This is a genomic window from Desulfobacula sp. (assembly GCF_021107415.1).
Genome location: NZ_JAIOSW010000458.1, coordinates 1 through 44297 on the forward strand (window position 1 = coordinate 1; position 44297 = coordinate 44297).

Sequence of the window (44297 nt, forward strand, 5' to 3'; positions counted from 1 at the left end):
CCTTGCTTCTGTATAGGGGTTGATGGATCAGAGTAATTATGCCCTGCTGAAAGGATACAGGTGTTTGGGCCAATCAGCACGTAATCCTCAATCTCAAGTCCTCCTTCTCCCGAAAGGTAGCATCCTGCATTGATCATCACATTATTTTTGATCATCATGTTTGCGTCAGGATTTTCCTGCATATCCCCAAGAACCATTCTGTTTCTCGAATAGATTCTGCAATCAGATCCAATATAGATTCCTCTTGTTTCATTTGCAGTACAATTGGAAATGACCACTTCCAAATCTGTATCAATAATTGTATTTGCACCAACCCGATCAATCAGGTTTAAGTCGGATGTATTATTCATATTCATTTTTACATTAAAAATCTATCAAATTGACCATTTTAAGCCTTTAGTAATTTTGGATTTATATAATTTTCATTGCAATTGCAAGATAAAAATCATATGTAAGGTCTGATTTTTTAGTGCACATTATACTTGAGGGTGTGATGTGTTCTAAAATAGTACAGAAGAAATAAAAGAGACAGGGAAATGGCATATAAAGGCATAAAAGGGATTTGTACGGCTCTGAGCTTGAGGATCAACCAATCTCCAAAAAATAAACCAGAAACAGATAAATAATTAAATCAATGAATTATTCGCTGGGATATTGCCTGAATCCATTTAAAATAATTAATCATCTGTGGAATCATCGCGGGCTTATTGCAAAGCTTTCAAAAAAAAATATTCTTGTCCGGTACAGGGGCTCCCTGCTTGGGATTGTATGGGCTTTTATACAGCCTTTGATACTGCTGGCGGTTTATACCTTTGTATTTTCTGTTATTTTTGAAGCAAAATGGGGACAGGAGCTTGACCAGGGACGGTTGTCTTTTGCTTTAGCCCTTTTTACCGGTATTTTAATTTTTAATATCATAGGAGATACCGTGAATGCATCTCCGGGGTTGATCCTGGGCCACGCAAATTTTGTGAAAAAGGTGGTGTTCCCTCTGGAAATCCTGCCGGTGGTAAAACTTATCGAGTCTGTTGTATTTTCTTTGTTTGGCCTGTCAGTACTTGTGGTTACAAAAATACTTTACACCCAGACTCTGAGCTGGACCCTGCTGTTGCTGCCCATTGTATGGCTTCCAGTCATTATGTTTACACTGGGATGTAGTTATTTTCTGGCTTCATTAGGTGTGTTTATCCGGGACATCGGTTCAATAATCGGTGTTGTTGTGACCATGCTCCTCTTTATGTCTCCCATATTCTACCCTTTGAAAGCTGTGCCGGAAAGCCTGAGGGTTTATTGCCAGATAAATCCCATAGCAGTATTTGTTGAGGATGCTAGAAGAGTGATTTTATGGGGTCAGACACCCGATTGGCCATGGTTTGCAATCTATTTTATAATTTCGGTGATTATACTTGTTTTGGGATTTACCTGGTTTATGAAAACCAAAAGAGCATTTGCGGATGTACTTTAAATAATAACGTCAAAAGATAAAATGATTATAGATGTTGTTGAGAAAAGTACAAAATAATTTTAGGAGTTTGAATGTGAAAGTATTATTTGTTTATATAAATCTGGAAACATACAATTTAAAACATTTTCCATCCGGAATAGGGATTCTTTCCGCAGTCGTTAAACAAAAAGGTCATTCAACCGATTGTTTGTATGTGGTTGATGATATGCAGGATGATTATATTCTTTCCTATATCGGCAAAACCAATCCGGATATTATCGCTTTTTCAGTTGTCACCCATCAGTGGCCTCATGTGAAAAGATGTGCTGCTTTGATCAAAACAAAATTTCAGGCCCCTATTATTTGTGGTGGCCCCCATGCTACATTAAATCCGGAAGAGGTTATTGCCGATCCCAATATCAATCTGCTTTGTGTGGGCGAAGGGGAGTATCCCCTGGCAGACTTGCTGGAGCGTATGGGCAACGGAGGGAATCTTGCAACGATTCCCAATATCTGGGCAAAAAATGAACAGAGTGATATTTTTAAGAACGAACCCAGATTCTTGATCAATGACCTGGATACGATTCCATTTCCCGATAGAGATCTTCTACCATTCCAGGAAATTGTAAACAGTTGCAAGACTGAACCGGTCATCATTTCGTCCAGGGGGTGTCCTTATAGTTGTACTTTTTGTGCCAACACTGCATTCAAGGCCATTTACAAGGGAAAAGGAAGCTGGGTCAGACAGCGGAGTCCGGAAAATGTCATGGAAGAAATACGGGAACTTAACGATAACTATACCATCAATACCTTAAATTTTTATGATGATTATTTTGGATACAATAGAAAATGGATTAAAATTTTTTGTGAGCTATATCAAGCAGAATTCGGATTTCCGTTCGGTTGTTTTATCCGCGCTGAAACCATGGACCGGAAGACATTTCATCTGATGGCGAATGCCGGCCTTTCTTTGATTTATATTGGTCTTGAGTCAGGCAATGAGCATCTTCGGCGAAAGGTGATGAACCGGAAGGTTTCCGACGAAAGAATCATTGCTGCATGCAGGGATGCCCAGGCAGAGGGAATTCAGGTCTGGACATATAACATTGTTGGTATTCCTGGTGAAACTGTTGAAACAATAGAGGAAACCATGGAATTGAACAGGATAATTAATCCGCATTTTGTCAGTGTTTCTTTGTTTCAACCATTCCGAGGAACTAAACTTTATGATGAATGTGTTGAAAAAAAATATTTTTCAGGTATAACCGAATCAAAGAATTATTATGATGATTCAAGTTTGAATCTGCCGACAATTACACATATGGATTTGATCACTAAATTTAAAGAGTTCCAGGCCCTGGCCAATGAGATTCGGTTGGCCCATGAAAAGAAGGGTGAAAAGATCTTTTTAGCAGATATATAAAAGAGCAGGCTTTTATATGAATTTACCAATTCATGTTGAAAATCTTTCCAAGATTTACAAGCTGTATGATGATCCTTCAGGACGGCTCAAAGAAGCCTTGTTCAGGGGAAGGAAGAAATTCCATCGAAAATTTACAGCTCTCAAAGATATTTCATTTTCCGTGGGAAAAGGGGAGACCATTGGTGTCATTGGAAAAAATGGTTCCGGAAAGAGTACACTTTTACAGATTATTGCATCAATCGTGACCCCGACTTCAGGTACCATTGAAGTCAATGGAAGGATTTCTGCACTTCTTGAACTTGGAAGCGGATTTGATCCTGAATTTACCGGAAGAGAGAACGTATATCTAAATGGGTCAATACTCGGTATTAAGCATGAAGAAATATCAGCCAGGTTTGATGACATTGAAAAGTTTGCCGGGATTGGTCATTTTATTGACCAACCTGTAAAAAATTATTCAAGCGGTATGTATGTAAGGTTGGCTTTTGCCACTGCTGTGAATGTTGATCCTGATATACTGCTTGTTGATGAAGCCCTGGCTGTGGGAGATATATATTTTCAGCACAGATGCATGGCCAAAATAAGGGATTTCCAGGAACACGGAAAGACCATTTTTTTTGTTACCCATGACACCGGGGCCATCGTTAAATTATGCACAAAGGCGATACTGCTTGACAAAGGAGAGATGATTTCCATAGGACAGCCTGATGATGTGGTTCAGGAATATTACAGGATTATCTGGAATGGCGAAGAAGACAATTGTGAAAAGGATGGTTCTGTCTTAAATGAAAATGATGATAAAAAAAATCAGGACTGCAGCCTTGATAATTTTGAAAAAATTAAACACTTTGATAACAGGTTCGGCAATGATAAGGCAAAAGTCATTGGATTTACAGTGACTGATTTTGAAGGTAAAAAACGTGATACCTTTAAAGTCGGTATGAAAATAAGATTGTCTTTGCATATCAAATGTTTTGAAAATATTGAAATGCCCATGGCAGGATTTATAATTAAAGATCTTCTAGGCAATGAATTGATCAAAACCAATAGTGATACGGATAATGCTTTAAAATCATGCCGTGCCAATAGTACTTTAAATGTTACATTTGTTTTTTCCATTCCCCAACTTCGGTCAGGCAGTTATTCAATTTCGGCAGGATTTGGTGAAGGCACCATTGAGAACCATATCGTATATGACTGGCTCGATAATTTTACAGTCTTCACACTTGACAGTCCTGAACTTTCATATGGGATGCTGGATATACCTGTGAAAACAGAAGTTACGACCTATGAGTAAATTGAATCTTAACGGATATAAAAATTTTTAAATTGGGTGAAAAACGGTTTTGGCAGATTTAAAATATAATTATGAGTTAGATCTTGAAAACAAAGACTCTTCCCATACAAAAATATTGGAAATGGTGGGTAAGGGCAGTTATGTTCTTGAGCTTGGCTGTGCATCCGGTTATATGACCCGTTACATGAAAGAAGAATTAAACTGCCGGGTTGTATGTATTGAAATTGATAAGGATACTGCAGGCCTTGCTGCACCGTTTTGTGAAAAAATGGCAATCGGTGATGTGGAAATCCTGGATTTTAAAAAAATCGGCCTGAATAACATATATGATATTATTATCATGGCTGATATTCTTGAACACCTGAAAGATGCCAAAAGGTTATTGGTTAAATTAAGGGAATATTTATCGCCTGAGGGTTTTTTATTGATATCCATCCCCAATGGGGCTCACGGTTCCGTGGCACTGGAATTTCTCGACGGAAAAGTTCAGTATCGTGATACAGGCCTGTTGGACAACACCCACCTGCATTTTTTTGATAAAGACAATTTTACCCGGATGATGGACAATGCAGGATACCTGGTTTCTCATCTGGACAGGGTCATTGTCCATCCAAAAGATACCGAACTTAGGACCCAGTGGGAAAAATATCCAAGACAAGTCACAGCCTATATCGAGAAAGTTAATCCGGAGTTTCAAACTTATCAGTTTATTATTAAGGCTTTTCCCGCAACTGTCGACGGGTGGAAAAAAGGTCTCGAAGATGCAGCACGATCACAAAGACAGATTCGTCTGGACATTGAAAGCAAGATGGTTTCAATCCAAAAGGATCTTGACTGGCATAAAAAGGAGATCCAAAGACTTAACAAGGAACTTGTTGAAAAAGAAGAAAAGTATCATCAAGTATTATCCGACGAGAAATCAAGATTAGAAACTGAGATTCATACACTCCATAAAGAATACAAAATTGAAATAGATCGGTTTAATAAGGAACATAATCAGACAATAAACCTGCTTAACAAAGAATATAAAGATGACCGGACTGTCTATGAAGATGCAGTAACCCGCCTGGAAACTGAGATGGAAAACGTTCACTCAGGTTACCAGGCTGAAATCAAAAGGCAGCAGCAGGAAATTAAAAAAAGAATCCTATCCTGTGAAACTGTTAAAAATGATTTTCAGTATATTCAGGCCCATGCCCATATCATTCAGGAACAACTTGATGTCATCCATCACTCCCTGGCATGGCGCATGCTTCAAAAATACAGATCGTTCATTGATAAGCTGATGCCGGAGAATACAAAGTCAAGAAGATGTTACAGGCTTTCAATGCTCGCCCCTTTGGTATTGTTTAAAGAAGGTCCCGTTTCTTTTGCAAATAAGATTATTAAACGGTTGCCCGGATTGCCCCAAAAAAAAGATGCCGTCAGGTACGATTTAACCTTTGTACAACAGGATGAAATTATCATCAGTATTGTTATACCGGATTACAATAAAGTTGAATATACTTACAAATGCCTGAAATCCATTGTCGAAAGTTCAGATACCAGGCTTTCCTATGAAGTGATTGTGGTTGACAATGCATCTTCGGATACTACGCCAAAGCTTTTAAAGGAGACAAAAGGTCTTGTTGCTATTATCAATAAAGAAAATAAAGGGTTTGTAGAAGCTTGCAACATTGGAGCCGGACATGCAAAAGGTCAGTATATTCTTTTTCTAAATAATGACACTGAAGTCACTTCACACTGGCTTGACAAAATGCTTGAACCTTTCAAAGCTGATGAGAAGGTTGGAATAACAGGGGCCAAATTGCTATACCCTGACGGGAGTCTTCAGGAAGCGGGAAATATCATCTGGCAGGATGCCACCGGGTGGAATTACGGCCGTGGGGATAACCCGGATCTGCCGGAATATTCCTATAAAAAAGAGGTGGACTATTGTTCCGGGGCCTGTTTGATGATCCCAAAGAAGTTGTGGGAAAAGGCCGGCGGGTTTGATATGAGGTATGCACCGGCATATTATGAAGACACCGACCTTTGCTTCACCGTAAGAAAAATGGGGTATAAGGTTATATTCCAGCCGGAAGCAAAAGTGATTCACCATGAAGGTGTCTCAGCCGGAACAGATATCAACAAGGGGGTTAAGAAATTCCAGCAGGAAAATAATAAAAAATTCTTAAAAAAATGGAAAGAAATTCTTAAGAGCCAGCACTATGAAGGCCCTGAAAAACTTTTTGATGCACGGCAGAGATATAGCGGTAAAACCATCCTCGTGGTAGATCATTATGCGCCTACATTTGACAAGGATTCCGGATCCTTAAGAATGTTCAGTATTTTAAAACTTCTTGTGAGCTTAGGTAATAAAGTAATTTTCTGGCCTGAAAACAGAGCCTTTAATGAGTATACAAAGCATCTTCAGAGAATTGGAGTTGAAGCCCTTTATGGAAATGTCCGATTTGAGGAATATCTTCAGACTAATGGTCAATATCTTGATTTGATAATATTTTCCCGTCCCCATGTTGCCATTAATATGATTTTTTCTGCAAAAACCTATACAAATGCCAGGATCATATACGATACAGTGGATCTGCATTTTTTAAGGGAGCAAAGAAAATCCAGGTATGATTCAAATTCTGATTCTCATTATTGGAAAAAGATTGAATTTTTTCTTGCAGATATGGCAGATGAGATCCTTGTTGTCAGTGATGTGGAAAAAAAGATCCTGGAAAAAGAAGGCTATGAGAATAAAGTTTCTGTTATCACCAATGTTCATGAAAATATGGGATGTAAACTACCTTTTGAAGACAGGAAAGGACTTTTATTTATCGGCGGATTTTTTCATTCCCCCAATGAAGATGCTATGCTCTGGTTTATTGAACGAATTTTTCCGAAAATAGAGCAGGCTATCAAAGGCATTACATGCAGTATTGTGGGAAGTCATCCCACAGATGCAGTCAGATCCCTTGCAGGCGAAACTGTTTATGTAACAGGATATATTGAAGATGTAACACCCTATTTTGAGAATAGCCGGGTGTTTGTGTCACCGTTAAGATACGGGGCCGGGGTAAAAGGCAAAATCGGTCAGAGCCTTTCATTCGGACTGCCGGTTGTGACTACGTCTGTCGGCGCCGAAGGCATGGGCTGTATCGACGGTCAGAATATACTTATAGCTGAAGATGAGGACGAATTTGTTCAAAAAGTGATAAAGCTGTATCATGATCAACAACTATGGCAGAAACTATCGGTTAATGGAATGGAGTTGATACAAGAAAGGTTTTCACCGGAAGTGATTAAAAAGGGTTTGGACAGTCTTTTGAGATCAGTAAATTAGAAATAGGTAAATTAATGAGAATTGTTATTCTGGGAGGCGGGCCCACAGGTCTTGGCGCGGCATGGCGTTTGAATGAACTTGACCATGATGACTGGGTGATATGCGAAGCAAATGATTATTGGGGAGGGCTTGCAGCTTCATTTCAGGATGACCGGGGATTCGTATGGGATTTTGGCGGACATGTCCTTTTCAGCCATTATCAGTATTTTGACACTGTCATGGACACACTCTTTAAAGCATCAGACGGATGGCTTGTTCATAACAGGGAAGCATGGATCTGGATGCAGGATCGGTTTGTTTCCTATCCATTGCAGAATAATATCCATAAATTGCCGGAACAGGTATACTGGGAATGTCTGGAAGGTATTATTGATATTCAAAATACTGGTTCTCAAAAAAAACCAAAGCATTTTGGCCAATGGATTCAGGCCACCTTTGGGCAGGGCCTGGCCAAGTGGTTCTTAGATCCGTACAATTATAAAGTATGGGCATACCCAACCGATCATCTTGGCTGGTCCTGGGTGGGTGAACGGGTTGCACCGGTGGCGTTAAAACAGATATTGAAAAATGCTGTTTTTCAGAACAATGATACCCAATGGGGGCCCAATTCTAGATTCAGGTTTCCTGCCAATGGCGGAACAGGGGCTATCTGGAAGGAAATTGCTTTAAAACTCCCCCCAAAAAAGGCCCGGTTAAATAAGAAAGTTGTGGCCATTGATACAAAAAAGAGAGTGGTGAGTTTTTCCGACCAAAGGACTGAAAATTATGATATCCTTTTAAATACCCTGCCGCTAACTGATTTTATCAGGCTTGCGGATTTTGAAGGGTCTTTAGCAAAAGTGCCTGTATTGAAATATTCCTCCACCCATGTTGTAGGGCTTGCCCTTAAAGGGAAAACTCCTGAGACACTTGCATCCAAGTGCTGGATCTATTTTCCGGAAAATAATTGTCCCTTTTACAGGGTGACTGTTTTCAGCAATTATTCACCCAATAATGTCCCTGATATCGGGTCGCAATGGTCTTTAATGTGTGAAGTCAGTGAAAGCAGCATGAAAAAAGTCGATGCGTCAACCGTTGTGGAAGATGTTATCCAGGGAGCACTGAATACAGGTCTTATCCGGGATCGTAAAAGCATTGATCATACCTGGTATCGTTTTGAGAAAAAGGCATATCCCACGCCTTCAATCACAAGGGATGAATATCTGGTGCCTTTGTCGACAAAGCTTTTTGAAAATAATATTTATTCGCGGGGCAGGTTCGGTGCCTGGAAATATGAGGTCGGGAATATGGATCATTCATTCATGCAGGGAGTTGAGTTTGTCAACACCTGTATGGGGTATGCCGAAGAAATAACACTCTGGTATCCTGATATTGTGAACAAACCGCATCCGGGCGGCAAAAAAAGATAAGGCATCCATAATTTTTTTTCTTGCCATGTTTCATGATAGCATGATATTATGATTTCATAATCTAACTATAAGATTATTTGGGAGGATAAAAATGACTTCACTAAAAACCATTGGTAATAGCGGTCAAATTACTCTTGGAAAGGAATATGCCGGCAAACAGGTGGCTGTTGATTTAATTGAGCCTGGAGTATGGGTTATTAAAACAGGACAATTTATTCCTGATAATGAAAAATGGCTGCACACGGCAATTGTAGAAAAAAAATTAAAAACTGCTGTTTCATGGGCAGAAAATAATATTCCCCGGGGAATTGATTTAACAAAGCTTGAACAAATTATTGAGAACAATGAACCCCATTCTTCTTGATCTTAATAATCCACAATTCCAACAGGATTTGTTCAGACTTTCAAAGAGAGAGCAAACTGCCCTGTTAAAATCATTAAAAAAAATGTCTCAAATGTCATGGTCACAGCTATATTCAGATAAAGGATTTAATTGGGAAAAAATAATTTCCAAACAGGGACCGCATGGGAAGCCTATTTATACCATTAGAATCGGCAAAAGTTTTCGAGCAATTGTTTTCAGAGAGGAAAATTGGATAAGATTCCTCACCCTTCATCCTGACCATGATTCTGCATATCATTAGTAAAAAAAAGATAATGAAACTTGTGTTTGACCGGATTTATTCAAAGATAGCAATCTATAAAAAGAGAATACGTGTTCTAATAACGTTTTTCCCTCCCTGGCCTTTAATCTCTGTTTTAATGCCTGTTTATAATACCAAACCTGAAATATTGCGGCGCAGCATAGAATCGGTTCTTAATCAAAAATATTTGAGATGGGAACTTTGCATAGTTGATGACGGATCTACTGATGTAAATGTTATTAATATTCTTGAATATTATGTACAAAAATCATCCCGTATTAAACTATTATGTAAAAAAAACAATGAGGGGATTGCCGCCACAATAAATAAAGCGGCCCAAATGGCAAAGGGAAAATTTATCGGAGTCCTTGACCATGATGATGAATTGGAACCGGATACCTTGCTTGAATACGCAAATTTTATTATTCATCATCCTGATGCAGATTGTATTTATTGTGACGAAGATAAAATCGACAAACATGGAAAATTTTGTGATGCCTGGTATAAGTCGGACTGGAATCCTGATCTTGCCTTGTCTTTTAACTATGTTATGCATTTTGCAGTATACAGGCAAAAACTTTTTAAGCTGATCGGGGGAGTTCGAGAGCTGTGTGAAGGTTCCCAGGATTATGATCTATTACTCCGTTTTTCTGAAATTACCGACAGAATATATCATATCAGTAAAATTCTTTATCATTGGCGTATGGGAGAATCATCAACCGCATTAAAACCTGAGACCAAACCTGAAATATTTGAAAAGGGACTGTGGGCACTGAATGATGCACTGAGACGAAGAGGGATTAGTGGTGTTGCGGTTCATGCACCAGATGCCTGGTTAGGAGTGTACAGGGTGAACCGAAGTATTGTTAAATCTCTGTCATGTTCCATCATTGTGAGCTATAGGGGAAGTGATAACGGACTTTTTCGTCTGATGGAAAGTATTAGAAAGAATATTAAATCCTTTGCCTGTGAAATAATTATTTGCCCTGATTCTTACTATGATATGAAAAGCTTGAACTTTATTAATAAGTATAATAATGTCAAAATTATTAAAACTGAAGAGTCAATGTCTGTTCCAAAAACCTACAATGTCGGAGCAGAAGATGCAACAGGGGATATACTTTTTTTTGTTGATGACTCAATTGAGCTTGTTTCAAAGGAAAGCTATACTTGCCTTTTTGAGCATATCCAAAGGGATGAAGTGGGAGCTGTAGGTGGAAAAGTTTATTATAACAATAAGCTTATTGAACATGCAGGCATTATCTTTGGTCCCTTTAATATTATGGGCTATGCACACAGGGCAACGCCGGATGATCCCGGCTATGTGGGATTGAAAAACATGATTGGAAATTACAGTGCTGTTATGGGTCTGGGCATGATGACCCGTAAATCCGTCTTTGATACTATGGGGGGATTTGATGAAAAATTTGAAAGAGCATATTGGGATGCAGACTATTGCCTTAGATTACGAGATAAAAAATATCTCATAACTTATACGCCTTATGCAAAATTAATTCACAACATACCTGTAAAATTATTAGAAGAAATGGTTATTGAGCCTGATGCGTCCCTGTTTAGGGAGAAATGGCAGCATATTATTGATAATGACCCGTTTTTTAATATTAATTTTACCAGGAAACTGGAAAATTTTACTTGGGAGAGGACTCATGAAAATTAAAGTGATTATGTTATCAGTGCTTATTATTATCATTTCATCCAACATTGCTATGGCTAAGTATGATTTTTTCGGGCGATTCATACCCCAGGGTACACCTGTGGTTGATGGTAAAATAGTTCCGGGTGAATGGGATGCAGAAGAATCTGTTACCCTTTATAAATTTTTTGGTGAAGATGCTCAAATTAAGATATATCTTCTGTGGGATGCTAATAATCTTTATCTGGCAGCAGATGTTGAAGATTATGAACTCTGGGTGGATGATTATAATGCTTCAACACCATGGGTGAGTACCTGGGATGATGATGCCTTTAAATGGGAGATTGATCCGGGGTACAGCCGGGATGAATATTTTCAATTGGATGACAGGGTTTTTGCCGTTAATGCCGATGGGTCGGCATGGCGGTTTGATAAAGGTGACGGTGCCGGTGGTACCACTGGTGCAGATCAGATTGCTTCTTTATCGGTTGCTGCAAAATATTCAGGCACCCTGAACGATTATACATTTAAAACCGTCACATCTCAAAATCATAAAGATTCAGGATATGTGGTAGAAGTTGCCATACCCTGGGTTAATATTTTTGGTTCAAGCGCTTCTTCTGCTCCTTCGGACGGATATTCCCTGGGTATGAATTTTACATCCATTGAAGATGATACCGGCGGTTCCATGGATCCCGAATATTACAAAATATGGAAGAGGGTGTATGATGAAATTACAAGATTTATGGGAGAAGAGGGAATTCCCGAGAACTGGGCCGAGTTCGTAATCTCTTCACAAAGTGATAGTGTGGCCCCGACCACAATAGCGAATTTAAGTGCAGGCAATACAAATGCTTTTTCCACATTATTGTCACTGACCGCCACAGGTGATAATGGGAACCAAGGGTATGCCAAAGCGTATGATATCAGGTATTCAACATCTTCAATAAGCTCAACCAACTGGAACAGCGCAACTATATATAAAAACAATTTCAGGCCGCAGAAATCAGGGAAATCCGAATCTTTAAAAATTATTGGTTTGTCACCAGGTACGAAATACTATCTCGGTGTAAGGGCTGTTGATGAAAGAGGAAATGCATCTGATATTGCAATGGTCTCCTTTACCACTTCAGCAGCGGATTCCACAAGTGACAAAGGGTATTTAACCGTTGATCCCGGGCAGCGCTATTTAACATGGGAAAACGGGACGCCTTTAGTTGTCATTGGTGACAACCAGGGTATGCCCTGGCCCCATATCAGGACTTTTTATAATGGAAATATGTGGGATGAAACCCAAAGCAAGTATCGCAATTTTTATACTGAAGAAGGACCTGCCGATGGAAGACAATATCTTGAAACCTTAAGCAATTACGGAGTGAATACGCTGAGAGTTATGCTGGAGTCTTATGATATTTCAAATCCGGTTTATCTTTTCTCAGATGTTTCACAAGGTGCTTCAAATATTCAATATAATTCAAACACCCTTGAGTTTTTAAAGGATTTCATGGATGCATGTGCAGATTACAATATTAATGTAATCATCGTGCCGTTTGATACATTTTATTATAAGGAAAAATGGTCAAAGGTACCTTTCAGCACACAAATGGGTGGTCCCATGTCGAGTTGTTCTGATTTTTTCAACTCTGATTATATTGACTATTTAAAAGCAATCCTGAAAAAGCTTGTTGATACGGTGGGGGATCGCAAAAATCTGCTGGCCTGGGATGTTGTAAATGAATTTGACAGCGATGATCCTGATTTCGGGTGGAACAGGGCAGATTTTGATGACCGTGAAGATATGGTTAATGCCCTTTGCGCTTATATGAAAACAATCGATCCCAATCATATGGTTTACAGCTCTTCGGTAAGATGGGATCCCAAATTCAATCGTCACCAGACACAGACCGGTGATGGATCTGCCATTGGATCTGATGCTGCAGTGGTGCTGAATAATTCCAATTTTGATTTTAATTCTACCCATGCCTATTATCACAATATCCGTGATCCCAATAATAATGATCCTAATAATAGTACCACGCCATATTTTACTTACCAGGTTGCAGATCTTGATAATACAATTGGTCCTGCTGTATGGATAAAACAGGGGATTCAATTTTACTATGCAAACAGCCTGACTCCTAAACCCTATTTTGATACTGAAGCCGGACCGATATATTTTTTTACCACAGGATATGATCAGTATTTTACCAGTGAGGATGATGATCAGTATTTTCATAATATGATCTGGGCCCATCTTGCTTCAGGTGAAGTCGGGACAGGACTCAGGTGGCCCGGAGAGGTGTTTGCCGACCATGCTTTGTCTGATCAGATGAGAAAATATCAAAAGGCTTTGAATAATTTTATTGCCTCCAATCTGAATTTTTCAGGTTTTCAGCCCGTCCAGATAGGAAGTGGAATACAAATTGCCAATATCAGTTCACCTGTTGTCAAGACCGGCATAACTGATGGAAACCAGGGGATTATCTTTCTGGTTAATGATGAAAGAAAGCAGACGAACGGTACGATCTCCGGTGCTCAAATAAATGTACCGGAACTTGCACCTCATACAACATTCAGCTTTGAATTCTGGGATTCCTACGATGAAACTAAAACAATAGCTGCAAGCTCTGTCTCAGTTAAGTCAGACGGTCAGGGAAAGGCTTTGGTTAGTGTTCCATCATTTTCAACTACCCAGGTCATTAAATTTTATAGAACAGATGCAAAGACCGTAAAAAAAGGTGTCCTGGTGACGGACGATCTGTGGATCAGGGCAGAAATCCAAACCGAAGAAAAAGGGGATATTGAAGCAGTATGGTATAAAGGCGGAGATGCTTATACTTCACGGGGAGACAGGGTTATATGGGGGTATTTCTATGCTGACTCCACTGATGTTTCCTGGGGAGACCTTAATAATCCCGAACTCTTTGTAAAAATATGGATAGATATCGGCGGCAGGGTGGATGTCAATTATTTTCATGTTTCCGTACCTGATATTAAGGTTTATTCAAATTATTATTATGATGGGATACCGGATGTTCAGGGTACATGCACAACAGATAAGCGATATATCCGTCAATATTATGAAAATGGAGAGAGTTATTCAGAGGAGCAGACAGAGAACGGGGAAGCTCCGTCAGGATATTCTCCCGCAGGAAACCCCGCAGGTTCTTCAGTTATCAATAGTTTGAGAATAGGTGCTATCATCAATACGGTTGAGACTGTCGGGGCAATCGAGGCTATCTGGTCGCAGGGAGGACAGGCAAGTACATCCCGTGGAGATCAGGTTGTATGGGGGCTCTTCTATGCTGACCCCACTGATGTTGCCTGGGGGAGCAGTGATAATCCTGAATTATTTGTGAAGATCTGGTTTGATGCAGGAGGTAGAATTGATGTTAATTTCTTCCATGTTTCCGTACCTGACATTGAAGTATATTCTGATTTGCCCAATGATTCAAAATATGACAATCAGGGTACTGCTATTACCCAAAATAGATATATAAGGCATGAATACTCGCAATAGACATGGTTATTAGCTTCTGGGTCAGGGATTAAAAATATACATATGGAATTAGATGCCCAATTTCCAATGGTTGATGTGGTGATTGTTACCTGGAATAAAAAAAATGATGTAGTCTCTTTATTGAAACAGCTTAATAATTTTGATTATCCTGATGACAAATTGAATATAACAGTTGTTGATAATCATTCCAGTGACGGGACTGCAACAACAATCAAGAAAGATTTCCCCGCAATTAATCTTATTATAAATGAAGATAATTTAGGAGGAGCCGGCGGGTTTAATACGGGGATGCGCTGGGTCCTGGAGAATAGGCCGGACACTTCATATCTCTGGTTGCTGGATAATGATGTTCAACTGGATAAAAAAGCCCTTAAAGAGCTTGTCGCCGTTATGGAAAATAATCCTGATGCTGCAATATGCGGGTCAAAAATAGTAAACATTGATGATTCCGATGATGTCATCGAAGTGGGCGCATTTATTGATTATAAAAAAGGTGGGGTCAAAAGTAATAGACCCGAAGATTATGAAAAATCATGTCAAAAAGATGTTTTTGAAGTTGATTACGTTGCGGCATGCTCCCTGCTGGCACGGGTTAATGCAGTAAAAAAACACGATATCTGGCACGAGGAATTTTTTATATACTGGGACGATATGGAGTGGGGTGCACGTTTTAAAAAAGCCGGTTACAAGGTATTGGCATCCAATAGATCAATAGTGTATCATCCAAGCTGGGTTGCAAGAACCATAGATAATTCAGCCATATGGAGAAATTATTACAGAACCCGAAATTCTCTATGGTTTTTTAATCATTATACTTCAGGATTTCAAAGATATATTCTTTTGACCAGGATTATCGCCAGATCAATGAGATGGGCTGTGGTTGCACTGCTTGAAGCGAATCCAATTCTATCAAACGCATATATAATGGGCATTACCGATTTTTTTCAAGGGAAATACGGCAAAAGGGCGATTGAGCTGCCAGAGTATGATTTAAATAAATATATGCAGAATTTTTCAAAGATATGTATGTGTATATTTATACCGGATGAAAAGATCGGTAAAACAGCAGAAAAATATTTTTATACTGTAAAAAAATATAAACAGGGGGTTAAAGTAATTGCTGTTGTTCCTGAAAAAGAAAAATACAGATGGGTGGATATTACAGGTCAGGATAATATTATAACCTTCAGCCAGAAAAAAAGCAGATTTGGTTCGCTCTTGGAAAAAGCAAAAATTATGCTTTTTTTAAAGAAAAAAAAATGGAACTTTTTGCTTTCCCCGCCTGTACCACCAAAGCTTGGTACGATATGGGGCAAAGATGTGGCAAGAATTGACTATGAAAATAATACCGTAATAATGATCGATAGGGTAGATACAAGATTTTTATGCAAAAGTCCGATTTACTTTATCCGTTATATCTTATGTTTGATTTTTAATTGTAACGGGATCCTTAAGGAGAAGAAATTATGAATAAATTATTTATCTTAGCATGTATCTTGTGGATGAATGGCATGATGGCATTGAACGGATACGCCTATGATTTGTCAGAATATCATCCCTTAATACCTGGCTCATCCTGGTGGTATGATTGTGCAGAATATGACAGCAGTGATCAAAAGACCGGATCATGGCGGGAAAAAAAGGTCCATGGAAACTATGAAACCTTTAATGGAGTTAAGACTGTACCTCAGGCATGGTATACTTCTGGTTATGCCAGTATGACCCTTGTCGATGAGCGGGATTTTTTATTATATGACTCAAGTTATTTTTACCTTTATGGCTTTGAGCAGGTGGGTAATCCTGACTGGAATGATGAACCTCTTGGCAAGTATATTTTTACTCCCCCACTCAGTTTTAAACGCAATATGGAAGTGGGGGAAACTTGGACCCATTCAAGCACTATGACTGCCCCCAACGGACAGTCAGAATCCGTTACCATGACGTTTACACTGGAGGGTTTTGAAGATGTGGAAGTGCCTGCCGGTAAATTTGACAATTGTATGAAAGTAAAAGCAGAGTTCTCAACTGAACCTGATGATACCGAATACTGGTGGTGGGCCAAAGGGATCGGCGAGGTAAAATCTGTTGATTGTGAAAGGGATGAAAATAATACCATAAAGGAAACCAATATTTCAGAATTAACTTCATACGTGCTTGACGGTACGGATTGGGGAGACTCCATCACACCAAGTGGTAATCTTGTTACATCCGATCTCTGGATCGGTGCTGTCATTATTACCGAGGAAAAAGGTCCCATTGAAGCGGTCTGGAAAAAGGGTGGTGAGGCCTCAACTTCACGCGGCGATCGAGTGATCTGGGGCCATTTTTATGCCAGTTCATCGGATGTGAGCTGGGGAAGCAGCGATAATCCCGACCTTTATGTTAAAATCTGGTTTGATGCCAACGGCAGGGTGGATATAAATTATTTCCATGTTTCCGTACCTGATATTGTCGTTTTTTCTGATTATTTTTATAACGGTGTCGTGGATGAGCAGGGAACAACCACTACTGACAGGCGTTATATCAGGCAATATTATGAAAACAGCCATAGTTATTCAAGCGAGCAAAATGAGGATGGCACTCCCATCGCCGGTTATTCTCAGACTGGGAATCCATCCGGTAATTTGACCATCAATGATCTCAGGATTGGTGCCATGATCAACACAGAGGAGAAGGGATTAATAGACGCTGTCTGGCGTCTGGGTGGGCAAACGACGACTTCCCGTGGTGATCAGGTAGTCTGGGGCCATTTTTATGCAGATCCTTCTGATGTGAGCTGGGGAAGCTCTGACAACCCCGATCTCTTTGTTAAGATTTGGTTTGATGTGAGCGGCAGGGTGGATGTCAACTATTTCCATGTTTCAGTACCGGATATCGAGGTTTATTCTAACTATCCCGATGATACAATGTATGATCAAAAAGGGACAACCATAATGACAGACAGGTATATTCGCCATGAATTTTAGTAGATTACGTGGGAAATAATTGTTTTAACACAAACAAAGGAGAAAAAATTGAAACGATTTAAATTATTATTTGTTGTTTTTGCCCTGTTTTTAGCATCAGTATCTATCTCATATGCAAGCAGCTACACAGTCACAACTGATCTTACTATCAGAGCCATCATCAATACGGTAGAAAAAGGTGCCATTGATGCTGTCTGGAGCAAGGGAGGAGAAGAGACAACCTCGTCCGGGGATAAAGTTATCTGGGGCTTTTTTTATGCAAGTTCTTCAGATGTAACCTGGGGCAGCGAGAACAATCCTGATCTATACGTAAAAATATGGTTTGACCATGGCGGCAGAATTGATGTGAATTTTTTCCATGTATCAGTTCCTGATATTGATGTTTATTCCGACTATTCAGGCAGCAGTACTTCAAACCAGCAAAGCACGACTACTATGGAGAACAGGTATTACAGGCATGAATACAACTCCAACACAGCGGCATGCTCAGATGTTTCGGGTGCCTGGAGTTGGAGCCAAACAGTAGATGCTACTGCTTGCGGAGAAGGTATTTATACAGAAACAGGAATCAATACCATTACACAGAATGGGTGTAATTTAGTTGGAGATGATGGTAGTTACGGAAGTATAAACGGCAATACGGCAACTATGACAAAAACCTGGTATGAGGAAGGTTACACTATTACGGGTATATATACTATGATTTATTCAGGAAATTCAGTTACCTGGACGGGAGCTTTGACCGCAAGTAGTCCATTTGGGGGGACCTGTACCGGTAGTTCAACAGGGTCCGGATCAAAATAATAATCGGAATCGTTCAAAATACTCCGGCATAAGGTCATATAGTTATACTATACGATCTTTGCCGGTTGCTGGACAAGCCCGGTGTATCTTTTTAACGGCCATACCAGCAAGACTGGAGCTTTGGAATATTTACATGCGTTGCCCCTGAGACAGGGGCTTTACCTATTGACTATCCAATCTCAAGTTGCTAACAATCTTAATCAAAATACAAGGCAAAGCCAAACATGTTGCAAGGTAGGGACAGAAAATCACGGATCGGATTTTATACTGGGCTTATCGGGCAATGACTGATTCCAGAAAGGAACAAGAAAAAGGAGAAAGAAATGAAACGATTTAAATTATTATTTGTTGTTTTTACCCTGTTTTTAGTATCAGTATCTATCTCATATGGAAGCAGCTATACGGTCACAACGGATCTTACCATCAGAGCCGTCATCAATACCGTAGAAAAAGGCGCCATTGATGCTGTCTGGAGCAAGGGAGGAGAAGAGACAACCTCGTCCGGGGATAAAGTCATCTGGGGCTTTTTTTATGCAAGTCCTTCAGATGTAACCTGGGGCAGCGAGAATAATCCTGATCTATACGTAAAAATATGGTTTGATCATGGCGGCAGAATTGATGTTAATTTTTTCCATGTATCAGTTCCTGATATTGATGTCTATTCGGTGTATTCCGGCAGCAGTACTTCAAATCAATATAGCACGACTACTATGGAAAACAGGTATTACAGGCATGAATACAACAGTAATGGCACTTCGTCCTCCGATTATTCCGGAACCTGGAACGGCACATGGAGTTCCCAGTATGGAACAAGCGGAGGACTCACTATCAACATTACCCAAACAGGTGAAAGCTACTCCGGGACTATGGATATTAAAAACACTGACTGCGGGGATGTATATGGTGTTTCAGTCAGCGGAACAATATCCAATAACATCATAACAGTGAATGCGTCCTACAATTGTGATGGTGATATTGCAACCCTCTCAATAACCTATGGAATAATTTCAGGCAACAATATTACCGGGCCGTATACTCAATATGTAAATGGATCTCTTTATGATGCCGGTACGTTTACCTTGTCAAAATAATATATAATCACAGGAAAAAGAGATAATGATAAAAAGAATTATATTACTTGGCTTTTTCTGGGTGTTGTTTTTTATGCCGTCATCCCTGGTATTTGGAAGCGAATACCAGGTTACAACTGAACTTTCAATCATGGCTGTTATCAATACCGTGGAAAAAGGTGCTATTGATGCAGTATGGAAAAAGGGCGGTGAAGAGACAACTTCGTCCGGGGATCAAGTCATCTGGGGCTTTTTCTATGCAAGCTCGTCAGATGTAACCTGGGGCAGCGAGAACAATCCTGATCTATACGTAAAAATATGGTTTGATCATGGCGGCAGAATTGATGTCAATTTTTTCCATGTATCAGTTCCTGATATTGATGTCTATTCGGTGTATTCCGGTAGCAGTACTTCAAATCAGTATAGTAAGACCACCATGGAGAACAGATATTACAGGCATGAATACGGTACAGGATCTGAAAATAATACCCAATACAGTGCATCTTACTTTCCAATAACTGCGGAAGACTCATGTGGGAAGGTAATAGCACCCTATTGGATCTATAAAATTAATGGAGGGAATCCCCTTTCAGTCTCTATGAACAATATTAACCTGGGCATGCAGTTTAGTGATCTTAGAGTTGATATCAATGCTTCCGGAACTAAAAGATCCGTAAAATTTAACGCCTCAGTTTCCGGGGATGCTACGGGTACCATTGATGTAAATGTAGACTCAGATCTTACTGCATCTGTCAGTACAACACTGATTCAAAACGAAGCGTTGACAATGGACATGTCTTTGTCGGTTCCGGGTGAATCTGTGACTGTTAAATTTTATATGAATATTATTTTTTCACCTGAAGCAGAATGGTTTCTTGACAGGGAAGATCTGGACACCTTTTCTGTTGGATATATTTTTAACGAGCAGAATATGGTAACTGCTACGATGGATGGGTATATTGATATATCAGGCTATGGAATAGAATATTTTGATAGCAGTGGCACCTCGGCTGAAATTTGGGAGATTTTAGCCAAAGATGAGATAGTTACCGTCAATGGAATAACATACCAGAATGTAATTAAAGTAGAACGTAATACTATTATACCGGATATGAACAGCACTAATGGAACCCAGGACATGACAATTATATATTGGGTTGCAAAGGGTATTGGCATGGTAAAGGGTATGGGTCAGTACTCAATTCTGGGTGAACAACTCAGCATTGAACTGACTGGAACAAATTTGATATCCAATAATTGATGGTTCCGGTAAGATGAAAATAAATAGGAATGGTTATATTTTTTTTCTGTATATTTTTCTCTCATATTTTTTTCTCAATCAATTTTACATTGGTAATGCAGGTGTTGAAGCTGATAAAGGACCAGTATTTTCCCTTGAATTGAAAAATACATCTTTCAATTTTTGCCTTGAAAAAATTTCCAAACTGTCTGGTTATGAAATTTTTGTAACAGGGGAATCTGTTGAGTATAAGATCAGTATCAATTTAAAGAATGTAACCATTGAAGAATCACTTACACGAATACTGAAGGGAATTAACCATGCAGTGAAATGGGATGATAATCACTGTAAAGTTACTCTCTTTTTATATGGTATTCCAAAAGCCCACAATAAAACGAAAAAATTCGCAGGATTACCGTCCATATTAAGTATTAAACCCGAGCCTGGTCTGCCAACACTCCAAATGCCAAATGAGTATCAGTCAGAAGGTTTTGAGGCAGGCAGAAGCAACAGGGACCATCTCCGGGACAGCAATTTGAATCTTAACGTTTCAGGAGCGAATACAACCTTTATCCAGGGAACCCCGACAGGGCATTTGGGCCCATGATCATAAACCAAAAATTTCTGGTTTTATGGACACTGATTATAGGTGTTGTTTTTATTATCCCTTATGCCTATCATCCTTTGACAATTGATCCTGTACTATCGCTTCGATTTAATATCTGGGCTGTTTTAACCTTTTTTCTTTTATTTCTTGTGACGTGTATAAAATCAAAAATAATCAAACCAGATCATTTTAATATTATCTCAAGGCCAATTTTTATATTTATGGCCTGTTTCGCCGTAATTGAGATTCTGTCTTTCACAAGATCGGTAAATTGGGCAGAAGCAGTTTTTGATTTGCAAAAACTGCTTCTTTTCTTTCTTTTTTTTTATGTGGTCTCGATTATTGCGGGTTTAAACAAAGACAATGTTTATTTAATTGCTAAAAGTGTTGTTGTTTCAGGGATAATTTTTTCCATCATTGGAATTTTAGACCTTTTCAACTATCGTCTCTATTCATTAATGGTAAATAAAAATCTTTTTTCTTCCTCTCTTTTTCTTATGTCTCCATTTGTACTTTTTGGCCTATTTAATTTTTCCGGTCTTTGGAGAATTTTGAGTTTGATATCTGCCATAAGTATACATTGCGCGATTTTTTTGACAGGAACACGGTCTGTCTGGCTGGCAATCGGTTTGTCCGCAGCCATTCTTGCCTGCACAAGCCTTTATTATAGAAATCATCGGAGAAATTATGTATTCAACAAAAAAATAATCAAAATCATTGCAATACCGGGCTTGCTTTTTATTGTAAGCTGCAGTTTTCTTTTTTTCATGGACCACTCTTCTTATTCTTCAGTTTTATCCACAAAAAATTTAGAAAAAAGAGTTGAACTCTGGAAAAATACAATGGATATGATCAAGGATAATTCTGTATTAGGTGTAGGACCCGGACAATGGAAAATTAATTATCCTCGGTATGGACATTTTGAAACAGGACAAAATGCATCCGGTCAAAAAACAGAAATAGTTTTTCAAAGACCGCATAATGACTATTTGGGTGTCCTTTCAGAATACGGTTTTCCTGGGTTCTTTTTTTTTATTGGTTTTTTTATAGTTATCATCTCATATAGTATAAAAATACTATCACATGATAATAGCGATAAAAGAAAATCATTTGTCCTGTTCATGGCATACGGCGTTATAGGATATATGGTGATAGCTTTTTTTAGTTTTCCAAGGGAAAGAATTTTCCATAGTACATTCCTTGCCCTTATTTCAGGTTCGATTTTTTCAATATATCACAGGTTATTCCCCCTGCTAAAAACAGACAAACGTTTGCCAATAAAAAGATTTCATCTTGGCATGATGGTTATGCTTGCCTTTTTTATAGTGGCTGGATTCATAAGAATGAATTCGGAAGTGCATGCAAGAAAGATGGTTCAGGCTGTGAAATCAGGCAAATGGGATATTGCCATATATGAATCTGATCTGGCAGAATCTTTATTTTATAACATGGATACGGTTTCAAATCCCATAACCTGGTACAGGGGGCTTGCCAATTTTTCATCAGGGCACATTGATGATGCAATAAATGATTTTAAAAAAGCGCTTTTATTACATCCCTGGCATATCTATTCCCATAATAATCTTGGTGTTTGTTATGCAAATACAGGTGATTTGAAAAAGGCCCGGACCTGTTTTCAGAATGCGATTTTAATCTCACCGGTTTTTAAAGACGCCCATCTGAATAAGCATGCCATCTTGCAATTTACCGAAAAGAAAACAGTCCGATAAAAAAAAGTTGAATAGCCAGAAAAGCAGAGCCAAGCCAATGACCCTGCCTTTTTGATTTATTATTTCATATTATTGTTTTGTAAATTCATGCCGTATATATCTATTATCCATTGTGGTTGTCCCTGTTTGATCATAGGAACCATCGTAGGGATAATCTGAATATACAACAATATCAGGAACAGAAACATGGAAATAGTTAACGTCTATTCTACCGCTTGGATCAAACCATATTTTAACATATAAATCAGGATTTGCTCCATCTCCCCAGGAGACATCGGAAGGATTTGCGAAAAAATGGCCATAAACCACAGTAGCACCGCTTGAAGTTACTTTTTCACCTGACTTGTTAAACACGGCATTAATGTCACCACCATCAGCCTCTATCACAGCCTTGATCCACAAGTCCGAGGTAGCAAGATACCCATTGTTTACAGATGCAGCATCTGAAAAAACCTTCATGTCATCGGCATATAATATGGTGACATCCTTGACTGTTCCTGAAACGGCACTACCAGCTGCCGGACCGGAAGTTATTTCGATGCTTCTCTCAATTGATGACAGGGGCAAATCAAGTTTTACTTTTGTCACAGCATCAATTTTGGAGGTATAAAAGCAGATATCATTTCCAATAACTCCCATTCCCACGGTGACATCTTCATTCATCTCCCACATATTTCTCCAATGCCCAAGTACGCCGTTTGCAAGCTCCTCAACTGTGGTTCCATCCGTAAGCCTTTCTCTAACTCTAAAGTACATCCGATGATCACCCTTGTATTGGGACACGCTAACTTCAGCCAGAATACGGTTTCCAGAAGATGTGGTGCCAATATATTTTCTTAACCGAATACCACTTTCATCTCCACTATAACTGCTTACATTTATTGTTGCCGTAATGCCGGATGCATGCTCAAAATATTTGGATAAACTTCCCCAAGCCCAGTCGTCAATAGAACCTGCTCCACTTACAGACACTGTGGAACCTGATACTGTAAACTGGACGTCACCCTGTTCAATAAATTCATCCCAGTCTGATAGGTTTTCAGCAGCATTTGACGACAAACAAACCATTAAGAACATTGCCAGAATTAAAACAATCCATCTGATTTTTTTCATTTCATTTTCCTTTAAAATTAATAATACGTTTTTTAAAAAATAGATTCCCTTATCGCTGGAACCCGGCTTTTTTTCAGACCGTGACCTTCCATCCCTGCCTCGCAGAAGGCTTAGCTTTGTCCTGGAGTCTGAATTTTTTTAGTAGATTAAAAAAGAATTGTCAATAGGGGAAAACCCCTACTTTTGGAATAAAAAAGGCTTGACCATTTAAAACCGTTAAAATAGAATCCTCCCTCAAAAGGGGAAAAATGATAATTAATGCCGTCATAGTAACGTATAACAGGAAAGAACTGCTGCTCAGATGTATTAAAGCTTTGCTTGGCCAGACCGTTCCGTTGACCGGTATTTATATCATCGACAATGCCTCTGTTGACGGTACAAAATGGTTCCTGCTTGAAAAGCGTATTATTGAAAAAACCGGCAATGAATACACAAAACAGATAAATAACACGAATATCCATTATTTTCGATTAAAGGAGAACAGTGGTGGTGCCGGTGGTTTTCATGTCGGAATGAAACTGGCATATCATGATAAACCCGATTATATGTGGATTATGGATGATGATGGTTATCCTTTAGACGGTTGCCTTGAAAAACAGCTGGAACTTACCGACAGATTTGATTATATTATGCCCATCAGTCTTGATACTGAAAAAAAGGATAAACTCACCTGGTTCATAAGAGACAGGCAGAAAAAATGGACCCGGTCTTATTTTAAACTTCGTTCTTCCTTTAAAAACAGGATCATGGAGTATGCAGTTCCTTTTAACGGTCTTTTGATGAGCCGCAATATCATTGAGCATGTCGGATGGCCTAAAAAAGAAATGTTTATATGGGGAGATGATTTTGAACATCAGTACCGGTGCCAAAAAGCCGGTTTTAAAACCATCACTGCATTGGATGCAATTTTTTATCATCCCGAGGACAAAGCAGACCACCAGAGAATTTTTTTTGGTAAAGTCCCGGTTAATTATTCAGAATCAAAATTAAGATTCACATGCCTGATCAGAAATAGTACCTATAATTACTGGCATTACAGAGGAAAGCATTTTATTTTAGCAAAATTTTTAATTTATACCTGGTTCTTCCTGATTAATAGGAAATTAGCATTCAAGGAATATATACATTATCTGAAGTGTGTTCTGGATGGTATTCAAGGTGATTTTAACAGACATAAACAGTTTTTAAGTTGATTTTATGATACAAAGCAGTTTAATTTCAATAATCATTCCCATGTATAATGGAGTTGATTTAATCGGAGAAACAATTGATTCGGTTATCAATCAAACTTATAAAGACTGGGAACTTATTATTATAGATGATTGCAGCTCGGACAGCGGGGCTGGTATTGCAAAAGTTGAAAAATACATGGCAAAAGAGCCTCGAATCAGGTTGATTTCCCTTTTAAAGAACAAAGGGTCTTCCGGAGCTAGAAACGAAGGAATCAGGGCTGCAAAAGGAGATCTTATTGCGCTCCTGGATGCGGATGATTTATGGTCTGAATGCTTTCTTGAAAAGCAGATTGATTTTATGAGGCTAAAAAATGCTGCCATTGTTTTTTCATCCTATAAACGTATTGATGAAGGCAATAAAAGGGAAAGGCTTACGCCGTTTATAGTTCCTGATAAGGTGAATTACAATAAAATATTGAAGTCTTTACCTATATTCCCTTCAACCGCAGTTATAGATATTAAAAAAATAGGAAAGTTCTACTTTGACGAGAGCATGGGCAGCATACGTGATGATTATGTATTCTGGCTTAATTTATTAAAAAATCATGTTGATTATGCCTATGGTAACAAGGAAGTGCTGGCCTGCTATCGCATGAGATCTGACTCGGTTACGGCAAATAAGCTCAAAGTGATAAGACCCCACTGGAATGTACTGCGAAATGTGGAGCAGATTCCTTTTTTGAAAAGTGTTTTTTATTTATTTTTATGGGCATGTACCAGTGTCTGGAAGTATAGCAGATAGCTAAGGGATATCTGCTTTGGATTTTGTTTTGACTAAGGGGTGTCTGGTAAGTATCCCGGCAGGGAAATAGAACAAGAATATTATAGACTATCGGTGGGAAGATCATTGAAGAATTACAGTTTAAACCCAAATGGAATCTGGCTTCAGGTATGAAAGATGTCATTACAAAATAAATGCAAGGTTTCAATCATTACAGTTGTATACAATGGTGGAAAAACCATAGAAGATACAATATTGTCGGTTGACTCCCAGGATTATCCGCTCAAGGAGCACATCGTTATTGATGGCGCATCAACAGATAACACCCTGTCCATCGTAACGAAACACAGATCCAAAATTACACGTTTTGTTTCCGAACCGGACAATGGCATTTATGATGCAATGAATAAAGGGATAGATCTTGCAACAGGAGATGTCATAGGTATCCTGAATGCAGATGATATTTACTACGGGACAAATTGTATCAGCTCTGTTGTCCATGAATTCAAATCCAAACAGGTTGAAGCTGTCTGCGGTGACCTTGTTTATGTTTTGCCTGATAACCTTGACAGGATTGTAAGGTACTATAGTTCAGAAGGATTTCACCCTGATAAATTTGCCTATGGTATCATGCCCGCCCATCCTGCTTTTTTTGTGGACAGGTATTGTTATGAAAAATACGGACTGTTTAAAACCGATTATATGATTGCTGCTGATTTTGAACTTCTGGCAAGATTTTTAAGAACAAACAGGGTGAGATACTATTGTTTGCCTCAGGTTCTGGTTAAGATGAGAACTGGTGGTATCAGTACAAGAAATTTAAAGAGCAATTGGATTCTTAACAGGGAAATTGTAAAGGCCTGTAGGGAAAACAATATAAAGACCAATATTTTAAAAATATATTCAAAATATATTTTTAAGGCCCTGCAATTTATCAGAAGACCTGACCCGGTTATCGAGCTTCAGGATCAACTGAAATAAAAGAACGGTTCTTAAGCATTAAAGCAGCCGCATCCATACTCATGACCTCTCAAGGATATTTATATTCACTCGGACTTTATAATGTTTTTACATATTCTGAAAACGGCATTTTTTGATAATTATCAGTGTGGATAAATTTCAGAATTTTTAAAAAAAGTTCTGCATCAAGAAAACCGGGTCTCCCGGTAATCATGTTCGAGTTGGGTTTTAAAAAGAACAAAGTCGGCAACCCCCGCACACCAAACTTTTTGGCAGTATTTTTTTCTTTATCAGAGTTCACTGAAATATTTATGAAATATTTGTTTAAATACTCTATTACTTTTTGATTTTTAAACGTTGTTTTTTTTAATTTCTTACAGAACGTACACCAAGCCGCATGAAAATTTATAAAGATTTTTTTATTCTGTTTTTCGGCCAGAGACAGCCCTTCTTCATAAGTGTTCCATTTTATTTCATCCGCGGCAAATGCCTTTGTATCTATAACGGCCATCATCGACACAAAGAGAAAAGCTGCTATAAGAAAAATAAATTTTTTCTTCATGCTTGAATCCTAATTCTATGTGATTACAAGAAATAAAAATCTAAAAAAAAATTTTTTTAGATTTTTCACGTATAAGCCCGATTTTTACTTATTTATAACAAACTCGTTGGTAACCTCAGTACCCTCAAGAACGGATTGAAAATTATAATCCGGATTGGGGAATAAATGCAATAGTTTTTTAAATCTGGTCTTGACTTCACTTTGAATTATTAATAACAATATCCAAAAAAAATACTAAGAAATAAACTATTTACTTTATAAAACGCATACTTCTGACGATTGTCATTCCATCGATCAGATTTGAGGAAACAGCAGAATAATGATTTTTAGCTCAATTTCTTTTCTTTTTTATTTTTTACCCGCTTTTTTAATCTTGTACTTTCTTAGCAGATTCCGCAATGCTTTTTTGCTTGTTTCAAGCCTAATGTTTTATGCATGGGGCGAAATTGAATATGTCCTGCTTCTTATTTTCTCCTGTCTTGCCAATTATGTCATTGGACTGCTCATAGAAGCCTATAGGGAAAGATGGGGCCATTTTTTTCTATACACAGGCATAGTGATTAATATTTTTGTCCTTGGTGTTTATAAATATCTCACATTTATTATACATTCAATGAATTCAGTGCTGGCCTTTTTGAAAATTTCTTTAATTGATGAAATAGCGGTTCATCTGCCTTTGGGAATTTCTTTTTTCACATTCCAGGCAATTTCATACCTGATAGATGTTTATAGAAAAAAAGCCTCGGTTGAAAAAAATCCGATAAATGTCGCACTTTATATTTCCATGTTTCCGCAACTTGTGGCAGGACCCATTGTGAGGTTCAGTACTATTACCAGACAGATTTCCGGCCGTACCATTACTTGTCCGAAATTTGCAGAAGGAATCAAATTTTTCATCATCGGACTCGCTCAGAAAATGCTTATTGCAAATTCAGTTGCAAAAGCAGTTGACGAAATTTTTCAGATTCCGTCCCATGCACTTGATACGTCACTTTCCTGGGCTGCAGCCATCTGCTATTCAATTCAGATATATTTTGACTTTTCCGGGTATTCCCATATGGCAATCGGTCTTGGCCTGATGATGGGATTTAACCTGCCTGAAAATTTTAATTATCCCTATATTTCTCAATCCATAACCGAATTCTGGAGACGCTGGCACATCACACTCTCCACCTGGTTCAGGGACTACCTTTACATCCCTTTGGGCGGGAATAAAAGAGGAAAACAACGGACATACATAAATCTTGTTATTGTATTTTTTCTATGTGGACTCTGGCATGGTGCAAGCTGGACTTTTGCTGTTTGGGGGCTTTATCACGGTCTTTTTATGGTCCTGGAAAGGTTAGGGTTCAAAAAGTTTTTGGTGCGAATGCCAAGGATTTTACGCCATATCTATTGCCTTGGTACAGTGACCATTGGATGGGTATTGTTCAGGGCGGAGACTTTTGACCGTGCAGTCCAACAACTTAAGGCAATGATAGGATTCGGTACTGGTGACGGGAGTCTATATCCATTGCTAAAATATCTTCAGCCGGATGTTATGATTGCGCTTTTTGTGGGTATTTTATGTTCTACACCCTTTATTACCGAAATATCCAGGCTAATAGATGATTATACTTCAAAAAAGCTGCCAATCCTCTACCGGGTCTGGATTATGATGTCAAAGCCTGTACACCTTCTGATCCTTATATTTATATTTTCAGCTGCTGTCATGGGACTTTCAGCAGGTGTGTATAACCCGTTTATTTATTTTCGTTTTTAAAATGAGCAATTTAATAGAAATCAATAAAACAACAAAGACATATGAAACAATTCATGATTTTATTGTTATCTTTCTGTTTATTAGTGCGATTCTTATTCCTGCTGCCGGACATATAAGTGGCGTTTTCGATATTAATTATATAAAAAAAACAGAAAAAAGATCTCCCAACCATATTCCTGAATTTCCTGACAGTCTTGAAAAAATAAGGGCATATCCCAAGCGGATAAATGCATATTTTAATGATTATTTTGGTTTTCGGTCATGGCTTGTTTCAATGAATAATAAGTTTCGCCTGAAACTTGGTGCTTCGCCTTCTGATAAAATAATCAAAGGCAAAGAAGGCTGGCTTTTTTATACCGGCGGAGACATGGTGGATCAGTACAGAGGAATAAACCTCTATACTTCCTCAGAACTCAAACGTTGGATTAAAGCTATGGAAGAAAGAAAAGCATGGCTGGCAAAAAAAGGAATACCCTTTATAATAGCAGTGCCACCAAACAAGATGACAATATATTCAGAATATTTACCTAACTGGATTTCAAAAGTGTCTTCCCTTACTCGAATTGATCAGCTCATGTCTGAAATCGACGGCTCTCAACTAGATTTTGTTGATCTTAGAAAACCCATATTTGAGGCAAAAAAAAATTTCCAGTATATTATATGACAGATTCACATTGGAATTATCACGGAGGGTTTGCAGGGTATCTGGAAATCATGAAAAGAGTGGAAAAATATTATCCCGATATAAATCCTTTATCTATAGAGGATGTTAATATTTCATATTATAAAAGCCCTGGAAAAGACCTTTGCAATATACTCAATATATCAAAATATAAAAAAGAACCCTTTGCTGACAGGGTTATTCTTAAAAAACTTTCAAATATACTTTCCGTAAAACATCCCGGAAAGGGATACATCCCTAAAATTGTAACCACCAAGGCCTCCGGTATGCTTCGGGTCCTGATATTCCGGGATTCATATACTATTAACATAGAACCATTTCTCAATGAGACATTTAAAGAAATCACCTATGTAGGATATGACAGTCTGAAGTTTGATACAGCCATGATAGAGAAATACCAGCCTGATTTGGTTCTTCATATAAATGTTGAAAGGTCTCTCAGATACAGACCTTATAATCCACCGGGCGTTGGAGATGACAAACTTCGAATTTCAAACTGGGGGCCTACCACAGTTCAGATCGGTAAAAAATTTAATGTCCAGCCAAACAATATGTCAGCCTTCTATCTTATAGGAGAAAATATTTCTCCAGACACTGTTATTATATGGAACAAAAGTCAACTTAAAACAATTATTGATATAAAAAAGTCAGTTCTTTCAGCCTTGGTACCGGACAGTCTCTATACTGCTCCTGGAAAATATGAAATAAGACTGTATGATCCTGTTGGGAATAAATATTCGGAAAGTGTTTTCTTTATTGTTACCGAATAAAAGAATATCCCCGGTCATCAGAGCCTTGGATGGAAATTTAGGGGAATCCTGATACATAGTGATGGTATTTGCACGCCTGAAGTACATTTGATATCTGGTTTATTTTCAGAAATATTTTCTTGACAAAAAAAGAGTCCCTATCATAAGCTATGACCGTAAATGACGTTTGGCATTTGTTTTGTTACAGTAGTAAACAATGAAGATACTTTTATTGTCAAGTCAGACTTTTTTATCATTTTTTGATTCCAGGCAATATCCTTTTTCTGTTACCTTTCGAGTCAACAACATCATAGTTGGATGTTGTGATGCTTGCAGTTGCCGGATCCTGGCCTGATGTCCAAGGCCCGAATGCCAAGGGTATCTGTTCAAGCTCCCGGGCCAGCGTTTCAAGAACCAATTGCCATTTGGTTTTATTGGACGGTATCTGTGTGCCGATGGTGTTGCCGATCAGCTGGTTGACTTGATCATCTGTCAGTTGAAGGTTACCCGTGTGAATATCCTCGGCATAAAATGAAAACCCTCCGGCATTATCGACAACAATACCACCATAGGTTCTTAGTGCTGTGAGAAACATGAGCATAATTGGCGACACCCCGGATTCAGCAATGGTCTGTCCATTTTCATTCACTATGGTTTGCTTGAGACGAATTCGTTGTCCCGCTGCCAGTGCATTCGGATTAGTGCTGTAATAATCCGTCTCTGTCGTAGAAGCGGGTGAAAAATAGTCGGAGGAAAGAGGTGTAAAAGGGTCTGCCGTGTTTAAATTCCGGGGGAAAGGAATGGCGAAACCCAGGGCATGATTAATGCTGCCACTTTCAATATCTTCGGGCAAAATTAGACCTGCCAGCAGCGGTACTCCCGTTGCTCGGGCGCTGGAAATGCCATCCGCATTAACGCCGGTCCCATTCGTATCAAAATAATCCACAGCACCCATTGCCAGGATAGCGGCACCGGTTTGTCCTCCGCCAAGATTGTTCCCGGACATGTCCTGGGCCGTCGTTGCCTGCCAAAAATCATACGCCTGTCCAGTCTGTGTATCAAAGAGCACCAGGTGTCCATCGGCACCAGTGTCTTGGGGGCCGGCTGGACGAATATTGCCGGCGGAAGTCGGCACCTGGATCATACCGTTTTGCCCTGTGGGTAGTTTGGAAGTATTCCCGCTGGCATTGCCTTTATAATCTTTTACGATCACATTCTGCACACTACTCCCCATTGCAAAAATCGAAACAGAATAGGCATTATAATTAATATCTATAAAGGGCCAGGTTGTCACAGGAGTTGTGGTTACCGGGTGAAACCCTGTTGTATCACCGCGAAGCACTTGGTATAATGTAAGGATCTGCTGATCGTTTTTTGTCACCACTGTCGCGTTTATAATTTTTTGGTTCCATGGGCTGGCCGATGAAAAAAGAGGAAGAGAAAAGGAAAAATTACGCAATTGAGCGGATGCAGTTATGCACAATAAAAATGTTTCTATAAAGAGAAAAAAAATTACAAGAAAAGTGTTCTTTAACATTTTATCTCCTTTAACCTATTTAAATTAATCAGTAAATTTAATCTAACATAAACAGGAAATCAACACAAGGTCATTGAGTCGCTTGTCTGCCCCAACTGCACTTGATATAGACAAAAAATATTTCATGCGTCAGCCGTGCCATTCGAAAAGCGTCTATTTTGTTGTTACAGACTAAATGTGATATGGAATATTTCTTTGATATCTATTTTATTTCAGAAATATTTTCTTGACAAAAAAAGAGTTCTTATCATAAGTATACACGGTTTTATGAATTCACACAGAAGGTTGAACTTAGCTGATCCCCAAAAAAACAGATATGAATAATCAATTAGAAGAAAAAAAAGAAATCTGGTTCATGAATTATATGAAGTTTTTTGGAGTTTTTTATTTATTAATATATCATTCTGCCATTAAACAATTAAATATTTTTGTAATATTATTTTTTCTCCAAATGTTCATATTTATTTCAGGATATTTCTACAAGGATAAATATACTCAGAATCCGGGTTTGTTTATTAAAAAGAGAATCCGATCATTATATCTGCCGTTTATTATATATTGTTCATTGTTTCTTTTTTTGAATAATTTTTTTGTTGACATCAAAGTATACAAGCCGGGTATGTTGTTGAACAATGAAATGATGTGGGATCAGTTTTTGTCTATTCTGAAATTGAGACCCAGGCAGCAGATGGCAGGAGCTATGTGGTTTGTCTCCTCGCTATTAATTACTTCCACACTGTTTTGTTTATTAAGTTTCATATTGAAATTCATTTCAAAAAAACAACGCACCTATTTACTCTTTTTTTGTATAGCGGCTATTTTCATGTCAGGCATTCATTTGTCTGTTTTAAAAATTCAGATTCATCCTTATATAGACATATCGTTTGTTTTATTAATATTTTTTTATGGCGGATATCTATTTAAGAAAAATGAAGATAAGATACCCATCAACATTTATTTGGCAGTAACATCATTTTTAATGCTTCGTATATGCATGGAGTTTGGTTTTCCTCAAATTCCTGCAAGACGGTATATCAACCCGCCTTTTTTGTTAATGACCGGTTTTGCAGGCATATATTTAAATATTTACATTTCCAAAAAATTGGCTGAATTTAAAAAAATAAAATTACTAAACTATATCGGTCAAAATACCCTTGCCATTCTCGCTTTACACTTCCTGTCATTCAAAGTGATCAATTTACTGGCAATATACTGTTTCAACCTTCCCTTCGATCAACTGGCATCTTTTCCTATAATAAAGAGTACCAGTCAATATTGGCGGTGGTTGTATGTATTGGCAGGACTATCCATACCAGTAGTTTTAAAGTCAATTTTTAATTTGGCATATATAAGGGTTGTTAATATTAGAGGGCAGAGGATAGAGGATGTTGAAAACTATAACGAGTTCCAATAAAAAATATTATCTGATACCACTGGTATTTTTTTTAACAGTATTTTTCATCATTCCCTATGAATTGTATTATAATGCACGGGAATACTGGGAATGGAAAAAACAAATCCCTTTACAACTCAATGTGGTTGGTATTTTTGCGTATGCAATCCTATTGATCTGTATTCGGATACTGTTCATTTTTTTCAATGAAAGAGTAGCCAAAATAGTTGCTTCTCTATTTTTGTTTGCAGGAATTTTCATCCTTGTTGCTGATGTATTTGCCCCGTTGCAGACAAATCTGGCTACCGGTGAAAAACTGGTGAGCACGGAACCCCTTTTTTATACAATAATTGAAACGGTTTTTTTTGCAGCATTTTTACTCTTTTTTATAAAACAGTCAATAGAGTCATCCGCGCGAAAGGGCATATATGCACTGTTGGTCGTTGGTTTGATTACATTTGCTTATTTTGGTCTCGTCATTTTTTCCGTAAAACCGGAAATAATTTTGCAAAAAACTCAAAAAGCATCATCAACCATAACAGGAAACGTATATCATATTCTTCTTGATGAAATGCAAACCGATGCGGCTCAAATATATCTTGATGAAAATAATAATTCAGTTAAGTATGACGGATTTGTTTTGTATCCTAACACTCTTGCAAATTATCTAAGTACGCATGCTTCTTTTCCCAGTTATATCACCGGCAGTTTTTTCAAAGGAGGCTCCTTTGAAACATGGTATAAGTCTGTATATAAAGATAAAGGTCTTTTTAAGGCGTTGTATGAAAAGGGGTATCAAATAAGGCAATATGCATATTCAAATAATTGGCGCGTACCTTTTATAGAAGAGTTCCATACTTTAAATGATATTTATGAACAAGTCACTCAAATACAAAATAGGGAATATCAGGATTTTATTCAGATTCTGATTGCCAGATCCGTGCCGAATCTGTTTGCCAATGAAGCGCTGGCCATAGGAAAAAAAATCGGTTCCCGGGTGTATAATCAACTATTATCTGATTCCAAAGAAAAGACATCGGCCATCCCCATTGCCTATGAAGACGGTAAAGAACCATTTTCTTCAGTTCTGGCATTCAAGCATATGATTAGAACGGAAAAACAAAGACCGGCTAATGGGCAGTATATTTATTTTCATTCCGTATTGCCCCATCCACCTTATGTGTACGATGGAAATGGTCATTATAGTCTGGAATACAGGGATACCGGTACAAAGGGATATTATGGGCAGGTCAGATATGCGTTTAAACTTGTTGAGGAACTTATTGCTGAATTAAAGCGGCTTGGACGATACAATAATTCAACCATTATCGTGCATGCAGATACCGGACACAGCAAAGAAGGTTTCTTTTTTAAAGAGAACAATGTCGTTCACGGCACTCTTGAGAAAATTAAAGCCAATTCGGATCTTCCCCGCATGGGTGATTTTTTTAAAAGCCCGGAGGACATACCCGAAGAATTTTATAATTATCTGAAAGATCATATTCTATCTCGTACCCATGCCCTGCTGATGATTAAACCGGCTCAAAGTATCGGTAAATTGAAGATTTCAACATTGGAGACCCAGTTGATTGACTTGTATCCTTCACTTTCAGATCTTTTGGCCCTTCCCGGTATCGACTTTGAGAGGGTGGAAGGGATTTCAGTATACTCAAAGGTTTTTCCTGAAAAACGAGATGCTTCCTTTTTCTGGTTTCCAAGCAAAGAAATTGAACCGGATATCATAAAGCTGAATATTTCCAATTATAAAGATCTTAAAAATGCACTGGTTTCATTTGGCGGTAAAATAAATGAAAAAAAAGTCATAGCCTTTCCAAAAGATGGTGTGAGCGAGAAAGTCGGGTCAGAGAATGAAGGACGGCTTAAACTGGTCAATTTCAGTCATAAAGGAAAAATGGGAAAGGATAATAATTATCGATGGGCGGTTGGGAAGCACGGACAGATAATTTTTACGGGACTGAGGCTTGACCAGGATTCGATGATGGAGTTTGGTTTTTCATTAAAGCCATTTCTGGTAAATGAAAATACTGAAATGATAGTATCAACCTCTCTTTCTTCTGCCGGGGTTTTTCTTAAACCGGGTTTAAAAAAATATCAGATCTCTTTGAAATTTCCAGCTGACAAGGATCCTGTCATCGGTATTGCTTATGCTGATGCACAGAGCCCTAAATCCCTTGGTATGGGAAGCGATGTGAGAGACCTTTCAGCCCTTTGGACTAAAATATCACTTCATTTTCCGGGAACAATCAAAGAAAATCAGAATACCGTTAAACCGGAAAAATTATTCTTAAAGGATGGCATTTTCTATGATCTGGGCTCTTTTGATGAAAAGGGGATTTTGCTGCAGGGCTTCGGAGGTAAAGATAGTAATTCTAAAGGAACCTGGCGCTGGGCTGTTGGAAGGGAGAATAAAATGGTACTCCAGGGTTTAATTGTTAAAAAAGATACCCGGATTTCCATGGAGTTTAAATTGATGCCGTCCATCATTAATGAACAAAAAGAGATGATATTGAAAACAGATATTTCTGAAGTAAAGGTCTTGTTAAAACCCGGATTAAATAGTTACAATGCTATACTTACATTACCGAAAGGGCATGACCCAAAAATTCAAATTATCCATTCTGATGCTAAAAGTCCTCTTGAATTGGGAACAGGAACAGACATAAGACAGCTTGCTTCTTTATGGACTGAAATGACGATTGTTCCTGTTGGCTTCGAGGACAAGCTCTGACATCTGATCTTATTTTTTTTTGCAGAGAAACAAAATTCTTTTGTTTTGTAGAATTTTTTGATCACAAAATTCAAAATATTTGCCAAACCCTGACTTAAAGATGTCAAGAGTATAGGGAAGATGCTCCGGCCGGTTTTGAACCAGTTTTTTTATCATGGGGTCTTCGGGCGGCATGAATTCAACAACCAGATTTTCACACAGGGAGGCAAACCATCCCGCGATTCTCTCCAAAGGAATATTAGCTGAAAAAACAAGATGATGTATCAGGGCCAAAGCCAGCAAAAGGTCAGCCGGGCCTCTTTGATTCAGGCTTAGCCGTTCTTTGTTTTCCCATCCCAAACCACCCGATGGATTTGCAAGATCCATGGTCAAAGGAATAATTCGTTTGCCGTTTTGTGTTTTTGTGATTTTTGTATAAATAAGTTCGGTACACGCGGGATCTCCGTCGATACTGATAACCCATGCGCCTTTTTCGGCGGCAATAAGTGAAAATTCACCGGTATTACCACCAAGATCCCATACCATTGAAGGACTTAATTTTTTGATTGCAGTCCTTATATAATCGGCTTTTTCTTTGATATCATCAGTGTCATATGTTCGGATGTCGTCATAGCTGGCCCAGATTTTTGAGTTCTTTTTCCAGTTGATATTTGTTATGCATTTTTTTAAGGAGTTGATAATGCCTATCAATGACAATTCATTCATGCTGGGCTTTTTGTGCTTTTTATCCAATAAAAGATCTTTTTTCTGATCCGCTTTTTTTTGAAACTGGGCATGCAGGGTTAAATGCATAAAAAGTCTGGGGGAAAATTTTTTATAAAAAGGAATCATTTTAACTGCAAGGTCAAGTGGAAACCCATCAATATAGTTGCGCCATAACCCCATTGTTCTAATATCACAATAAGCTGCGGTCGCAAGAGGTGCTAAAAAATGTGAACAAAACTGGCTGTAAGCCACCCAGGGACTTTGGGGCGGCTTTTCGCCAATGGATAACGTATCGATGAGCAAAAGGCCGGTATCACTATATTGAGTGTTGAAAACACTGGCATCCCTCAGCCAGAAACCCTTTGGGATAAGATATTCCATGATCTGAAGATGAAGCAAAGCAGCATCTTTGAGCATGGAAAATGACCATTCCCAAGGGTAGCTTATGAAGGGGAGCCTGGGATGTTCCAAACAAATTTCAGTAGCATCAGGTGCAAATTCAAAATTGGCTTCAGTATGATTAATCATCATTTGTTTTTGAATTAAATCATCATAAATACTTTTTTCACTGGCCAAATGATAATCTTTTAACCCGGGTTGATAAATACAGCGGTAAATTTTTTTATTATAAATAAATACCTGTCCGGAAGGGTCTCTGAATGACCCGGTTTCTACTGCCATTTATTTAAGCCTTTATTATTCGTTTTTTGAATTTTTTTTTGATCCGGTGAAAAATTCTTTGATTCTCTGCCAGAATATTCCAATAGCAGTTCCTATGAATAAAAAAGTTCCAAGAATTGCTTGCAGGATCATGCTTCCGGTTCCAGGGTCTAAATAGGCAAATGCAGTATCAATACAAATGAAAAACACACCGCCACCGATCATTAAATATATAAAAAATTTTTTCATAATTACTCCCATAACGAGTTTTAAAATTCATTGATCAGAAAATCCTGATTCTGATTAAGTGAGTTTATTGTGAATATTAAAATATTTGTTTTGTTAGTATCATAATAGATATCCACAATCAATCTGAGACTTTGTTTTTTTTATATTGGGATATATCAATAAATTGGAAAAAATTGTATGATATGGTTTATGGATATAAAAAAGCGAGTGTGAAATGAGAAAATGGTTAGTCATAATATTATTTTTTGTCAATACAGCCTGTTTGTATGCAGCGGATCAAAATCTGTTTTATTATCATATTCCTGAACAAGGAGAGGCAGCCGGACCCGGTGTGTATCCAATCAAATTAGTAGAGGGCCTTTTTGAGAAGCCCATTGGATCGGAACTGAACCTTGATATTATCGGTCATCTTGATTATGTCATTATTCATGACAATAAAATCATCCATAAAAACGGGGATATATCATGGTTCGGCTATTTGAAAGGCTTTCATAAGAGTTTCAGGGTCCATCTTATAAAGGGGAAAAATCTTATTCAAGGGCAGATTCAAACCCCTGAAGGCGTTTATAAGATAAGGAGTCAAAAAGCCTTTGTTTTTCTTGAAAGTATTGATGAAAAAGGTCTGATTAAGGCCCCGTCTATTCAGGAAGATTTTTTGGTCCCAGACCCTCCTGTCCTTGAAATGAGAGTAAAAAAAATAATAATTGCGGCAAGTGATGATGGCAGTATAACCACTATTGATATAATGATTTTATATGATCAGGATATGGTTGATAAATATCCCGGGTCACAGCTTGAGACAAGGATTAATGAGCTTGTTGCACTTTCCAACCAGGCATGTACTGACAGTAATGTAACTATAAATTTTCGTCTGGTCTACTCAGGATTTGTAAATGAGTCAAATACGAGTTCAAATCATGATGCTCTATACAATATGACTGACGGAACAGGCAGCTTTTTCCTTGTACCATCGTTACGCAGCCGGTATGGTGCAGACCTTGTCATTTTTTTAAGGCCTTACAATAACTCATACCATACCAGCTGCGGTCTTGCCTGGCTTAATGGACTGAATGGCAGAGATATCTCCCTGGATTCTGATAATGGATATTGTGTGGTTTCAGAGGGACGAGATGGTTTATATTATTGTGATGATTATACCATGGTCCATGAAATGGGCCATAACATGGGGTGCTGTCATGACCGTGACCATACAAGCTCCCAGGGTGCATATCCATATTCCTATGGGCATGATGCAGCAGGCGTAAATGCATTTGGAACCATCATGAGCTATGATGGGCCGACCCTGGGCTTTTTTTCAAATCCTGATATTACCAAATGCAATGGTTTACCCTGTGGTATTTCTATTACCCAGACTAATGCTGCAAATAATGCACTTTCTTTGAACAATACAAGGCTTAGGGTGGCGGCTTTTGTGAAGGAGACTGATTCTTCAGATACTGTGAATATTACAGGCATAGATATCAGCACTATGTCCGGACCTATGATTAATGATCCAATCATGGTGACGGTCAGTGCAAATAATCCTGGAAACCAGACGCTCTATTATAAATTTTATTACAGAGCAGGTTATGGAACACCCAGTTACGACACGTCTCCCTGGATAGTCCTTCAGGATTACTCTACCAGTAATATGGCCAGCTTTACGTTTACACAGGCAGGCAGCTATAGCATTGGGGTTCGGGTTGTTCTGGACCCAAATAATGAGCCTGTAGCGCTTCCCCTAATCGGTCAGACCATCACGGTTGGAGACCAAAGTGAGGTTTTTATCCGGAGCATGACCCATAACCTGTCAACAACAGCGACTACAAATGACACAGTGACGTTTAGTATGAGTGCATCAACTAAGGCAGGAGAAACGATTTATTATAAATTTTTTTATCGCGCCAATTACGGAGTATCAAGTTATGATTCTACCCCATGGACTGTCATGCAGGACTATTCGACTGTAAATAGTTGTCAATACATTTTTCCCAGTGCAGGTGATTATATTATTGGTGTCCGTGCCGTTACAGATCCTTTCAATGAACCTGCTGCACTTCCCATCTCAGGCTTCGTCATCCATGTAGAATGATATTAAGGATTATTGGTTTGCAAAAAGCATATTATTTTTGTAATACATAAAATTATGGATCACATATTAATTGCCATAATTCCCTTAATCCTTGGCGGCGGCGGGGCATGGTTTGTCTCAAAATACGGGATTAAACTGAGACTTATTGATGTGCCCAATGAAAGGAGCTCTCACACTAAAAGTGTTCCTAAAGGTGGTGGTATCGGGATACTTTTCACATTTGTTTTTTTTTCACTTTATCTTAATTTGCCATTTTTTTTCTGGCTGCCTGCGGTTATTGTGTCCTTGTTGAGTTTGCTGGGGGACAAAAATGAGCTTTCCGTTAAATCAAGGCTTTTTGTTCAGATAATCTGTTCTATTGCTGTTTTGTTTGAGGCATTGCATGTAAAAGACACCCATTTCTATTTGTTATTGCCTTTTATGATATTGTATATTGCCGGAACCGCCAATATATATAATTTTATGGATGGCATAAACGGGATAGCCGGTATCACAGCTGTGATTGCTTTTATTTTTCTGGCTTATTATGCAGCTCTTATTGGTGCCCCAAAAGAGTATATCCTTTTGTGCTCAGCCATGGCTGTGTCCTGTTTTGCCTTTCTTTTTTTCAATATACCGACAGCAAAGGTGTTTATGGGGGATGTTGGAAGTGTTTTTATTGGATTTGTTTTTGCATCAATGGTAATCCTTTTGGCTATGGATTTTACTGATTTTATCTGCATGTCAGGATTCCTTTTCCTTTTTTATTTTGATGAATTGACTGCAATGATTGTAAGGGTGGGCAAAAAAGAGAATCTGACCAAACCTCACAGGAGACATCTTTATCAATTACTTGTGAATGAGATGGGACTGACCCACTGGAAAGTTTCTTTTGTATATGGTTTTATTCAGGTAATGGTTTGTTTGACAATTATCCGGCTCATTCCGGCCGGTATCGGGTTTGTACTTTTGTCCTTTGCCGTATATGGTCTTTTCTTTGCACTGTTTGCTGTCATAATTCGAAATAAGGCTGTAATATAGATGAAAATAAGGCTATCAAGAAACTTTTTTATTGTTTTTTTAGCAGACATTGGTTTGCTGTCCTGTTCTTTTTATCTTTCCTATATGATCCGTTTTGATTTTCAAATCCCCGAATGGGCCTTTGAAAACTTTATTGAGATTTTGCCCTATGTTTTGATTGTCAAGGTCCTGTGTTTTCTCTTTTTTGATTTATATAAAGGAATGTGGCGGTATACAAGTCTGAATGATCTTGTTAATGTTACCAAGGCATCAACGATCGGTGTTTTTTGCACTATTGTCCTTGTTCTTTATCTGAATAGATTTGAAGGTACCCCGAGATCTGTTTTTATTATTGACTGGTGCCTGACACTTATTTTTATTGGAGGCTTAAGATTTGCTGCAAGACTTTTATTTGACCAATTCAGTGATAAAAAGAGCCTGAAAAGTTTTACAAAGGCAATTCTTCAGATTTTTCATAAAAAACACAGGGAGAGTACCGGCGTTATAATTGTTGGTGCAGGCAATTGTGGAGAAAAAATTTGTCGGGAAATTCGGGATAACCCCATCATTGGGTATCATGTTTCAGGATTTCTGGATGATGATACTGCAAAAATAGGAAGAAAAATCCATGGTATATCTGTTTTAGATAGTATTGATGAAATTGAGTACTATACGGATGTGACAGATGCCAAGGAAGTCATCATTGCGATCCCCTCAGCCAGTGCCCGGAATATGAGGCATATTGTTGATTTATGCACACACGCGGATGTTAAGTTCAGAATTGTTCCAGGCATGGGGGAACTGATAAACGGCAGGGTAACCGTTAATTCCATCAGGGATGTTGAGTACAGGGATCTTTTAGGAAGAAAACCTGTTAATCTTGATCAGGAGAAGATAGGGGGATATCTTAGAAAAAAGCGGGTTCTTGTTACCGGTGCCGGAGGATCTATCGGAAGCGGTCTGTGCAGGCAGATCTGCAGGTATTCCCCTGAAAAGATTATTCTGCTTGAAAGAGCTGAAAGTCCTCTTTACGAGATTGATTTGCAGCTTAAAAAAGATTTCAGGCATATAGAAATAATACCTGTACTTGCAGACATCCAGAATGAGGATGAAGTAGAGACTATTTTTAATGATTTCCATCCCGATATTGTTTTTCATGCAGCTGCTTACAAACACGTCCCAATGCTTGAGGAACATCCGTGGAAGGCAGTGGAGAACAATATCACAGGTACCCTTAACATGGTGGAAATCACCGATAGGTATGGATGTGAAAAATTTGTACTTGTTTCAACGGATAAGGCTGTCAACCCGACAAATATTATGGGTGCAAGCAAAAGGATTGCCGAACTGATTGTTCAAAAGAAGAATTTGGACGCCAGGTCAGAAACCCGATTAAAAATCAGGTCAAAAACAAATTTTATCACAGTCCGGTTTGGTAATGTTATCGGAAGTGTAGGCAGTGTTATCCCTCTTTTTAAAAAGCAGATTAAAGAGGGTGGCCCTGTAACGGTAACCCACCAGGATATGATTCGATATTTCATGCTTATTCCTGAAGCATGCCAGCTTATTCTTCAGTCCGGAGCCATGGGAAAGGGAGGAGAAATTTTTATTCTGGAAATGGGAAAACCAGTTAAAATTGATGATATGGCTAAAGACCTGATAAGATTTTCAGGGCTTGAGCCAGGGGTTGACATTAAAATTGTATATACAGGTCTTCGTCCGGGTGAGAAACTCTATGAAGAATTAATGACGGCCAATGAAGGTGTTGTCCCGACAAAGCATGACAAGATCATGGTCTTGAACACACGACAATGCAATATAGACAAACTTTCCGAGAATATTGAAGTACTGAAAAAGCTTGTAAAGAGCAGGGATAGAAAGCTGATAGTTGATCAATTGACAAAAATGGTTCCTGAATACACGCCGGTATAGGAAAAAGAGTTTGGTACAGGATATAAAAAAAAAATTAATTAAAAATTATCAGAAACGTAAACTCTGGTATGGAAATAACAGTTTCCGGGAATCTGTTGAGTTTTTTGAAATCGAAACTGCCAGGGCAGGTATTAAAAAAAATGACAATATTCTGGAAATAGGGTTTGGGGAAGGGCTTTTTCTGGAATGGACCCGAAAATCAGGTTTCAATATTACCGGAGTTGAGATCAACCGTGATTTTTATGACCTGGCAAAAGAGCAGGGCCATAATGTTTATTTGGGGGATGTCAAAGATATCTTTGGCGGGTCGAAGAAAAAATACAATGGTATTTTTCTTTTTGATGTTCTTGAACATCTTACCTTGGAAGAGATTTCGAATTTATTTGATTTTTTTCAAACAATCCTTGAAAAAAAAGGGAGTATTCTTGCACGATTCCCCAATGGTGGAAGCCCATTCGGCAGGTTTCTTCAGCACAGTGATGCAACCCATGTCACTGCTTTAACCGGATCAAAAATTCAGGATATTGTACAGCTTTCCGGGTTGGAAGTAAAAGGGATATATAATGGCGCCAGGACTAAAAGAACCGGTGCTCATAAAAACTGGATTTTAAAATGGATTGCCTATGGATTAAGAGATATTATCCAACTGATAATTGGTTATTTGTACTATGGGGAAAACATCCCGTTGGACCCAAATTTAACAATCGTAATCGGTCATGTTTCTGAGGAAGAATTATGAGCAAGAAAGCTTTGATTATTGGTATTACGGGGCAAGATGGCTCTTACCTGGCAGATTTTCTTTTGGATAAAGGATATCAGGTGGTTGGGACTTCTCGCGATGCTTCTCTGGCCTCTTTTTCAAATCTTATTCATTTGGGGGTGCGGGATAAGGTGCCGGTTGAGTCTGTTTCTTTGAACGATTTTCGGAGTGTTATACAGGTATTTAAAAAACACTGCCCTGATGAGGTCTACAACCTTGCCGGTCAGAGTTCTGTTAGTTTGTCATTTGAACAGCCGGTTGAGACCTTTGAGAGCATAAGCATAGCAGTCTTAAATCTTTTAGA

The 44297-nt window shown here is 38.4% G+C and carries 34 protein-coding genes; 28 read left to right on the top strand and 6 right to left on the bottom strand.

The features are described from left to right. Window positions 1-350, bottom strand: a 350-nt coding sequence (locus tag K8S13_RS23025) for a hypothetical protein (RefSeq protein ID WP_291466069.1), incomplete at its 3' end; no start/stop codon positions are given. A gap of 284 nt (window positions 351-634) precedes the next feature. On the opposite strand from K8S13_RS23025, the gene K8S13_RS23030 reads away from it, so the two are divergent. The 15 genes from K8S13_RS23030 to K8S13_RS23100 all read left to right on the top strand — a co-directional run bounded on the left by K8S13_RS23030 (window position 635) and on the right by K8S13_RS23100 (window position 23136). Beyond that, window positions 635-1465 carry an ABC transporter permease gene (locus tag K8S13_RS23030; RefSeq protein WP_291466070.1) on the top strand — a complete coding sequence of 277 codons (831 nt, stop codon included), beginning with the start codon at window positions 635-637 and terminating at the stop codon, window positions 1463-1465. A gap of 73 nt (window positions 1466-1538) precedes the next feature. Beyond that, window positions 1539-2867 (top strand): radical SAM protein, encoded by a 1329-nt coding sequence (locus K8S13_RS23035; protein WP_291466071.1) that lies wholly within the window; start codon window positions 1539-1541, stop codon window positions 2865-2867. Between the two features lie 16 nt (window positions 2868-2883). Beyond that, on the top strand, window positions 2884-4164 hold the full coding sequence (locus K8S13_RS23040; protein WP_291466072.1) for an ABC transporter ATP-binding protein: 1281 nt from the start codon (window positions 2884-2886) through the stop codon (window positions 4162-4164). Window positions 4165-4213: 49 nt separating this feature from the next. Beyond that, window positions 4214-7492 (top strand): glycosyltransferase, encoded by a 3279-nt coding sequence (locus K8S13_RS23045; protein WP_291466073.1) that lies wholly within the window; start codon window positions 4214-4216, stop codon window positions 7490-7492. A 14-nt stretch (window positions 7493-7506) separates the two neighbouring features. Continuing rightward, on the top strand, window positions 7507-8901 hold the full coding sequence (locus K8S13_RS23050; protein ID WP_291466074.1) for an FAD-dependent oxidoreductase: 1395 nt from the start codon (window positions 7507-7509) through the stop codon (window positions 8899-8901). Window positions 8902-8992: 91 nt separating this feature from the next. Further along, entirely contained in the window at window positions 8993-9265 is a 273-nt protein-coding gene (locus tag K8S13_RS23055) for a hypothetical protein (protein WP_291466075.1), read from the top strand. A gap of 293 nt (window positions 9266-9558) precedes the next feature. Next, on the top strand, window positions 9559-11223 hold the full coding sequence (locus K8S13_RS23060; RefSeq protein ID WP_291466076.1) for a glycosyltransferase: 1665 nt from the start codon (window positions 9559-9561) through the stop codon (window positions 11221-11223). Further along, a complete protein-coding gene (locus K8S13_RS23065; protein ID WP_291466077.1) occupies window positions 11213-14719 on the top strand; it encodes a sugar-binding protein in 3507 nt (1168 codons plus the stop codon). Before K8S13_RS23060 ends, K8S13_RS23065 begins: the two co-directional genes overlap by 11 nt. Window positions 14720-14761: 42 nt before the next feature. Continuing rightward, window positions 14762-16189 (top strand): glycosyltransferase family 2 protein, encoded by a 1428-nt coding sequence (locus K8S13_RS23070; RefSeq protein ID WP_291466078.1) that lies wholly within the window; start codon window positions 14762-14764, stop codon window positions 16187-16189. Then, window positions 16186-17685 (top strand): hypothetical protein, encoded by a 1500-nt coding sequence (locus K8S13_RS23075; protein ID WP_291466079.1) that lies wholly within the window; start codon window positions 16186-16188, stop codon window positions 17683-17685. Before K8S13_RS23070 ends, K8S13_RS23075 begins: the two co-directional genes overlap by 4 nt. 48 nt (window positions 17686-17733) lie before the next feature. Next, window positions 17734-18489 carry a hypothetical protein gene (locus K8S13_RS23080; RefSeq protein ID WP_291466080.1) on the top strand — a complete coding sequence of 252 codons (756 nt, stop codon included), beginning with the start codon at window positions 17734-17736 and terminating at the stop codon, window positions 18487-18489. Between the two features lie 323 nt (window positions 18490-18812). Beyond that, window positions 18813-19580, top strand: coding sequence for a hypothetical protein (locus K8S13_RS23085; RefSeq protein ID WP_291466081.1), 768 nt, complete (start codon window positions 18813-18815; stop codon window positions 19578-19580). Window positions 19581-19605: 25 nt separating this feature from the next. Continuing rightward, on the top strand, window positions 19606-20820 hold the full coding sequence (locus tag K8S13_RS23090; RefSeq protein ID WP_291466082.1) for a hypothetical protein: 1215 nt from the start codon (window positions 19606-19608) through the stop codon (window positions 20818-20820). Between the two features lie 13 nt (window positions 20821-20833). Continuing rightward, entirely contained in the window at window positions 20834-21406 is a 573-nt protein-coding gene (locus tag K8S13_RS23095; protein ID WP_291466083.1) for a hypothetical protein, read from the top strand. Further along, a complete protein-coding gene (locus K8S13_RS23100; RefSeq protein ID WP_291466084.1) occupies window positions 21403-23136 on the top strand; it encodes an O-antigen ligase family protein in 1734 nt (577 codons plus the stop codon). The genes K8S13_RS23095 and K8S13_RS23100 overlap by 4 nt, the downstream gene beginning before the upstream one ends. A gap of 69 nt (window positions 23137-23205) precedes the next feature. Here K8S13_RS23100 and K8S13_RS23105 read toward each other — a convergent pair whose 3' ends face one another. Continuing rightward, window positions 23206-24249, bottom strand: a complete 1044-nt coding sequence (locus tag K8S13_RS23105; RefSeq protein WP_291466085.1) for a hypothetical protein — start codon at window positions 24247-24249, stop codon at window positions 23206-23208. Between the two features lie 248 nt (window positions 24250-24497). Here K8S13_RS23105 and K8S13_RS23110 point away from each other — a divergent pair, with 248 nt between their 5' ends. From K8S13_RS23110 to K8S13_RS23120, 3 genes are all read left to right on the top strand, one after another. Then, window positions 24498-25442: a glycosyltransferase gene (locus K8S13_RS23110; protein WP_291466086.1), complete on the top strand. Its 945-nt coding sequence runs from the start codon at window positions 24498-24500 to the stop codon at window positions 25440-25442. 4 nt (window positions 25443-25446) lie between these two features. Then, window positions 25447-26223, top strand: coding sequence for a glycosyltransferase family 2 protein (locus K8S13_RS23115; protein ID WP_291466087.1), 777 nt, complete (start codon window positions 25447-25449; stop codon window positions 26221-26223). 156 nt (window positions 26224-26379) lie between these two features. Next, the gene (locus K8S13_RS23120) at window positions 26380-27183 is read left to right on the top strand and encodes a glycosyltransferase family 2 protein (RefSeq protein ID WP_291466088.1); all 804 of its coding nucleotides are present in this window, start codon (window positions 26380-26382) and stop codon (window positions 27181-27183) included. Window positions 27184-27259: 76 nt separating this feature from the next. Here K8S13_RS23120 and K8S13_RS23125 read toward each other — a convergent pair whose 3' ends face one another. Further along, a complete protein-coding gene (locus K8S13_RS23125; RefSeq protein WP_291466089.1) occupies window positions 27260-27724 on the bottom strand; it encodes a thioredoxin fold domain-containing protein in 465 nt (154 codons plus the stop codon). A 424-nt stretch (window positions 27725-28148) separates the two neighbouring features. On the opposite strand from K8S13_RS23125, the gene K8S13_RS23130 reads away from it, so the two are divergent. Genes K8S13_RS23130 through K8S13_RS23140 form a run of 3 tightly spaced genes read left to right on the top strand, consistent with a single transcriptional unit; the run spans window position 28149 to window position 30938 of the window. Beyond that, window positions 28149-29486, top strand: coding sequence for an MBOAT family O-acyltransferase (locus tag K8S13_RS23130; RefSeq protein WP_291466090.1), 1338 nt, complete (start codon window positions 28149-28151; stop codon window positions 29484-29486). Between the two features lies 1 nt (window position 29487). Then, window positions 29488-30150, top strand: coding sequence for a hypothetical protein (locus K8S13_RS23135; protein ID WP_291466091.1), 663 nt, complete (start codon window positions 29488-29490; stop codon window positions 30148-30150). Next, the gene (locus K8S13_RS23140) at window positions 30147-30938 is read left to right on the top strand and encodes a hypothetical protein (RefSeq protein WP_291466092.1); all 792 of its coding nucleotides are present in this window, start codon (window positions 30147-30149) and stop codon (window positions 30936-30938) included. The genes K8S13_RS23135 and K8S13_RS23140 overlap by 4 nt, the downstream gene beginning before the upstream one ends. A 232-nt stretch (window positions 30939-31170) precedes the next feature. Here K8S13_RS23140 and K8S13_RS23145 read toward each other — a convergent pair whose 3' ends face one another. Continuing rightward, entirely contained in the window at window positions 31171-32454 is a 1284-nt protein-coding gene (locus K8S13_RS23145; protein ID WP_291466093.1) for a hypothetical protein, read from the bottom strand. A gap of 355 nt (window positions 32455-32809) precedes the next feature. Here K8S13_RS23145 and K8S13_RS23150 point away from each other — a divergent pair, with 355 nt between their 5' ends. After that, window positions 32810-33868 carry an acyltransferase family protein gene (locus K8S13_RS23150; protein WP_367172845.1) on the top strand — a complete coding sequence of 353 codons (1059 nt, stop codon included), beginning with the start codon at window positions 32810-32812 and terminating at the stop codon, window positions 33866-33868. After that, window positions 33840-36596 carry a sulfatase-like hydrolase/transferase gene (locus K8S13_RS23155; protein WP_291466094.1) on the top strand — a complete coding sequence of 919 codons (2757 nt, stop codon included), beginning with the start codon at window positions 33840-33842 and terminating at the stop codon, window positions 36594-36596. Before K8S13_RS23150 ends, K8S13_RS23155 begins: the two co-directional genes overlap by 29 nt. Before the next feature lie 9 nt (window positions 36597-36605). Here K8S13_RS23155 and K8S13_RS23160 read toward each other — a convergent pair whose 3' ends face one another. Further along, complete coding sequence (locus K8S13_RS23160; protein WP_291466095.1) at window positions 36606-37982, bottom strand: hypothetical protein; 1377 nt, start codon at window positions 37980-37982, stop codon at window positions 36606-36608. Window positions 37983-37997: 15 nt separating this feature from the next. After that, window positions 37998-38210, bottom strand: coding sequence for a hypothetical protein (locus K8S13_RS23165; protein ID WP_291466096.1), 213 nt, complete (start codon window positions 38208-38210; stop codon window positions 37998-38000). A 214-nt stretch (window positions 38211-38424) separates the two neighbouring features. Between K8S13_RS23165 and K8S13_RS23170 the strand changes: the two genes are divergently transcribed. The 5 genes from K8S13_RS23170 to K8S13_RS23190 all read left to right on the top strand — a co-directional run. Further along, window positions 38425-40302 (top strand): M12 family metallo-peptidase, encoded by a 1878-nt coding sequence (locus K8S13_RS23170; protein ID WP_291466097.1) that lies wholly within the window; start codon window positions 38425-38427, stop codon window positions 40300-40302. 54 nt (window positions 40303-40356) lie between these two features. Beyond that, complete coding sequence (locus tag K8S13_RS23175) at window positions 40357-41322, top strand: glycosyltransferase family 4 protein (protein WP_291466098.1); 966 nt, start codon at window positions 40357-40359, stop codon at window positions 41320-41322. After that, window positions 41323-43233, top strand: coding sequence for a nucleoside-diphosphate sugar epimerase/dehydratase (locus K8S13_RS23180; RefSeq protein WP_291466099.1), 1911 nt, complete (start codon window positions 41323-41325; stop codon window positions 43231-43233). 10 nt (window positions 43234-43243) lie between these two features. Next, complete coding sequence (locus K8S13_RS23185) at window positions 43244-43972, top strand: class I SAM-dependent methyltransferase (protein ID WP_291466100.1); 729 nt, start codon at window positions 43244-43246, stop codon at window positions 43970-43972. Continuing rightward, a partial coding sequence (locus K8S13_RS23190; protein ID WP_291466101.1) for a GDP-mannose 4,6-dehydratase occupies window positions 43969-44297 on the top strand: 329 nt, incomplete at its 3' end. The genes K8S13_RS23185 and K8S13_RS23190, both read left to right, overlap by 4 nt.

Excerpts from the sequence above, each read along its gene's own strand:
- K8S13_RS23030 (WP_291466070.1), top strand. The coding sequence starts at position 635 with ATGAATTATTCGCTGGGATATTGCCTGAATCCATTTAAAATAATTAAT.
- K8S13_RS23040 (WP_291466072.1), top strand. The coding sequence starts at position 2,884 with ATGAATTTACCAATTCATGTTGAAAATCTTTCCAAGATTTACAAGCTG.
- K8S13_RS23050 (WP_291466074.1), top strand. The coding sequence starts at position 7,507 with ATGAGAATTGTTATTCTGGGAGGCGGGCCCACAGGTCTTGGCGCGGCA.
- K8S13_RS23055 (WP_291466075.1), top strand. The coding sequence starts at position 8,993 with ATGACTTCACTAAAAACCATTGGTAATAGCGGTCAAATTACTCTTGGA.
- K8S13_RS23060 (WP_291466076.1), top strand. The coding sequence starts at position 9,559 with ATGAAACTTGTGTTTGACCGGATTTATTCAAAGATAGCAATCTATAAA.
- K8S13_RS23065 (WP_291466077.1), top strand. The coding sequence starts at position 11,213 with ATGAAAATTAAAGTGATTATGTTATCAGTGCTTATTATTATCATTTCA.
- K8S13_RS23070 (WP_291466078.1), top strand. The coding sequence starts at position 14,762 with ATGGAATTAGATGCCCAATTTCCAATGGTTGATGTGGTGATTGTTACC.
- K8S13_RS23075 (WP_291466079.1), top strand. The coding sequence starts at position 16,186 with ATGAATAAATTATTTATCTTAGCATGTATCTTGTGGATGAATGGCATG.
- K8S13_RS23085 (WP_291466081.1), top strand. The coding sequence starts at position 18,813 with ATGAAACGATTTAAATTATTATTTGTTGTTTTTACCCTGTTTTTAGTA.
- K8S13_RS23090 (WP_291466082.1), top strand. The coding sequence starts at position 19,606 with ATGATAAAAAGAATTATATTACTTGGCTTTTTCTGGGTGTTGTTTTTT.
- K8S13_RS23095 (WP_291466083.1), top strand. The coding sequence starts at position 20,834 with ATGAAAATAAATAGGAATGGTTATATTTTTTTTCTGTATATTTTTCTC.
- K8S13_RS23100 (WP_291466084.1), top strand. The coding sequence starts at position 21,403 with ATGATCATAAACCAAAAATTTCTGGTTTTATGGACACTGATTATAGGT.
- K8S13_RS23105 (WP_291466085.1), bottom strand. The coding sequence starts at position 24,249 with ATGAAAAAAATCAGATGGATTGTTTTAATTCTGGCAATGTTCTTAATG.
- K8S13_RS23110 (WP_291466086.1), top strand. The coding sequence starts at position 24,498 with ATGATAATTAATGCCGTCATAGTAACGTATAACAGGAAAGAACTGCTG.
- K8S13_RS23115 (WP_291466087.1), top strand. The coding sequence starts at position 25,447 with ATGATACAAAGCAGTTTAATTTCAATAATCATTCCCATGTATAATGGA.
- K8S13_RS23120 (WP_291466088.1), top strand. The coding sequence starts at position 26,380 with ATGTCATTACAAAATAAATGCAAGGTTTCAATCATTACAGTTGTATAC.
- K8S13_RS23125 (WP_291466089.1), bottom strand. The coding sequence starts at position 27,724 with ATGAAGAAAAAATTTATTTTTCTTATAGCAGCTTTTCTCTTTGTGTCG.
- K8S13_RS23130 (WP_291466090.1), top strand. The coding sequence starts at position 28,149 with ATGTTTTATGCATGGGGCGAAATTGAATATGTCCTGCTTCTTATTTTC.
- K8S13_RS23135 (WP_291466091.1), top strand. The coding sequence starts at position 29,488 with ATGAGCAATTTAATAGAAATCAATAAAACAACAAAGACATATGAAACA.
- K8S13_RS23140 (WP_291466092.1), top strand. The coding sequence starts at position 30,147 with ATGACAGATTCACATTGGAATTATCACGGAGGGTTTGCAGGGTATCTG.
- K8S13_RS23145 (WP_291466093.1), bottom strand. The coding sequence starts at position 32,454 with ATGTTAAAGAACACTTTTCTTGTAATTTTTTTTCTCTTTATAGAAACA.
- K8S13_RS23150 (WP_367172845.1), top strand. The coding sequence starts at position 32,810 with ATGAATTATATGAAGTTTTTTGGAGTTTTTTATTTATTAATATATCAT.
- K8S13_RS23155 (WP_291466094.1), top strand. The coding sequence starts at position 33,840 with ATGTTGAAAACTATAACGAGTTCCAATAAAAAATATTATCTGATACCA.
- K8S13_RS23160 (WP_291466095.1), bottom strand. The coding sequence starts at position 37,982 with ATGGCAGTAGAAACCGGGTCATTCAGAGACCCTTCCGGACAGGTATTT.
- K8S13_RS23165 (WP_291466096.1), bottom strand. The coding sequence starts at position 38,210 with ATGAAAAAATTTTTTATATATTTAATGATCGGTGGCGGTGTGTTTTTC.
- K8S13_RS23170 (WP_291466097.1), top strand. The coding sequence starts at position 38,425 with ATGAGAAAATGGTTAGTCATAATATTATTTTTTGTCAATACAGCCTGT.
- K8S13_RS23175 (WP_291466098.1), top strand. The coding sequence starts at position 40,357 with ATGGATCACATATTAATTGCCATAATTCCCTTAATCCTTGGCGGCGGC.
- K8S13_RS23180 (WP_291466099.1), top strand. The coding sequence starts at position 41,323 with ATGAAAATAAGGCTATCAAGAAACTTTTTTATTGTTTTTTTAGCAGAC.